Origin of the sequence: Methylobacterium sp. FF17, assembly GCF_025813715.1 — a bacterium.
Lineage (GTDB): Bacteria > Pseudomonadota > Alphaproteobacteria > Rhizobiales > Beijerinckiaceae > Methylobacterium > Methylobacterium flocculans.
On sequence record NZ_CP107532.1, the window covers coordinates 1,871,180 to 1,927,283 of the forward strand.

Here is a 56,104-nt window from a genome sequence, read left to right on the forward strand (position 1 = left end):
AGACCGGGTAGGGAGCACCCACCCGGCGCGCGAGCCCCGCCAGGAGAACGGCGCCGAATAAGACGCCGACGACCCATTGGAAAATCATCATGCTGAGGAAAACACATCCTCGCCGCCCGGGGATCGGTCGCCCGGACGCAAAAACCGTCGTGCCAGATCAGGCCGGCGCGCGCGTCACCGAGAGCGCCGGCCCATGCCTCAGGGTCTGGAAGACCACGCAGTAGCGTTCGGTCAGCGTCAGGAGCTGGTCGAGCCGGTCCTGCGCGGCGTCGGTGTCGAGGGTGAAATTCAGGCGTATCACCCGGAAACCCACCGGCGCCTCGCGGTCGACCCCGAGGGTCCCGCGAAAGTCGAGGTCGCCCTCGGCGCTCACCGTCCCCGACCGGAGCTCCACGCCGATGGCGGTGGCGACCGCCTTCAGGGTCACGCCCGCACAGGCGACCAGGGCTTCGAGCAGCATGTCGCCCGAGCACAGCTCTGCGCCGGAACCGCCGGTGGCCGGGTGCAGCCCCGCCACCGCCAGCGCCCGGCCGGTCTCGACCTTACAGGCGATCGCGGTGTCGTCGAGGCTGCCCCGGGCGCGCAGGGTCACCAGGGCCGAATCCGGGGCGTTGCGGTAGCGGTCCTTGATCGGGGCCTGGAGGGAACGGAGGGTCTCGGCGTCCATCGGAATATCCTTCCCGAGAATGTTTTTCGTTCTTGTACCCTCGGATCTAGGGCGAGGCGTCCCGCGCGGCGAACCGGGGCCGGATCGAGGCCGGTTCCGGCATCGAACCTCGCGCGGGCGGGTGCGATGCCCTATCTCAGGGGGCCGGCGGGTGTTCGCACCGAGCCGTCCGGTCCTGTCAGGAGAGTCCATGCGTCGTTCAAGCGTGCTTGCCCGTGCGGTGAAGGCAACGGTCGGCATTCGAAGGGCCGCCGGCCCGGGTGTCGCCGCCGGCCTCCTGCTCGCGACCGCAGCGGGCGCCGCCGCCCCGATCAGTCTCGCCAATCACCGAGCGGTCTACGACCTCTCCCTGGCCGAGAGCAGCGGCACGCGGGCGGTGGAGAGCGCGCGCGGGCGCATCGTCATCGACTTCACCGGGGATGCCTGCAAGGGCTACACGATGCAGACCCGGCAGGTGACGGTGCTGGAGAGCGGCGAGACCGGGAGCCGGACCTCGGACCTGCGCAACACCACCTTCGAGAGCGGGGACGGCCGCAGCTACCGCTTCAAGACCAACACGGTGCTCAACGGCGCGCCGGGGCAGGTCGTGGACGGCACCGCCGAATCGGCCGCCGACCTCCTGAAGGTGAAGCTGAAGGAGCCCAAGCGCGACCAGTTCCAGGATGCGAGCCCGGTGCTGTTCCCCACGGTCCACATGCGCCACCTGATCCAGGCGGCCCGCGAGGGGCAGAGCACGGTGGCGGTGAAGGTGTTCGACGGCTCGGATGACGGACGTAAGGTCTACGACACCCTGGCGGTCATCGGGCGCCAGGCCACGGCCTCGGCGGACAAGGCATCCGAGCGCGACAAGCCACTGAAGGACGGATCCATGGCGACGATGCCGCGTTGGCCCGTCACCCTGAGCTACTACGTCCCCGGACAGGGCGAGCGCACCCCGATCTACGTGCTCAGCTTCGACCTCTACGAGAACGGCGTCAGCGGCGCGCTGCGGCTCAACTACGGCGAGTTCGCCGTGGTCGGGGATCTCACGCGCCTCGACACGATGCCGGCCGCCGGTGACTGCAACCCTTAAGGGTCGTACGTCGCCGAAGGTGCCTGTCCCCCGGTGGCGTGTGGCGCCGGGTCCGCTTCCGGGTTCACGTCTCCGAGAGGAGAGTAAGTCCTCGGCCGGTTGGGCTGTGTACGAACGCCGCGCCGCGCCTGGATGGATCGAATTGCGCCGATCCCTGCAAGGAAATGTCCGAGGAAAAGGATCTTAGGTCTGTCCGCAACTGCAGGACGGATATGGGCGGGTTACAGGCCACGACGCAGACCAAGCTGATCCTGCCTGCCCTGTGCTGGAATCGGTACCGGCCGGATTTCTATGCCGTCACCATGGACCTGTGCGCCATCGGCCTTCGCTTCGGCTCCGCGGTGGTGCCCGATCTCGGGGAGACGCTGACCTGCAGCATCCGGCACGCGGGCACCCTGGAGGCCCTCGTGATCGAGCGTGGCCGGTCGCAGTTCGTCGCCCGGGTACTCCGGGCCGAACAGTCGCTGCCCGCCACCGTCCGCCGCTTCCTCGACCTCGCGGGCGAGCAGAACACGGAGGCCCCGCGCCATCGGGTCGATCCGCGCTTCGTGCCGGATCGGCCGGACATCCTCGTCACCACCGCGTCCGGGGTCCAGGTGCCGGGTCGTCTCCTCAACGTCTCGGTCTCGGGAGCCGCCCTGCAGGTCGACATCCCCCTCGAACCGGGCATGCGGATCACCCTCGGACGCACGCCGGCCACGGTCGCCCGCTGCTTCGAGGACGGCATCGGCGCCGTGTTCCTGGCGCCCCTGGCGCGGGAGAGCTGCGGCCCGCACGTCACCCTGTGAGGCCGCGTCGCGGAACGCCGGGCTTCGGTCGTACAGGCCCGGCGATCAGGCCTTCAGCCGGTCGGCGACCGCGCCGCCGGCCCGCATGCCCTCGTCGTAGGCGCCCCCGGCGGTGCCCCATTGCAGGCGTGACAGGGCCTCGCCGGCGAACCAGACCCGGTCCGCCACCGGCGCCTGCAGGCAGGCCCGGGCGCCGGCATGGCCGGGGGGGACCACCGCCCAGGAGCCTCGCGCCCAGGGATCGTGCCGCCATTCGCTGACGGCGGGGATCGTCAGGTCGTGCAGGGCGCGGGCGCCGAAATGCGCCGTGAGCGTCGCGCGAACCAGGCGGCGGACTCCGTCTGGTCCGGCCCGGCGTGCGTCGAGGGCCGCCGCCATGGGTGCGTCGAGTTCGAAGAAGTGGAACGCGCTGCCGTCGATGCGGGTGAGGAGGCCCGGGCTCGCGTCACGTCCGCCGACGAGGCTCGCGAGCCGGTCCGCCCCCCGGAACGGGCAGGACGGCCAGTGCAGCACCGCGTGCTCGTAGATGCCGGTGCCGAAGCCCGCGATGGCCGCTGCGACCTCCGGAGGCAGGGCGGGCGTGAAGAGGGGCACGGCCCGCATCACCATGGTGGGAACGGTGACGATGACGGCCCGGGCATCGAGATGCATCCCGCCGGCCGATACGCGCACCCCCGGGCCGGACCAGTCGATGCCGGTCACCGGCGTGCCGAGGGCGATCGGCAGGCCCTGCGCGAGGCGGGCGAGGTAGGCGCCATAGCCGCCGGCGATGAAGTAATTGTCGCCGTACTCCATGCTGGGAAAGTCCTGGAGCGAGACCTGCGCCAGGGACTGGCCGGAGACGAGGCCGTGGACCCGCTCCACCCGCCGGCCCCAGGGGCCGAGGCCCGGCGGCAGGGCGGAGGCGGCCGGCCGGTCCGGTCCCTCCCAGGCCGCCTGCGTGCTCATCGCCCGGTCGGCCACCGCGAAGGCTCGCCCCAGGGCCGCCGCCTCCGCCGGGCGGCCCCGCCGGCGCCCGGCCCAGAGATGGCTTTCCTGCGCGGCCACCCGCAGGGGCTCGCCCCGCGCGGTCCCGAGCCCGACCAACGGGTTGATCGGCCCCGCATGCAGCCAGTGCCCGCCGAGGTCGACCGGATGCCCGCGCAAGGGAACGGTGACCAGCCGACCACCGACCCGCTCGCGCGCCTCCAGCACCGCCACGCGAACCCCGCGCGCCACGAGGCTCCGGGCCGCCGCGATGCCGGCGGCCCCCGCTCCGACGACGATCACTTCGGGCTCTTGGGGCAGGGGGCTCAGGCGTGGCGCGATGCTGGGGCGCCAGCCTTCATGCGCGGGGCGGGACGTCCTCATGGATGACGGGCTCGTTCCTGTCTCGGGGCGGCCATGGGCCTAGCAGAGGACCGGGCGGGGGAACACCGCGCGACGGATCGCAAATCCGGTCTCACGGGAGAAAACTCCCGCCCGCAGGGTCTTCGGGCTTCAGGGTCGCGCGGGTGAATCGCGGCTCCGATGGCCGACGCAGCGAACGAAGACACCCGGACCTGCCCTTGCGCCCACGCGCGCCGATCCCCAAAACCTGCCGGGACACGGTGCGCGCGGGGGCGACGCAGGCCGGTGTGTCACGATCCCCGACGACCCGACCGAATCGAGACCACAGGATATCCGGCATGCTCATCCAGGCCGCCTTCGCCGCCGTCCGGCAGGTATTTTCGCCGCCCTTGCGCGCGATCCTGTGGAAGTCGCTGGCGCTCACCCTGGGCATCCTCGTCGTGATCTGGTTCGGCCTGACGCGGGCAATCAACTGGTTCCTGTCCCAGCACCACCTCTCAGTGGATTACCCCTTCCTCGACACCCTGGCGGTGTTCTTCGCGGGGGCCGGCCTGTTCGTCGGCCTCGCCTACGTCATGCCGGCGGTGTCGATCCTGGTGGCGGGCTACTTCCTCGACGACGCGGCCGAGATCGTCGAGCGCACCGATTTCCCGAACGATCCGCCCGGCCTGGCGCTGCCGCTCGGCACCGCGATGCTCTACGCCCTGCGCTTTGCCGGCCTCGCCCTCTTGGTGAACCTCGTGGCGCTGATCCTGTTCTTCGTGCCCGGCGTGAACCTCGTGGCCTTCTTCGGCGCCAACGCCTACCTGCTGTCGCGCGAGTACTTCGAGCTCGCCGCCGGACGCTTCCGGCCGATGGCGGAAGCCGGCGCCATGCGCCGCCACTACGGCGGCACCACCCTCGTCGCCGGAATCCTGCTCGCCGGCCTCATGGTCGTGCCGGTGCTCAACCTCGTGACGCCGCTCTTCGGCATCGCCCTGATGGTGCATGTGCACAAGGGCCTGAGCCGCCGGACCCCGGTGGCCGGGCCGGGCGCACAGGCCCGCCTGCGCTAAGGCCGCGCCAGCGTACGGGCCGCCGAACAGCGTGGCTCGAATTTCACGCCGCGACCTCCCGTCCGCGATGGAAGTGTTCTAGATACGCTGCGACAGGCTTCAAGGACCGGCACCGATCCGGCCCCGCTCGGGGTTCGGCACGGCGCGGGGGCCGCTTTTCGAGACGCACGCGCGATGACCGGCTTCGAGACCCTTCCCCTGACCCGCCCCGCCTCGCAGCTCGTCACCGTCTTCGGCGGGTCGGGCTTCCTCGGCCGGCACGTGGTGCGGGCGCTGGCCAAGCGCGGCTACCGCATCCGGGTCGCCGTGCGCCGGCCCGACCTCGCCCTGTTCCTGCAGCCGCTGGGCAAGGTCGGCCAGATCGTCGGGGTGCAGGCGAATCTGCGTTATCCGGAATCGATCGCGCGCGCGGTCCACGGGGCGGATATCGTGGTCAACCTCGTCGGCATCCTGCAGGAGACCGGCAAGCAGAGCTTCTCGCAATTGCAGGCGGACGGAGCCGGCGAGATCGCGCGGGCAGCCGCCGCCATCGGCGCGCCCCTGGTCCACGTCTCGGCCATTGGGGCGGATGCGAACTCCCCGTCCCAGTACGCCCGCACCAAGGCGCTGGGCGAGGCCCGGGTCGCCGAGGCCGGCGGCTCCTTCGTGATCTTGAGGCCGTCGCTGGTCTTCGGGCCGGGCGACAGCTTCTTCAACCGCTTCGCTTCGCTGGCCCGCGCGCTGCCCGTGCTGCCGCTGGCCGGCGCCGAATCCCGCTTCCAGCCCGTCTACGTCGCCGACGTGGCCGAGGCGGTGGCCCGCGCGGTGGAGGGCCACGTGCCGGCGGGCGGGGTCTACGAACTCGGCGGCCCGGAGGTCGAGACCCTCGACGCCCTGGTGCGCTACATGCTCAAGGTCACGATGCGCAAGCGCGTGGTCCTCGGCCTGCCGCAGCCGGCGGCCCTGCTCCAGGCCCGCGCCCTGGAGATCGTCGACACCCTGACCCTCGGCCTGCTGCCGGACGCCCTCAAGCTCACCCGCGACCAGGTCATCCTGCTCCAGAGCGACAACGTGGTCTCCGAGGCCGCGAAAGCGGAAGGCCGCACCCTGGAAGGCATCGGCCTGCAGCCCACCGCCATGGAGGCCGTGGTGCCGAGCTACCTCTGGCGCTTCCGCAAGGCCGGCCAGTTCGCCAAGGTGCAGGAATACGAGAGCGCGATCCCCGAGACCCTGACGCCGAAGCCCTTCGTGCCGCGCAGCGGCAGCGGCCCGGCCCTGGGGCCGGATTCGAACGCCCCGAGCCGGATGGGGGTTCGGTGGGGCACGCGGGGGTGAGGCGAGCGCCGCAACCCGACATTCGCCGAGGGGCGCTCGCGCTGCGCCCGCGAGCAGGTGTTCGAGCTGTCGAGAAACCCGCTGCTGCTCAAAACATCCCGTTCGGATTGGCGGACGCCTCGGGCAGGACCTGCATCACGTCCCAATGTTCGACGATCTTGCCGCTGCCATCGAGCCGGAAGATATCCATGGCCGCATAATCGTGGTCGCCCGGCCAGTGCTGGAGACAGTGCAGGACAACCAGATCGCCCTCGGCAACCGCTCGCTTCACCTCGACCCGCTTGCCGGGCCACTCGCGTGCCATGCGCTCGAAATAGGCGATGAAGCCGTCCTTGCCGGTCGCCACATGCGGATTGTGCTGGATGTAGGCGTCGCCGACGTAGCGCTCGATGGCCTTGCGCGGTTCGCAGCCGTTGAACATCAACGCGTAGAAAGCGATCACGTTTGCCTTGTTCCGGGCAAGGTCCGCCATGCTGTCTCGCCTCCCTGAATGGCCGGCATCCGGCGAAGGAGCCCGCGTCTTCGATCGATCGGAATGTCGAGGGTCTGCTTGCGGCGGACACGTCGCCCCTCATGATGGCAGTTCACCGGACCGCCCTCCATCCCGCGCGGTCAATCCGGCCTCGCCCACGGATCCGGAAGCGGAGGCTCGCGGATGACGGGCCGGGTTTCGGCACCGGCAACGGCGCGAGGCTGGTCTCATCGATCCTGCAGAAGTCGTATGCCGCGAGAATCCGCGCGACGTGACGCCTGCGAGGGGTAGCGGGTGCCGGGGTCCGCGCCCTAAAAGACGCTCCATGACCGCCACCCCCCTCGTGCGCTTCGCGCCATCCCCTACCGGCTACTTGCATATCGGCAATGCCCGGCCCGCCCTGCTGAACGCCCTGTTCGCGCGTGCGCATCAGGGCCGCTTCCTGCTGCGCCTCGACGACACCGATGCCGAGCGTTCGACGCAGGCCTTCGCGGAGGCCGTGGCCGAAGATCTCGCTTGGCTCGAGATCGTGCCCGATCTCTTCGCGCGGCAATCCGACCGGGCCGCGATTTACGATGCGGCCGCCGAACGGCTCAAGGCGATGGGCCGGCTCTATCCCTGCTACGAGACGCAGGACGAACTGGAGCGCCGGCGCCGGCGCCAACTCGGGCGCGGCCAGCCGCCGATCTACGACCGCGCGGCGCTGGCCCTCACGCCGGCCGAGCGCACCGCTCTGGAGGCGGAGGGGCGCAAACCGCATTGGCGCTTCAAGCTCGACGCCCGCACCGTGGCCTGGCACGACCTCGTGCGGGGCGAGGCCACCGTGGATTGCGCCTCGCTGTCCGATCCGGTGCTCATCCGTGCCGATGGGAGCTATCTCTACACGCTGCCCTCCGTGGTGGACGACGCCGAGATGGGCATCACCCACGTGATCCGGGGCGAGGACCACGTCACCAACACGGGCGTGCAGGTGCAGATCTTCGAGGCGCTGGGGAGCGCGATCCCGGTCTTCGGCCATCACAACCTTCTGACAACGGCGGACGGGGAGGGGCTCTCGAAGCGTCTGGGCCACCTCTCGCTCCGGGGCCTGCGCGAGGCCGGCTACGAGCCGGCCGCCGTGCGCTCGCTCGCCGTGCTGACCGGGACGGCGGAATCCGTGCGCGCGGTGGCGAGCCTCGACGAACTCGCCGGATTGGTCGACCTCGCCCAGATCTCGCGGGCGCCCGCGAAATTCGATCCCCAGGAACTCGACGGCCTCAACGCACGCCTCGTCCACGCCATGCCCTATGCCGAGGTGGCTGACAGGCTCGCCGCCCTCGGTGTTCCCCCGGACGGGGCGCAAGCCTTCTGGGAAGCGGTGCGGCCCAACCTCGCCAAGGTCTCGGAGGCCGGCGACTGGTGGCGCGTGGTCGCCGGACCCGTGACGCCGGTCATCGGCGACCCGGCCTTCATCGGGGCCGCCGCCGCGCTCCTGCCGGCGGAGCCCTGGGACGGTGAGACCTGGAAGACCTGGACGGGGGCGGTCAAGGCCACCACGGGCGCCAAGGGCAAGGCCCTGTTCATGCCCCTGCGCCTCGCCGTCACCGGCCTGGAGCACGGGCCGGATCTCGGCGGCCTGCTGCCCCTGATCGGTCGCGCGGCCGTGGCCCGCCGGCTCGCGGGCGCGGGCTGACCCCAGCCCTTGCGGTGTGCGCACACCCGCCCCGCCGGCCCGGGTGGCTGTCGCGGGCGGGGTCGGGGCCTATATGCGGTCGAGATTTCCCGCACCCCGAGTCCCTGATCCGATGAGCACCGACCCCGCCTCGGCGGCCCCGGGCGGCCCCGAGCCGTCCGCGCGCCCCGGCCTCGTCGCCACCTATCGCCGCCTCTGGCCCTACCTCTGGCCCCATGGCCGGCCCGATCTGCAGCGGCGCGTCTTCCTCGCCTTCGGCCTCCTCATCGTCGCGAAGTTCGTGACGATGGTGACGCCCTTCACCTTCAAGTGGGCCACCGACGCCCTGGTGGCGCTGACCGACGCCAAGCCGGGTGCGGCCATCCCCACGGGGCTCTTCGCGGCCCCCATGCTGCTCATCGGCCTCTACGGCCTGTCCCGCATCCTGATGGCGGGGCTCACGCAGGTGCGCGACGGACTGTTCGCCAAGGTGGCGATGCATGCCGTGCGCCGCCTTGCGCTCCAGACCTTCGAGCACATGCACCGGCTGAGCCTGCGCTTCCACCTGGAGCGCAAGACCGGCGGACTGACCCGCGTGCTCGAGCGCGGGCGCGGCGGCATCGAGGAACTGTCGCGCCTGATGGTGCTGACGCTCGTACCGACCATCGTGGAGTTCCTCCTCGTCCTCGGCGTGCTCGCCTATGAGTTCGACTGGATCTACTCCGTCGTCGTGTTCGTGATGGTGGCCGCCTACCTCGCCTTCACCTGGAAGGCGACGCAGTGGCGCATCGAGATCCGCCGCCGGATGAACAATTCCGATACCGACGCCAACACCAAGGCGGTGGACTCGCTGCTCAACTTCGAGACGGTGAAGTATTTCGGCGCCGAGCTGCGTGAAGCCGAGCGCTACGACGTTTCCATGGCCAAGTACGAAAAGGCCTCGACGCAGACCTACGTCTCGCTGGCCATCCTCAACGCCGGTCAGGCGGTGATCTTCACCATCGGCATGACGGTCGTGATGTGGCTGGCGGCGCGCGACATCATGGCCGGGCGCACCACCATCGGCGGCTTCGTGCTGGTGAACACCATGCTGGTGCAGCTCTCGATGCCCCTGAACTTCATGGGCATGATCTACCGCGAGATCAAACAGGCGCTCATCGACATCGACGACATGTTCCAGATCCTCCACCGCAACCCGGAGATCGCCGACCGGGCGGGCGCCGCGCCCCTCCGGATCTCCGACGGCGTGGTACGGTTCGAGGACGTGCGCTTCGCCTACGATCCCGCCCGACCGATCCTCAAGGGCGTCAGCTTCGAGGTGCCGGCCGGGCGGACGGTGGCCATCGTCGGCCCCTCGGGGGCGGGCAAGTCTACCCTGTCGCGCCTGCTGTTCCGGTTCTACGAGCCGCAGGGCGGGCGCATCCTCATCGACGGTCAGGACATTGCCCAGGTCCGTCAGGCCAGCCTGCGGGCAGCCATCGGCATGGTCCCGCAGGACACCGTGCTGTTCAACGACACCATCGGCTACAACATCCGCTACGGCCGCTGGGACGCCACCGAGGCGGAGGTGCGCGCCGCCGCGTCGCTCGCCCAGATCGACCGCTTCATCTCCGCCCTGCCGGAGGGCTACGACACCCCCGTCGGCGAGCGTGGCTTGAAGCTCTCGGGCGGCGAGAAGCAGCGCGTCGCCATCGCCCGCACCATCCTGAAGGGGCCGCCGATCCTCGTCCTCGACGAGGCGACCTCGGCCCTCGACTCGTTCACCGAGCGCGAGATCCAGGATGCGCTGGACACGGTGAGCCAGGGCCGCACCACCCTGGTGATCGCCCACCGGCTCTCCACCGTCGTCAACGCCGACGAGATCATCGTCCTCGACAAGGGCGTCATCGTCGAGCGCGGCGACCATGCGGCGCTGCTGGAGCGGGACGGCGTCTACGCCGCCATGTGGAGCCGCCAGCGCGAGGCCGATGCCGCCCTGGAGGTCCTCCAGCGCAGCGAGGCGGCCGTGCCGCTCCCCGGAAGCCGGCTGGTCACCGCGCCGGAGCCGGTCCCGGCGGAGTAGGCCGCGCCGGCCTCAGCCCCGCGTGCCGTCCTGCGACGCCGGGCCCTCCGGGGGCACCACGAAGATCTGCCCCGGATAGATGAGGTCCGGGTTGCGGATCTGCGGTTGGTTGGCGTCGAAGATCACCGTGTAGCGGGTGCCCTTGCCGTAGATGCGCCGGCTGATCTGCCAGAGGCTGTCGCCCCGGATGATCCGCGCGGTGCCGATCTCGGGCACGAACACGGTCGGGCTCGCCTCCGTGGAAGCCGGCAGCCTCTCCGAAGCGGCGTCCGGGGGAGTGCCGGGGAGTGCCATCGCGGCGCCGGTCGCGGCGAGGCCCGCGCGGGCCGTCCCGGCCTCGGGCGGCGCGGCTGCCGGCCGCAGGGAGGCGGGATTCTCGGGCGTTCCCACCCGCGCGCGCGCGGCCGAGCGCGTCGGCGCGGTGGTCGTGGCCTCGCCCGACGCGTCCGACTGCCCCTTCGCGGGCGGTTTGATCACGGTGGCGGGGACCGCGAAGGCGACTTCGGAGCGGGCCTTCACCTTGCCGGAGACCGAATCGACCTGATCGACCCGGATGCGGTAATCGCCCGGCAGAACCCCCCGGCCGATGGTGAAGGCCACCCGCCCGTCGGTGCCGGCGCTGCCGGGCGCCACCAGGGTGTCGTTGAGGTAGAGCCGCACGGTGGCACCGGGCTGGGCCCGGCTCGTGACGTAGAGCTTGCCGCCTTCTTCGGCCTCGACGCTGACGATCTTGACGGGTGCCGCCTTCTCCGCCGCCGCGGCAACGGCCGGCTTCGTCCCGCCGCGCGGCCCGGGCGATCCGGCCTGCCCGGCCTGAGACGGACGCGGACCGGTTCGAGCGGCGTCGGCGGGCATGTTCGTTGCGAGCCGATCGCCGTCCGGCCTGACAGGACCGGTTCCGGCCGTGACGGGATCCGGCTGCGAGAGCACGATGGTGGGTCTGTCGGGAGAGGTCAGGGCGATGAGGGGCTTGGTATCGCGGCCGGGGGCGACCATCACCGCCACGCTGTCGCGGGAAAGCCGGACCTGGCCGTCGGCGCCCGCGACGCGCAGGGTGATCTCAGAGCTTCCGGCGGGGAGAGCCGGGGGTACGATGGCGAACTGGCCGGAGGGATCGACCAGCGCACGCGCAATCGGCACGGAGTCGCGCAGGAGTTCCACGGTGGTATTGGGCGCGGCTCGTCCCGCGATCACGGCCTCGCCGTTGGGCTCGATCCGGATGATGTCGAAGCTCGGCGCCTCGCTGTCCGTCGGCACGGTCGGACCGTGATCCGGTCCTGGCCGTGCCTCCAGGGCCGCCCGGGGCTTTCCCGCCGGTCCCGCCCCCTCCCCGGGACGGTTGCCGGGTGCTGCCGGGACGTTCGGAGCCGCCGGGGGCGGGGCTGCACCATCCGGGACGCCGAGCCCGGCCGGGGCTTCGATCCCGGTTGGAGCCTCGAGCCCTGTGGGGGATCCGAGACCGCGCTTGAAGAGCGTGCCCACAGCGTACAGGGTGACCACCAGGGCAAAGCCCGCCAGAAGCCCCGCGCAGGCGAGGACGATGCTCCGTCGCAACTCCGCCCTCATGACACGCCACTCCTTCGTCCACCGGTGCGGCGGTCGAAAACCCGCCGTGCGGGGTTCGGGCCCGTCGACAAACCGGCGATGGATGACGACATATTAACGAACATGATCGGAACACCAAATCACCTCCGCCCCTCCAGGGCCGGATCTCCCGTGAAATCAGCAGTTTGGCTCGTGGACCGGGGCACGCCCGCCCGGGTCGCGGCGCATCAGGGAGGCCAGGCATGGCTCCGGTAAGGACGGTCTGCGTCTATTGCGGCTCCGGATTCGGCGGCGACCCGGCCTTCACGGCCGCGGCCGAGACCCTGGGTCGGGCGCTGGCGGAAGCCGGCCTGGGCCTCGTCTATGGCGGCGGCAATGTCGGGCTGATGGGCACCGTGGCCCGCGCGGTCCTCGCCCATGGCGGCCACGTCACCGGCATCATCCCGGATTTCCTGAAATCCCGCGAGCGCATGCTCGACGAGATCCAGGAGACCATCGTCGTCGAGGACATGCACACCCGCAAGCGGCTGATGTTCGAGCGCTCCGACGCCTTCGTGGCGCTGCCGGGCGGCATCGGCACCTTGGAGGAACTGGTGGAGCAACTGACCTGGGCGCAACTCGGCCAGCACCGGAAGCCGATCCTGCTGCTCTCGGTGGCGGATTTCTGGACGCCGCTGCTGACGCTCTTCGACCACATGCGCGACCAGGGCTTCATCCGCGAGGGGCTCGACCTGAGCTACCTCGTGGCGAGCGAAGCCGAGGATGTGGTGGGGCTCCTGCGCGACGCGGCCGGCGCCACCGAGCCCGCCCCCGCCGCCGAGGCGCTGGTGGCGGAACGGTTCTGAGGGCATCTCGCTGCGCGGCGTCGTCCCGACGCGGCGCAGCGGTCGGCAAGGAGCAGCAGCATGAAGGTCGTCGCGGATCTGTGCATCGTCCCGATGGGGGTCGGCCCCTCGGTCTCGCCCTACGTGCGGGAGATCAAGGCGATCATTGATGCCAGCCCGTTGAACGCCGAGATGCATGCCAACGGCACCAACATCGAGGGCGAACTCGGCGACATCTGCGCGCTCGTCGAGGCCTGCGAGGCGCGGCTGAGCGAACTCGGCGTTCAGCGCGTGTTCTTCACCATGGCCTTCTCGTCGCGCCGCGACAAGGAACAGGCGATGGCGGACAAGCTGCGGGCGGTTCTCTGACCTGAAAGCGGTTCCCTGGCCGGCCCGGTCAGGACGCCACGCTCCAGGTCGTGCCGTCCTTGCCGTCCTTCACGGTGACGCCGAGGCCGAGAAGCTCGTCGCGGACCCGGTCGGAGGCGGCCCAGTCCTTGGCGGCGCGGGCTGCCCGTCGGGCCTCGATCAGAGCCTCGACGCGGGCGACGTCGATACCGGCGGCCGAGATCGTGACCTGGTCGCGGGCCGACTTGGTCTGTGTGAGGAGCCCCAGCAGGTTCGCCCCGGCCTTGAGCGCGGCCGGATCGTCGAGGCGGTGCAGTTCGGACAGGGCGGCGGCGGTGTTGAGGTCGTCGAGCAGCGGTTCGAGCACGCCCTCGGGCGGCGTGGGCGCGGGGGCCGCGTCGCCGACGAGGCCGTACCAGCGCTCGGTCATCCGGGCGGCCTCCTCCAGGCCCCGCAGGGTCCAGTCGATGGGCTGGCGGTAATGGGTCTTGAGCATGGCGAGGCGCGCGACCTCGCCCGGCCAATCCTTGAGCACGTCCCGGATGGTGATGAAGTTGCCGAGCGACTTCGACATCTTCTCCCCCTCCACCTGCAGGAAGCCGTTGTGCAGCCAGATATCGGCCATCACATCGGTTCCGAAGCAGCAGCGGGACTGCGCCACCTCGTTCTCGTGGTGGGGGAAGATGAGGTCGATGCCGCCGGCATGGATATCGAAGCGCTCGCCGAGGTGCTTCCACGACATCGCCGAGCACTCGATGTGCCAGCCGGGCCGCCCGGGCTCGGTGATCCCGCAGGGGGAGGGCCAGGCGGGCTCGCCGGGCTTCGAGGGTTTCCAGAGCACGAAGTCGAGGGGTGAGCGCTTGTAGGGCGCGACCTCGACCCGGGCCCCGGCCTCCATCTCGTCCAGCGGGCGCTTCGAGAGGGCGCCGTAATCCGGCATGGAGGGCACGTCGAACAGCACGTGCCCCTCCGCCACGTAGGCGTGGCCGGCCCGCACCAGCCCGGCGATGATGGTGTGCATCTCGTCGATATGGTCGGTGGCGCGGGGCTCGATGAAGCGGGGGCGCTCGCCCGCTGCGTTCACGTCCTCCGGCATCAGCACGCCGAGATCGCGGATGTCGGCGTGGAAGGTCTTCAGCGTCCCGTCGGTGAGTTCGCGGATCGTGATTCCGCGTTCGGCCGCGCGCGCGTTGATCTTGTCGTCCACGTCCGTGACGTTGCGGGCGTAGGTGACGTGGGCCGCGCCGTAGAGGTGGCGCAGCAGACGGAACAGCAGGTCGAAGACGATGATCGGCCGGGCGTTGCCGATATGGGCCGCGTCGTAGACCGTCGGGCCGCAGGCATACATTCGCACGTGGGTCGGATCGATGGGCGTGAAGACGGCCTTCTCGCGGGTCAGCGTGTTGTAGAGCCGCAACATCGAGGCCATGAAACCGTCCCTTAACGTCCCTGGCGCCCGGTCGCGCCACGTACCCTGATGAACCACAGCGCCCTGGTGTTCCGGGGCTTTTGCCGCGCCGGGCCCGATGCGCGCCACGCCTTCGCCGCCTTCGGCCGCCCCACCTGTTGCGCGGAGGCGACGGCCCCGGACCGCGTCCTGGGCTACCCCAAAACCATGAGCAATTCGAGTACGGCGCCCCGGCGGCTTTCCTCGAAAACGATCGCGGGAGGAAAGGCTTTGTTAACCGGACCCTCCGAGATTTTCGCCCCAGACGCACCCGACATCAGCAAGGTTCTGCCCATGCGCCGCGCGGCCGCCGAAATCGGCGCTCTCCTCGCCCTCGCCCTGTCCGCTCACACCGCCCTGGCGGCGGCGGACGGCGAGAGCCCCGGGAAGGCGCCCGCCTCCATGGAGAAGACGTTCCTGATCCCGTCGAGCGAGGGCTACGGCGTGGGTGATTGCCTCACCAACGGCGACAGCAGCTGCGGCCAGGTGGTGGCCAATGCCTGGTGCGAGGCCCAGGGCTTCGCCTCGGCCGGCTCCTTCGGCGTCGCCGCCCAGGACGAGTATACCGGCGCGATTCCAGCCCCGCCCGTGGTCAAGCCGTCCGAGCGCCCGATCCGCATCACCTGCCAGGATTGATTGGTCCGGGCCCCCGGCGCGCGAGGGCCCGTCCGCGACGTGTCGCTCCCGAGCTACCGGTCCATGAACGCGTCGCAGCGTGGCGGCGGCTCCGTGCCCCAGGGCATCAGGGGCACGGCCGAAGTGGAGTTCTTCGGCGAGCCCTGGATGACCTTGTCCGAATAGACCATGTAGATCAGCGTGTTGCGCTTCGCATCGCAGCCGCGCACGATCTGCATGGACTTGAAGATCAGCGAGCGGCGCTCGCTGAACACCACCGCGCCCTGCTTGAACTTCTCCTTGAACTGCACGGGGCCGACCTGCCGGCAGGCCAGCGAGATATCGGAGACATCCTCGGCGAGACCCAGGGTGCCCTTGATGCCGCCCTTCTCCGGTTGCGTGTACCAGCAGGCCACACCCGCCACCGACGGGTCGTCGATGCCGTAGACCACGAGCTTGTCGTTGGGGGTCAGGGGGCGCCACACCGTCGACTTGTCGAAGATGCGGTCCGCATCGTCCGCCCGCGCGGACGGTGCCGCCAGGCCCAGACCCACCGCCAGCGCACATCCTGTGAGACACCGAAGCCACATCATCGTATCATTCCCCTCCAGTTTGGTCCGAGCGGATGTGGGAAGGGTGTCGCCGCCGCGCGAGGGCAGTTAGGTAACTTACGTTTAGCCCGTTCGCCTGCGCTTCGTGACAGTCCGCGTGGCGTCGTCCAACCTCCCATTGCAATCAGGCCATGCCGCTGATCCCTGCCCAGATCCGCACGCTCGTCCGAGTGCTTGCCGGCGTCTTCGCCGCCGTCATCCTGGTGGACGCCGCCGAGGCGCAGACCTCGGCTTGCCTGCGCTATCGCTCCGAACTCGCGGGGCTCAGCGACGGGGCCAGCACCGCGCGGGCGCTGCAGAACGAGATCGGGCGTCTCAACGCCTATTATCGCACCTTGAACTGCGAGGGCGGGAAGTTCCTGTTCTTCGATTCGCGCCCTCCACAATGCGGCGCGGTCGAGCAGCGCATCCGCGCGCTCAATGCCGGCTACGGCGCCGAGAACGGCGAGGTCACGGCCGCGCGCCGCCGCCAACTGACGGAGGCCATCGCCTCCGCCTGCACGGACGCGGCGAGCCGCACCCTCATCAGGGCCGCCGAGGGGGCGCCCGGGGATCAGCGGGCGCGGGGCGGAGCGCAGGTGATCTGCGTGCGCAACTGCGACGGTGCCTACTTCCCGATGACCAACCTGCCCGACGGCCGCGAGGGGGCGGACGAACTCTGCCAAGCCCTCTGCCCCGGCGCCGAGGCCGCCGCCTACTCGATGCCCCATGGCGACGACGCTTTGAAGCATGCCGCCACCCTGAAGGGCAGCCGCGCCTATGCCGCGCTTCCCAACGCGTTCAAGTTCCGCACGCGCTTCACCCCGAATTGCTCCTGCAAGCGCGAGGGACAGAGTTGGGCCCAGTCCCTCGTCAAGGCCGAGAGCATGCTGGTCCGGCACAAGGGCGACATCTTCGTCACGCCGATGCAGGCCGAGGCCCTGTCGCGCCCGCCCAAGGTGCGCCTCACCCTGGTGGGCCGGGCGGACAAGACCGCGGCCGGACTCGCCGCCGATGCGGCCTCGCGCAGCGGCGTGGTCGCGTCCGATGTCCCGGCGGCTCCGGAGCCCGTCACGGTCACCGGGGAGGAGCGGCAGGCCGTGCGGATCATCGCGCCGAACCTGTTCTCGACGGCGCCCCGCCAGGGCACACCCTGAAGGCGGGGCGACGGGACGTGATGGGGTTGAACGGAACCATCGAGCCCGCACTCTGTTCCGAAGGCCTCATCAACGACCGTGAGTGACCTTCGATGCGGAGCATCCGCCTTCTCCTCCTGACCGGCACCATCCTGCCGGGGCTGATCCTGTCCGGACCCGCATCCGCCCGTCAGGATGCCGGGATGACCGACACGATGATGCTGGCGCAGGCTGGGCCGGGCGAAGGTCTCCGGGGCGGTGAGGGCCCACGCGGCGGCGGCGAAGGACCCCGGGGCGGCGCGCTGGGCGGCCGCGAACGCCCCGAGCCGCGCCAGGAGCCCAGGCAAGAGCGCCCCGAACCCCGGCAAGAGCGCCCGGAGCCGCGGCAGGAGAGGCCGGCCCCGCGTCCCGAGCGTCCGGAGCCCCGGCAGGAGCGGCCCGAGCCGCGCTCGGAGCGGCCCGAACGGGCGCCCGCCGAGCGGCCCGACCGTGCCCCAGTCGAGCGGCAGGCCCCGCGCCCGGAGCGCCCCGAGCCACGTCAGGAACGTCCCGATCGGCAGGACCGTGAGCGGCAAGAACGTCCCGACAGACAAGAACGTCCCGACAGACAAGAACGTCCCGACCGTGAGGAGCGGTCCCGAGAGCCGGCACCCACGCGCCGCGCACCCGGGTCGGACACGCCGGCCGAGCGTCCGGCCACGGCGCCGGCCGCCCGCGAAAGGGCGCCGGAGCGCCCGAATGCGCCCGACCGTCCGACGGCGCCCGAGCCCGCCCGGCCCGCTCCGGCTCAGCCGCGTCAGGCGCCGCAGCCGGCGGTGCCGGATGACCGCAACCCCGCGAATCCGGCGACACCGGCGGAGCCCCGTGCCCCCACGTCCCCGGCTCAGCCCGACACGACGCCGGCACAGCCGGGCGCCGTGGCGCCCAACGCCCGCCCCGGCGTCCCGGGTCGCCCGTTCACACCGCCCAATGCCCAGAACCCCGACCCCCAGCGCCCCGATGGGCGTCCCGGCGCGGGTGTGAATCCCCCCAGCGACGTCCGTCCCGACCGGGACGGCTCCGGTTCGGGGGCCCGCGACCCGCGCCGCGACGGACCCGACCGCGATGGCCCGGACCGCGACGGGCTGCGCCGTGACGGTGTCGAGCGTGACGGGCGCCGCGACGAGCCCGGCCGTTCCGACCTTCGGCGCGGCGACGACCGCGACGGCATCGACCGCCGCAGCGGGGACGACCGCCGCGAGGACCGCGAGCGTCGCGACGCCTTCGAACGGCGCGAACCGCGCACCGGCTTCAACGCACCGGGCCGGCCCGGCTACGTTCCGGGCGGGTTTCGCGATGACGACGATGTTCGCGACTACGAGCAGGTCCGCCGCGATCGGCGCGAGTTCTCGGAGGGCGGCCGAACCTATTTCCGTGAGCCCGGGCGCATCATCGTGCGCGACCGCGACAATTACTTCATTCGCCACGACGAGAACGAGCGCTTCCGCGATCTCGACCGGCGTGCCTATCGCAGCGAGCGGCGCGGCGGCGATACCATCACCTATCTCGATCGTCCGGGCGGCGAGCAGATCGTCACCATCGTGGACGATGACGGCCGCCTCGTGCGCCGCTCCCGTCGATTCCGCGATGGCCGGGAGGTGGTGATCATCGACAACAGCTTCGGGGGAGCCGGACGCCGGCCGGTCTACGAGGACGTGGTCGACTTGCCGCCGCCGGACATCCGCATCCCACGCGAGCGCTACGTGGTCGATTACGACGGCGCCGACGAGGGTGCCGTCTACGAGGCCCTCTCGGCCCCGCCGGTGGTGGCGGTGGACCGGCGCTACACCCTGGATCAGGTCCGCTACAGCCCGCAGCTGCGCGCCCGCATGCGCAGCGTCGACATCGATACGATCAACTTCGACACGGGCTCGTTCACGGTGACGCCGGACCAGGCCGCCCGCCTCGCCACCATCGCGGCGGCGATGAACCGGGCGATCAAGGCCAACCCGCAGGAGGTGTTCCTGATCGAGGGCTACACCGACGCGGTGGGCGCCGACATCGACAACCTCTCGCTCTCGGACCGCCGGGCGCAGTCGGTGGCCACCGTGCTGACGCAGAACTTCCAGGTGCCGCCCGAGAACCTGACCACGCAGGGCTACGGCGAGCAGAACCTGAAGGTGAATACGCAGAACGCCTCGCGGGAGAACCGCCGGGTCACGGTCCGTCGGATCACGCCCCTGATCCAGCAGCAGGGCGAGGTGGCCGCTCCGCCGCGCTGAGCCGCGGCGGCCCTTCCGGATTGGGAACCGGGAGGGCCGCCACCTGCCGCGCTGGATAGGGCGGGGATTTGTCTATCAAGTGTTCGAGAATACCAATATTGCCGGGGGAATTATCAGATATTTAATCGGTAAAGCCTGACAAAGGGCGGCCCCCCAGGGTCTGTTCCTCCTGAGCGCACGGGTTCGACAGCATCTCACGCGCATCGATGAAGCCATGCACCTGTCGTTGAAGTCCACTATGACGGCAATCCTGTGTACCCTGATGCTCAGTCTGGGCGCGCAGGGGTGGTTTGCACTATACAGTATCAGTAGAATCAATGCTGGGACTGTCGATATCGCAAGCAATTGGCTTCCCAGCGTGCGTGTTCTGGGCGAAATCAAGTATCGGATCAGCCGGCTGCGGCTCCTGGATGCCCGATACGCCATGGGCACGGAATCGCTCGAGGATCTCGCGAAGCCCGAGGCCGAGCGGGTGAAGGCCGTCGCCGAGTCCCTGCGGGACTACGATCCCCTCGTGAGCAGCCCCGAGGAGCGCGTGCTGGCGACGCAGATCACCGAACTCTACGCCCAGTACGACGGGTTGCGCCGACAATTTCCCGCTTTCCTGCGCGCCGGGGACGCGCGGAGCGCGCAGAAGCTGTTCGACAGCACCCGGCCGCTCTTCGAACAACTCGTCAAGGCACTCGAGCAGGATGCCGAGTTGAACACCCGGGGCAGCCAGATCGCACGGGTGACCGCCGAGAAGGTCTACGACTCGGCGTACCTGACCACGATACTGGTCTGCGGCGGCGCCGTCCTCCTCGGGCTGGGCGGCATCTTGTTCGTCGCCCTCGGCGTCAGCCGCCCGATCGGCCGCATCACCGAGGCCATGCGCACCATCGCCCAGGGCCGCCTGACCACCGAAATTCCCTACGCCTCCAGCCGGAACGAGATCGGTGACATGGCGGCTTCCCTGGCGATCTTCCGCGACGGGCTCGTCGACGCGGAGCGCCTGAGGGGCGAGCAGGCCGAGCGCGATCAGGACGGCGCAGTGCGCCAGAGGGCGAACATGCACGCGCTGGCGGACGGGTTCGAGCGGGCGGTGAGCGCCATCGTCGGCACGGTCACGGCCGCCGCCACGGAGCTTCAGGCGACGGCCGGCGTGATGTCCGGAACCGCGGGGGAGACCGCGCAGCAATCGACCGGCGTCGCTGCGGCGGCGGAGGAGGCCGCGTCCAACGTCCACACCGTGGCGGCGGCGGCTGAGGAACTGGGCTCCTCCGTGCAGGAGATCGGGCGCCAGGTCGACGGCTCCGCCAACCTCGCGCGGGTGGCCGTCGGCGAGGCGGAGCAGACTGCCGCGCTGATGGACGAACTGAGCGGGGCCGCGGCCCGCATCGGCGACGTGGTGTCGATGATCTCGACCATCGCGGGCCAGACCAACCTGCTCGCACTCAACGCCACCATCGAGGCGGCCCGCGCCGGCGAGGCGGGGCGCGGCTTCGCCGTGGTGGCCGCCGAGGTCAAGGAACTTGCGACCCAGACCGCACGGGCCACCGACGAGATCGGCGGCCAGATCGGGCGGATCCAGGCCTCCACGGCGCAGGCCGTCACGGCGATCGGCGGAATCCGGAGCCGCATCCAGGAGATCAGCGGCGTCGCGACCACCATCGCGGCGGCCGTCGAGGAGCAGGGCGCGGCCACCCAGGAGATCGTGCGCAACGTGGCCCAGGCCGCCATGGGCACCGGGCAGGTGACGGAGAACATCAGCACCGTGGCCCGGGCGGCGGAGGAGACGGGGGCAGCCGCGTCCCAGGTGCTCGCCTCGGCCTCGGAGCTCTCGCGCCAGTCCGAGCAACTCAGCGGCGAGGTCGGCCGCTTCCTGGCCACCGTCCGGGCAGCCTGAACGCGCGCGGGGTCCAGCCCCGCGCGCGAGACCGGTTTCCCGGCCTTCCGGACCGGCCTATATCCTGCGCGCAAGGAGCCGGCTCGACCAGAGCCGGCCCGCGACGGGAGCCGGCATGGACGAGCCGCAGGCGCAACTGGACGAGGCGGGCATGCGGTTGATCGAGGCCGGGACGCCGGCCTTCCGCCGCACCGCCATCGCGCTGGGGGCCGCGGGGTTCTCCACCTTCGCGGTGCTGTACGGGGTGCAGCCGCTGCTGCCCATCTTCGCCGACGATTTCGGCGTGTCGCCGGCCGAGAGCAGCCTTGCCCTGTCGCTGCCCTGCGCCATGCTGGCGGTGGCCCTCCTGGTGGTCAGCCCGCTCTCCGAGGTCTGGGGGCGCAAGCCGATCATGGTGGCTTCGCTGTTCGCCTCCGCGCTCCTCACCATCGTCGCCGTCCTGGTGCCGAGCTGGCATGGCTTCCTGGCTTTGCGCGCCCTCACCGGGCTCGCCGCCTCCGGCCTGCCGGCGGTGGCGATGGCCTATCTCGGCGAGGAGATGCACGGGCGCGCCATCGGCCTCTCCATGGGGCTCCTCATCGGCGGCAATGCGCTCGGCGGCATGGTCGGCCGCCTGCTCGCCGGCGTCATCGCCGACCATGCCTCCTGGCGCTGGGGGGTCGGCACCATCGGTATCCTGGCGCTCCTGGCGGCGATCGCCTTCGTCTACCTGCTGCCGGATTCGCGCCGCTTCCAGGCCAACCGGATGCGGTGGCGCGAGGTGCCGGGCACCTTCACTCAGCACTTCCGCGATCCGGGCCTGCCCTGGCTGTTCTCGGAGGCATTCCTGCTGATGGGCGGGTTCGTGTGCATCTACAACTACATCGGCTTTCGCCTGCTCGATCCGCCTTTCTCGCTCAGCCAGAGCGCCATCGGGGCGATCTTCGTCGTCTACCTGTTCGGCACGGTCTCCTCGGCGCTGACGGGCGAGATCGCGAGCCGGCTCGGGCGGCGCAAGGTGCTGTGGCTCGCGATCCTCCTGGGGCTCGGCGGCGTGATGCTGACCCTGTCGAGCCATCTCGCCCTCATCATCCTCGGCATCGTCCTCGTCACGGTGGGCTTCTTCGGCGCGCATTCCGTGGCGAGCAGCTGGGTCGGGCGCCGGGCCCTGCGCGACCGGGCCCAGGCCTCCTCGATCTACCTCTGCCTGTACTATCTCGGCTCCTCGGTGCTCGGCACCGCGGGCGGCTGGTTCTTCGCCCATTCGGGCTGGACCGGCGTGGTGGTGTTCTTCGCGACCCTCTACGGCCTCGCCCTGGCCATCGCCCTGCGCCTGTCGCGCCTGCCCCCCCTCGTCCCGGCGGATGGGTGAGCGTCGCGGCTCGCGCGTCCCTGATCCGAAACCGTATGACGGACGCGCGCGCGTGCCTTAAGAGAGAGCCCCTGCCCAGTGAGCCCTCCGAGGGCGCCCGCCAGACGAAAGCAGCCCGAAACACCCATGACCGATCTCATCGAGACGATTCGCCGGACGCTGGTGCCGATTCACAAGGAGGGATATCCCTTCATCGTCATCGGCATCGTGCTGACGGTGGTCGGCGGTTACTTCGCGCAGTTCCTCGGTTGGATCTTCCTGATCCTCACCCTCTGGGTCTGCTACTTCTTCCGGGATCCGGAGCGGATCACGCCCGTTGGCGACGGCCTCGTGGTCTCCCCCGCCGACGGCCGGGTGAACCTCATCTCCACCGTCCTGCCGCCGCCCGAACTCGACCTGCCGCAGGAACTGATGCTGCGCGTCTCGGTGTTCATGAACGTGTTCGACTGCCACGTGAACCGCGTACCGGTGACGGGGCGGATCGGCCAGATTCACTACACGCCGGGCCTGTTCCTCAACGCCGAGCTCGACAAGGCCAGTGACGACAACGAGCGCAACGGCCTCGTCATGGAGACCACCCACAGGGGTCAGCCCGTGCGGATCGGCGTGGTGCAGATCGCCGGCCTCGTGGCCCGCCGCATCGTGGGCTGGGTGCACGCCAACGACACCCTGAACGTCGGCGAGCGCTTCGGCCTCATCCGCTTCGGCTCGCGGGTCGACGTCTACCTTCCCGTGGGCACCCGCGTGCTGGTCGGCCTCGGCCAGAAGGCGGTGGCCGGCGAGACCGTGCTCGCCGACCTCGGCGGCGGCCCCGAGCGCGTCTTCCGTCGCATCTGAGGGGACACGCCATGGACGACCTGTTCCCGCCCTTCGCCCCCGACGCCAACGAACCCCGGCCGCGTCGTTTCAAGCCGGTGCCGTTCCGGATGATCGCGCCCAACATGATCACCCTGATGGCGCTCTGCCTCGGGCTGACCGCGATCCGCCTCGCCTTCGAGGGTAAGTTCGAGCCCGCCGTGATCGCCATCGTGGCCGCTGCCTTCCTCGACGGCATCGACGGGCGCGTCGCCCGGATGCTGAAGGGCACCTCACGCTTCGGGGCCGAACTCGACTCTCTGGCGGACTTCGTCAACTTCGGCTGCGCCCCGGCCCTGATCCTCTACGGCTTCGCCCTGAAGGAACTGCGTTCGGTCGGCTGGATCGTGGCGCTGATCTTCGCCATCGCCATGGCGCTGCGGCTCGCCCGCTTCAATGCGATGCTCGACGATCCTAGCCGTCCGGCCTGGAAGAAGGACTTCTTCGTCGGCATGCCGGCCCCCGCCGGGGCATTGACGGCGATGCTGCCGCTCTACCTTCACTTCCTCGGTCTGCCGATGGAGCGCTGGGCGGCCCCCGTGGTGCTCGGCTACATGCTCTGCATCGCCCTCCTGGTGGTCTCCACCGTGCCCACCTTCTCGGGCAAGACCATGGGCAAGCGCGTACCCCGCGACTGGGTGCTGCCGATCTTCCTCGTGGTGGTGGCGGCCTTCGGCCTCTTCATCAGCTTCCCCTTCGAGGCGATGGTGGCGATGGCGCTGGGCTATCTGATCACCCTGCCGATCGGCGCGGCGCAGTATCGCCGTCGGGCCAAGGCGGAGGCGAAGGGGGCTGCCCCCGTCGCCATCCTCGAAGAGCCCGCCGGGCCCGCCGAGGCAGTCCCCAATCGAGGCGTGGACATCTGAGACGGCGGCTGTCGCGACGGCGGCGCCTCCCCTAAGCTCGGCCCGAGCCGCTCGCGTTGCGCGCAGGGCCGGACCGAGCGGGGGCGACCATGCTGGAAGAATTCAAGAAGTTCGCGCTGCGGGGCAACGTCGTCGATCTCGCGGTCGGCGTCATCATCGGCGCCGCCTTCGGAGCGATCGTCACCTCGGCGGTGCAGGACGTGTTCATGCCCATGATCGGCGCGATCACCGGCGGACTGGACTTCTCGAACTACTACATCGCCCTGTCGTCGAGCGTTCAGAAGGGCGCGGCCTACGCGGACGCCAAGAAGCAGGGCGCGGTGATCGGCTACGGCCAATTCATCACCGTGGCGCTCAACTTCATGATCGTGGCCTTCGTGCTCTTCCTCGTGATCCGGGCGATGAACCGCCTGGTGAGCAAGGAGGAAGCCAAGCCCGAGGCCGTGGCCGAGGTGCCGGCGGACGTGAAGCTGCTGGCCGAGATCCGCGACATCCTCGCGACGAAGCCGGCTGTCTGAGGTCGCGGCTTCCGACGAGGTCGTGCTACCGGGCCTCGCCGAGCCCGCCCTTCGGGTCAGCCCCGAGGTCCCCGAGCAGGCCATCGAGGGCTTGCTCGACGGCGCCCGTGCCCTCCTCATGGGTCTTCAGGCGGACTTCGAGGCGTTTGATCTGCGGCTCGAACGCTTCCGGCACGACGGGATCGCCGAGGTATTGCGGCACCGAATCCGCAGTGGTGAAGACCGAGCGCAGTTGCTGGCCGAGATGGTCCCGCACCGGCTCCGGCAGCGCGGGATCGGGAGGGAGGTCGTCCGCCATCATCGGAATATCCTTCGGGTCGGTTGAGCGCGGAGGGATCGAGCGCGTTTCGGTTGGTCAGGGGCTGGTCTCACGCAGTACGAATTATAGGACGTCCAGGGCTTATAGCCTTGCTGGCAGGCAACAATCGAACTTCGAGTCCGTTGCAGGGTCCGGCCACTGCCCACTAAAAATATTCGGGCGGTTTCGTCTCGCCGAGACTGAATGTCCGGCTGAGACTGAACGTCGTTGCAGCCCCTCGGCGTGGGGACGAAAAAGGCCCCTGACGAGGGGTTCGCCAGAGGCCTTCGCAGGACCGCGACCCAGGTCGCGGCAACGCTGGTCTTTAGTCGATGACTTCGACGATGCGGTGGCTGCGGTCCACCAGCACCGGGCGGTCGTTGACGATGGTGTAGCGGGCGCCGCGAGCGTTGTACTCGGCGGGAACCTCGTAATAGGTCACGCCGGAGCTCGGCAGAACGGAGCCGACGCGGACATCGCCGTTGTAATCGTAGGACGAGCGACGCTCGCGGGTCACGTACTGGCGGAAGCGGGGACGGTCGTCGATGCCGAGGATGCCACCGACCGTGCCGGTGGCCGCGCCGACAGCGCCGCCGACGATCGCACCGACCGGGCCGGCCGCGTCCGCACCGTCCTGTGCACCGCGCTCGGCGCCGCGCACCAGACCCTGCGCCTGGGCTGCCATGGGCAGGCTGAGGGCGAGGACGGAGGCGGCGAGAAGAGTCTTGATCTTCATGGTCGAAAGCTCCTGAATGAGTGTCCCGCGACGCTGTGAAGCGCTGCTGGGTTCAGGGCAGTAACGTCCAAGTCCCGGAAGGGATGCGTCGAAATTCCTGTGGAATGTAAGGATCCCTCACGTTCCGCGCGGCGCCCCTGCCGCAAGGCCGGGGCCCGCGTCGGGGTGTTCAGGCGTCCTTGGGCATGGCCGACTGGATCAGCCGGTCCGAGCTCAGGTCCTCCTCGTCGTAGCCGAGGAGTTCGGCGAGCCGGCCCCGGGCGCGGCTCACGCGGCTCTTCACGGTGCCGACCTTGCAGCCCATGATTGCGGCGGCCTCCTCGTAGGAGACGCCCTCGGCACCCACGAGTACCAGGGCCTCGCGCTGATCCGGCGGCAGCTTGCCGAGCGCGGTCTGAAGGTCCTCCACGTCGAGGCGGTCGCCCTGGTGCGGGGCGGTGGCCAGCCGCGCGGCGTACGAGCCGTCCTGGTCCTCGACCTCCCGCACGCGCTTGCGGTGGTCCGAGTAGAAGATGTTGCGCAGGATCGTGAACAGCCAGGCGTTCAGGTTCGTCCCCGGCTGGAAGCGGGCGCGGTGCTGCCAGCCCTTGAGCAGGGTGTCCTGCACGAGGTCGTCCGAACGGGCCGGGTTGCTCGTCAGCGACAGCGCGAAGGCGCGCAGGGACGGGACGGCGGCCAGCAGGCCGTTGCGGAATTCGGGCTCGATCGCCTCGCCGCGTGCCTTGAGGGCGGCCTCCAGCCGTTCGATGAGCTCGGCGAACCGGTTCGGCTGCTCGTCCGCCCCGAGCCGGTCATAGACCGTACGCAGGTGCTCGCCGAGATGCGTGCGGATGTTCGAGGACAGGTTCGGCCTGGCATCGGAGGAGTCCGACAGGGCGTCGGGGGCGGTGTCGGTCACGTCGCGTGTCATGGCTCGTCGTCATCTGGGGCGGTCAGGTTCGGTGTCGGCCCGAGGCGTCCGGGAAGCGCTCGCGCGCTCAACGGATGTCGGGCGTTGTAGCGCATCCGGGCCGGACACGCATCCCGCCGGACAACCGTGGCGGTTGCGTGCGGCGCCGCATCAACAGCCGCAGGGAGCGGCGACGTGCTCGGCGCGCGGAATACCCTTGCGCGTGGCCGGCTTGAGGATGCGCACGGCGCCGTCCCGCAGGACGAGCACGTGCCCGCGCTCCACGTCGGTCCAGCATTCGTCGCGAGTGAGCGCCTTGGTGGCGATCACCGTGACGACGTCCTGCGCCCCCGTCTCCTGCGCGAAGTCGACCCGCCAGTCTTCGTCGACGAGGGTCGCGGTGCCGAAGGGAGCGCAACGGGTGAGATAGCACAAGCGCTTGCCGCAATGGGCGTAGAGGGTGCGGCTGTCGGAGAGCAGCATGTTGAACACGCCGAGCCCGTGCAGTTCGGCGCAGAGATCCGCCACCGCCCGGTCGATACGGGCCGGACTCGGCAGGTCGGGCCAGCGCTGCTGCAACTGGTCGAGCATCCAGCAGAAGGCATGCTCGCTGTCGGTGGAGCCCACCGGCTTGAACCAGGTGAGCGGCCACTTCTTCACGCCCTTGAGCTGGCCGTTATGCGCGAAGGTCCAGCGCCGGCCCCACAATTCGCGGCTGAAGGGATGGGTGTTCTCGAGGTTGACCCGACCGCGATTGGCCTTGCGGACGTGGGCGATGACGATGCGGCTCTTGATGGGCGTTCGGCGCAGCAGCCGCGCGAGTTCCGAGCGCGCGCTCGGCTCCGGCTCGTGGAAGGCGCGCGCACCCCGCCCCTCGTAGAAGCTGATGCCCCAGCCGTCGGCGTGGGGCCCGGTCTCGCCGCCGCGCCGGGCCAGCGCCGCGAAGGAGAAGCGGATGTCGGTGGGCACGTTCGCGCTCATGCCGAGCAGTTCGCACATGGGGACTTCGAGGCACTTCGCTGCGTGTGTGGGGGAGGGGTGGCGACGGGCGAACGCGTCGCGTACCCGCAAGATCGGGTTCTTTCATAGGAGAGGCAAGGTCTAAGGGCCATCTCCGTCCCGATCGGCCGGTCCGATGTCCCCCTGAGGTGGTCGCCAAGCGGGCGCGCCGGTCCGCGCCGTGTGCCCGCACGCTTTCGCCTGCCTGCCCGATCCACTAAGGCGCGAGGCAGGCCGGCGGGATGGTGCAGCCGGAACGGGAGTGCCGATGGACCGGGATCCGATCGTCTTCACCTGGCGCACCGCGCCGGGCGAGCACGCCGCAGCGATCGCGCTGGCGCTCGGCCTCGGAGGCCCCCTCGCGTTCCTCGCGCTGCTCTGCCTGCGCGACCTCGTCGGCGTCCAGGTCCACGACAGCGCGCCGGTCGGCCAGTTCCTGCGGATCGCCGCGACGCTGCCGTGGCGGCCGGCCGCCGAGGGGCCGTTCGTGGCCTTCGCGGGCTGGGCCCTGCCCCCCGCCGAACTCGTGCGGGTGGCGTTCCTCGGACTCGCCGCGGCGGCCTTGGCCTCGGCCGGCCTCGGCTGGGCGGTGGCCCGCCTCTGCTTTCGCGCCCAGACCCGCACGGTGGCGGCCCTGCAGGGCCGGGTCACAGAGGCGATCCTGCGCGCTCCGGCGGGCGCCCGCGACGAGGCCCGTGCCCTCGCGCAGGTCCTGGGCGACCTGCTGGCGCGCCTCGACACCCTGTTCGGTCTGGCGATCCTGATGCCTGCCCTGACGATCGGCAGCGCCGTCCTGGCCCTCGTCCTGGCCGGCATGGCCGCCCCGCGCCTCCTGCCGACCGTGGCGGCCGGCCTCCTGGCGGCGGGGCTCACCCGCGCGTTGATCCAGCGGCGGATGCAGGCGCGCACCGCCCTGCGCCAGCGGGCGAGCGGCGCGGCCGGGCGGGCGTTGGCCGACCTCATCCGGCGGATGCCGGCGGTGCGCGCGCACGGGGCGGCGGCCTTCGAGCGCGGCCGCCTCGCCGCCAAGGGGGCGAGTACCCGAGACGCGCTCCAGGCCTCGGAATCCGCCCTGGCCTATGCCCGCGCGCCCTCCCTGGCGCTGGCCATCCTGCTCCCCGCCATCGTGGTGGCGGTCGCCCTCTGGCGCGGTCACGACGGCACCACGACGCCGGTGGAGCCCGGGGCGCTGCTGGCCGCCGGCGGGGCCTTCGCCCTGGCGGTGGTCGCGGTCAGCGTCATGCTGCGACTCGTCAGCCTCTACCGCGCGCTGGCCGTGCCGTTCCGAGATCTTAGCCTCGGCGTGCCGGCCCTGGAGGGACGCGCCGCCGCCCGGCCGGCCACGCCCGCGGTCTTTCCGCGAGCCGGCACCCTGGTGGCGCTGGGAGTCGGCGCCTATGATCCCGCCACGGGCGAGCGCCTGGCGGGGGTCGATGCCGCCCTGCCGATGCCGGGCCACGTCGCCATCCTCGGCGAGCGCGGCAGCGGCAGCCGGGTCCTGGCCGCCATCCTGGCGGGGCAGCTCGAACCCTCCGCCGGCGCCGTCACCTACGGGGGGCTGGATCTCCGCGCCTTCGAGCCGGAGGAGCGCGCCCGTCGCATCGCCCTGGCCGGCGCCGAGGCCATCCTCATCGAGGGCAGCTTGCGCCAGAACATCCTGTACGGCGCCGCCGGCACGACGAAGCCGGACGACCTCGTGGCGACCCTGAGGCTCACCGGCCTCGACGCCTTCGCCTATGCGCGAGGGCTGGAGGGCACCGTGGATCCGGTGGCCGAGCCGGAGATCGCCCGGGCCGTCGTGGCCGCCCGCCACGCGGTGCGCGAGGCGCTCGCCGCCGACAAGGCGGGCCGACTCGTGGAGCCGTTCGATCCGGCGCGCTACAACCACCAGGCCACGGTCGGCGAGAACATCCTGTTCGGCGAGGCGGTGGGGCCGGCCTTCGCGCCGGACCACATCGCCACCCACCCCTACCTGCGCGCCGTGCTGGAGGCGGAGGGCTTGAGCCGTCCCCTGACCGAGATCGGCCTGCAGGTGGCCCGCAGCCTCGTGGAGATCTTCGCGGACCTGCCGGACGACCATCCGCTCTTCGAGACCTTCTCGCTGTTCCCGTCGGCCGAGCGCGGCTTCTTCGAGGATCTCGTCGGTCGCCAGCCCGAGGCGAAGGGCTGGCGGCGCGGTCCGGCCGGGCAGCGCGACCGCAAGCGCTTGATCGGCCTGGCGCTCCGCTACAGCGAGACCCGCCATCGCTTCGGCCTCATCGACGCGGCCTTCGAGGAGCGGCTCGTGGCGGCGCGCCGCTCCTTCGCGCGGCTGATGCCCCCGCACCTGCGGGCGAGCGTCGAATTCTACGACCCGGCCCGGCTCACGGCGGCGGCGAGCCTGGAGGAGAACATCCTGTTCGGCCGCATCAACGGCGAGGAGGCGGGCGCCGAGGCGCGGGTGCGGGCCCTGGTGCGTCGGGTGCTCGCCGACGAGGGCCTGGAGCCCGCCGTCTATCGCCTGGGCCTGGAGAGCCGGGTCGAGCCGGGCCTTGCGGGGGGCGGCGCGAGTCTGGGCGAGAACGCCATCGGCTCGCGGGAGCGCATCGCGATCGACCTCGCTCGTTGCCTCGTGCGCCACCCGGACATCGTCGTCGTCGCCATCGCCCTGGAGGATCCCAAGCCCGACGAGATCCGTACCCGCCTCGCCGCGCTGCGGGCCGCGCGCGCGGGCCGGGGCCTCATCGTCTGCCTGCCCGACGTACGGATCCTGGATGCGGCCGAGCCCTTCGATGCGGTGCTGCGCATCGAGCGCAACACTGTCCTGGCCGCCTGACGGCGCGCGCCAAGGGGCCGCGGGCGAGGGGTTTCAGGAGTGGGGACGGCGGATCGGCCACGGCTCAGATGCGCGGCCCCTATTGCCGCCCCATTGGGATGCGATAGGCAGGCGGGCGTGCATCGTGCACGCATCCGCGGTCGCGCGGTCGGGTCGCTCCTCCAGGGCCGCGCATGGTCTCCCTCACACGAAGGATGTTCCGCCTCGCGGCGTTCGCCTTCCTCGCCCTCGGGATTCCGGGCGCGGCGACGCCGGCTTGGGCCGAGCCCGGCAAGGCCTTCGCGCCGATCCCGGCCGCCACCCTGGCGCTGATGCAGGCAAAGGGCACCAGCGCCTCGGCCCCGGTGCTGTTCCGGGCTTACAAGAAAGAATCCGAGATCGAGGTCTGGAAGCGGGCCGCCACCGGCCGCTTCGTCCACGTGAAGACCTTCCCGATCTGCCGCTGGTCGGGCCAGCTCGGTCCCAAGCGCAAGACCGGTGACCGCCAGACGCCGGAGGGGTTCTACACCGTGCCCCAGCGGCAGATGAACCCGAATTCGAGCTACTATCTCTCCTTCGACGTCGGCTATCCCAATGCCTATGACCGGGCCCACGGCTCCACCGGCTCGGCCGTGATGGTGCACGGGGTCTGCTCGTCCATGGGCTGCTTTGCCATGACCGACCGGGTGGTGGGCGAGATCTACGCCATCGCCCGCGAGGCGTTCGCGGGTGGGCAGGCGGCGTTCCAGTTCCAGTCCTACCCCTTCCGGATGACGGCCGCGAACATGGCGCGCTACCGCACCGATCCCAACATCGCCTTCTGGCGCCAGCTCAAGGAGGGCGCGGACCGGTTCGAGGCTCTGGGTGAGGAGCCCGTCGTCGGCGTGGTGGCCGGGCGCTACACCTTCGCCCCCTCCCGGGATCCCGCCAAGGAGGCCCTGGTCACGGCTCACCGCGATGCCGAGGAGGCGCGCATCGCGACCCTCGTCGCGGAGGGAAGTGCCGCCGTGCGCACCACCTATTCGGACGGGGCGCAGCATCCGTTCTGGGCGGCGCTCGCTGCCAAGGGGACGTCGCTCGGCGATGTCAGCCGACCCGAAGCCCTGGCCTATGCGGGCCAGGAGGTGGTCGTGATCGCCGCCCGGCCGCGCCCCGTCCAAGTCGCCGAAGCGGTCTGGTCGCGCTGGGTCGCGCCGGACTCGGTCCTGTCGCGCACCCGGATGCCCGGCTTCGTGCCGGTCTATGAGCGGGCGGCCTCGCCCTTCGCGCCCGTGGTCGCGACCTACGCGGAGACCTGGCCGCGACTCGTGGGCCTGACCCTGTCGAAGGCGCTTCTGGCGCCGGACCTCGCCCTGGGCCGGAGTACGGTCGAGGTCGTGGCGCAGCGGTGAGGGGCGCCCTGTTGCGCCATCGCCACGAGGGCCGCGACGACCGCGCGATGTCCCGAATGTCCGGCCCGACCATGTGCGGGCTCGCACATCGGGTGCCTCGGCGGCTTACTACCTCAAGACTTGTTCCACTTCGATCCCGGCAACCTGCCGATCGCCGACCCGTGAGGCTTGAATCATGTCGGCGCGACGAAGGGCCCCCGACCGTCACGGGATCGGGGCACATGGTAATCGAGCGATGACCCTCTCCCCTCGTCCCCTCTCGGATGACGGCCTGACCCTGACGTTCTGGGGCGTACGCGGCTCGACCCCCGTCAGCGGGCCGGACTACACCGAGTTCGGCGGCAACACGCCCTGCCTGGAAATCCGGTGCGGCGAGCGTCTGTTCCTGCTCGATGCGGGCTCGGGCCTGAATGCCTGCGGGCGGCACCACCGCGAGGCGATGCCCAAGGAGATCGACCTCCTCTTCAGCCACCTGCACCTCGATCACACGGCCGGTCTGCCCTTCTTCAAGCCGGCGGTGTTCGACCCTTCGCGGACCATCAACACCTATTGCGGCAACCTCGACGGGCAGAGCGCCGAGGCGGCCCTCGACCGGATCTTCTCGCCGCCGCTGTTCCCGATCACCCTCGACGTGATCCCGTGCCGGCTCGCCCATCACGGTTTCAAGGCCGGCGAGCGCCTGACCTTCGCCGACGGCACGGCCGTCGACACCATCCTGCTCAACCATCCCCAGGGCTCGGTGGGCTACCGCTTCGAGCATGCGGGCCGCCGGCTCTGCGTGATCAGCGATATCGAACACAGCGATCCCTGGCCCGATGCAGCCCTGACCGAGTTCGTCCGCGACGCCGACCTCCTGGTCTATGACGGCATGCTGACCGAGGGCGAGTACCCGGTCTGCCGGGGCTGGGGCCACTCGACCTGGCAGAAGGGCGTGGAATTGGCGCAGGCCGCCGGCGTGAAGGCGCTGGCCATCATCCACCTGCATCCCTGCCACACCGATGCGCTCCTCCGCAGCGTCGAGGACGACATGCAGGCCACGATGCCGACCGCCTTCATCGCCCGCGAGCGCCAGACCATCACGGTGGGCGAGGCGGCCTGCGCGCTGCCGACCCTGGCGCTGGCACGCACCGCCTGAAGCCGGCACCAGCCTGCCCTCCTCTCCACAGGGGGAGAAGGGCTCGTCCGCCGTGCAGGATCCGACGGCTCTGAGGCGGGCGTCTCGAAACCCCTACGCCGCCTCGCGCCCGACGCGGCTGTGGCGCCGGCTCCAGGCGAAGTAGATGACGAGGCCGATGGCGAGCCAGATCATCAGGCGGGCCCAGGTCTCCCCGTCCAGCGACACCATCATGGCGAAGCAGCTGACGATGCCGAGGATCGGCACCAGGGGCACCAGGGGGGTGCGGTAGTCGCGGCGCGCATCGGGCTGGGTCCGACGCAGGATGATGACGCCGACGCAGACCAGCATGAAGGCGAGCAGCGTGCCGATACTGGTCATGTGGCCGAGCTGCGAGATCGGCAGGAAGCCGCCGAGCGCGCTGGTGAACACCATGAAGAACAGGTTCGAGCGGTAGGGCGTCTTCCAGGTCGGGTGGATCTTGGAAAAGAAGCCCGGCAGCAGCCGGTCCTGGCTCATGGAGTAGAACACCCGGCTCTGGCCGAGCAGCAGCACCAGGATCACCGTGGAGAAGCCCGCGATGACGCCGAGCGTCACGAGGCTGCGCAGCCACGGGAACGGCGTTTGCGCGATGGCGGTGTTCACCGGCGCGGCGTCGCCCTTCATCTGGTCGTAATGCACGAGGCCGGTGAGCACCCCCGCGAACGCGATGTAGATCACCGTGCAGATGGCGAGCGAGCCCAGGATGCCGATCATCATGTTACGCTGGGGGTTCTTGGCCTCCTGCGCGGCGGTGGAGACCGCGTCGAAGCCGATATAGGCGAAGAACACCACCCCGGCCCCACGCATGATCCCGCTCCAGCCGTACTCACCGAAGGTGCCGGTGTTCTCGGGGATGAACGGCACGTAGTTCTGCGCCTTGATGTAGAACAGGCCGACGCCGACCACGACCGCCACCACGGCGAGCTTGATCAGCACCACCGCGGCGTTGACGCGGGCGGATTCGCGGATGCCGATCATCAGCAGGGCCGAGGCCGCCACGATGATGAGGACCGCCGGCAGGTTGACGAGGCCGTGCGACGTCACCCCTTCGATCGTGTAGGTCTCGAAGGGCGAGTTCACGAGGCTGGGCGGCAGGTTGATGCCCAGCGTGTCGTGCAGGAAGCGCGTGACGTAGCGCGACCAACTGACCGACACGGTGGCCGCACCCACCGCGTATTCGAGCACGAGATCCCAGCCGATGATCCAGGCCACGAACTCGCCCATGGTGGCGTAGGCGTAGGTGTAGGCCGAGCCCGCCACCGGAATCATGCCGGCGAGCTCGCTGTAGCACATGCCCGCGAAGGCGCAGGCGATGGCCGCGATGGCGAAGGAGATCACCACGGCCGGCCCCGCATGTTCGGCCGCCGCGATCCCGGTGAGCGAGAACAGGCCGGCGCCGATCACCGCGCCGATGCCGAGCGCGATGAGGCTCCAGGGGCCCAGGGTGCGGGCGAGCTTGTGCTCGCCGCCTTCCGCATCGCTGTTCAGCCGTTCCAGCGATTTCGTACGGGTGAGATCGCCCGCCAGGCCTGCCGCCATGAATCCGTCCTATCCTGGTCTGAAAGGCCGACGCCGCATCGGGCGCAGGCCACGCGTATGATCTTGGCGCTTGACCCAAGGGCTGGCAAACGGCGAATCGCCCCGCGCCCAGGGTTCACGCGTCCGGATTCACGCTCTCCGGCTCCGAACAGCATGTTTCAGGCCAGGATTCCCATCACGGCCGCGTGGCAGCGGCCTCCGATCCCGCGATCAGGGGCGCAAGGATCGCCCGTGCGCGCGCCGTGATCACCGGGCCGGCGGCTTCGGGCGTTCCTGCTGCGAAGGGCGGGGCGGGAGCGTACTCGGCGACCAGCTGGCTCGTACGGGCCGCGTCCACACCGCGCAGACGCGCCGACAAGGCCAGGGCGAAATCGAGGCCCGCCGAGATTCCAGCCGCCGTGACGCGGTTGCGGTCGAAGACCACCCGTTCGTTCACCGGGATCGCGCCGAGGCGCGGGAGCACGCTGTCGCGCACGCACCAGTGCGAGGTGGCCCGGTAGCCTTCGAGGAGGCCGGCGGCGCCGAGGATCAGCGAGCCCGTGCACACGCTCGTGATCCAGCCGGCCCATGCCCCGCGGTCGCGCAGGAAGGCCAGGGTGTCGGCGTCGCGCATCTGCGCCGGCGTGCCGTCGCCGCCCGGGACGAACAGCACGTCGAGGTCGCGCGGGCAGGTCTCGAAGCTGTCGCCGGCCAGGAGCGCCAGACCGGTATCGGACGTGATGGGACCGGCCGCGCGGGCCACGAGGTGCAGCCCGCCCGCGGCGATCCCGGCGAGAAGCGCCTGCGGGCCGACGAGGTCGAGGGCCGTCATGCCCGGGTAGAGCAGCATCGCGATGCGCAGCGGCGGCGCTGGTGGAGAAGCCGCCGGCAGGAGCGCCCGGGCATCGTCCCCTGCGTCGGCCGGCGGTGCCGCGAGCGCCAGGGTGACGCCGGCCAGGGCGGCGGCGAAGGCGCGGCGATCGAGCCCGGGTGCCTCGGGCGTTCCGGGTCGCGCTGCGACGGGAAGCGGCTCCGACTCCTCGGTTCGGCGCGCTCCCTTGCGCGGAACCCGTATCCGCCTCGGCGCAGGGTGCTCCGGGCTCACTGGCGCGGCCCGGCCTCGAAGGATCGGATCGCCTTGATGAGGGCGGCCGCGCGGTAGGGCTTGGTGAAGAAGAGGCTGCCCGCGATCAGCCGTGGCGGCGTCTGCGTGAAGCCCGTCGCGTAGATGACCGGCAGGCCGGGGCGCAGGGTCCGCGCGGCCTCCGCGAGTTGCCATCCGTCCATCTCGCCGGGCAGGCGGATGTCGGTGAAGAGGATGTCGATGGACGCCTCGGTCCTGAGGATGGTCATGGCGGCCTCGGCCGTGGCGGCGGGGAAGACCGAGAAACCCGCATCCTCGAGATCGGCGGTGATGACCTCCAGCAGGAGGGATTCATCCTCCACCATCAGGATCCTATGTTGGGGCGTGCCGCTCATCGTCATGGGGTTCCGTCAGGCGTACCCCAGGCGTGGGGCAGGGCTGGTTCGCGCAGGCTCCGCATCCGGGGGCGGGGACGATACCGCGCCCCCGTCGCGTGGCAAGTAGAGCCGGACGATGGTGCCGCCGCCCGGCCGGTTCATGATCTCCACATGCCCTTCGGATTGCTTGGCGAAGCCGAAGACCTGGCTGAGGCCGAGGCCCGTGCCCTCGCCCACAGGCTTGGTGGTGAAGAACGGCTCGAAGGCGCGGGCGAGCACCTCGGCGCTCATGCCCGTGCCGGTATCCTCCACCGCGATGGCGACGTGGTCGAGGGGACGCAGGCCCGGGATCCGGGTGGCCTCGGCCGCCGGCACGTTGTGGGTGCGCAGCAGCGCGCGTCCTCCCGCCGGCATGGCATCGCGGGCATTCACCGACAGGTTGAGGAGGGCGTTCTCCAACTGGTTGGCGTCGACGCGGACGGGCCAGAGGTCGTGCGCCAGGATCATCTCCGGCGTCTCGACGGTGCCGAGCGCACCCCGCAGGAGTTCCGAGAGGTCGCGGATCAACCGGTTCGGCTCCAGGGGAACCGCCTGCAGCGGCTGGCGCCGCGCGAAGGCCAGCATCTTCTGCACCAGGCCGGCCGCGCGCTCGGCCCCGTCCATGGCCCCGCGGAGGGAGCGATGGGCGCCGCTCTCGGCGGGCAGGACGCGCTCGATCCGGTCGAGGTTGCAGATGACCACGCCGAGCAGGTTGTTGAAGTCGTGCGCGACGCCCCCGGTGAGGGAGCCGATCGCCTCCATCTTCTGGCTCTGACGCAGCATGTCCTCGGCGCGGTCACGCTCCGCATAGGCGTCGCGCAGGGCGGCGAGGGCCGCGTCGCGCTCGCGCACGCGAGCCTCAAGCTCGGCATTGGCGGCGCGCAACTGGGCCGGCGAGGGGAGGGCGAGCGCCTTCGGCAGCAGCACCCAGAGCAGGATCGCCGTGACGATCGAAGCGGCGGCCGTCACGGCCTTGAGAGCGGCCTCGGCCGCGTAGTCGGGCACCCACAGGGTCCAGATCTCGAACAGGTGGGTGGTGCCGCAGGCCATGATGAAGAGCGCGAAGGCCCAGAACATCCATCCGAACGCGATATCGCGCCGGCGCGTGACGAAGACGCCGAGCGCCACCGGGATCGTGAAGTAGGCGAGCGCGATGATGGCGTCGGAGGCCACATGGGTCCAGATCAACTCCGGGCGCCACACCAGGCAGATTCCGTGCGGCGCCAGGCTGGTCCGATCGAGGAAGGCGGCGAGGATCTCGAACATGTCGGGTCTCGGGAGATCGGGGCTCGGCCCGAGGGGACGTGCCGGAGAAGGTGTCCGAAACCTTAACCTCAAGACTCCCCTGTCGTCGCGGGCAAAAGATGTCCAGCCGGCTGAACCAATATGGTTCATAGCCTACTGGTGCCGGTTAAAACAGCAATACCGGCAAGTAAAATTCGCAAAGACTACTGGGGATATCCCGGGCACGACTACCCACATCGGTGCCCGGGGGGACGTGTTACTCCAGAACGACCTTGTAGGTCTGGCCCGCCCGGACGGCGGCGCCGCGCTCGAGGCCGTTCAGGACCAGGAAGCGCTCCAGCGGCTTGTCCGGGACCACCATGCGCTGCGCGAGCGCCTCGGTCGTCTCGCCGGGGGCGGCGGTGACGAGGACGAGCCGGAGGGGACGCAGGGTGCGGGTCTCGGCCGGGTCGATCACCGTCAGGCTCTCGGTCCAGCGCCGGAACGCGCCGTCCGGATCGGTGCCGCCCTTGGCCGCCATGATCATCCGGAACGTGCTTTCCCCCACCCGGATCGTGGCGAGGCGGAAGGTCCAGTCCTTGCCGCGCGACAGGGCGGTCGCCGCCGGGTTGCCGGCGACCATACGGTTCTCCAGGGAGGCCGGATCGATCACGTCGTTCCAAGTGGCCTTGAGAACCTCGTCCAGGCCCTGACCCGCATGGCTCTCGACCTGGTCGAAGAGCAGGCGCCGGCTGCCCTCGCCGGTGGTGCCCAGCACGGCGTTGCGGGTGTTCTCGATGGCAAAGCCCTCGGGCACTTCGAAGGCGATGCCGAGGCCGGGGTGCAGGAAGCGGCGGCCGCGCACCAGGCCGTCGCCGGGATTGTCGCCGTAGGCGATGCCGTCGATGGCCGCGAGGTAGCGGGTGCGCTCGTCGGCGCCGAGGCCCGGCGCGCCGATCAGCCGGGCGGCCCGGGTCACGAGGGTGATCCGCTCGCTGGTGCCCGGATGGGTCGCCAGCATGTCGGGCTCGCCGGGCACCCCCGTCCCGGTCTTCAGCGCCATGGTCCGGCTCAAGGCGGTGAGGAAGCGCCCCGCCCCGAATGGGTCGTAGCCCGCGCGGGCCAGCGTGCGGACGCCGATGCCGTCGGCCTCGAGTTCCTGGTCGCGCGAGAAGCGGGCCAGGGCGAACTTCGACTGGTTCTGAAGCTGCGCGCCCGTGACGGGATCGTTCAGCACGTCGGCCACGACCTTGCTCACGAGCTGCGACCGCAGCGCCAGTTCGGTGCGCGCGGTGGCGTGGCGCAGGGTGACGTGGGCGATCTCGTGCGCCAGCACGGCCGCGATCTCGGAGGTGTCGCTGGCGAGCGCCAGCAGGCCCCGCGTGACGTAGAGCCGGCCGCTCGGGAGCGCGAAGGCGTTGACGACGGGGGAATCGAGCAGCGTGACCGCGTAGGTCTCCTCGGGCCGTTCCGTGGCCCGCACGAGGCGGTCGGTCACTTCGGTCACTAGCCGGAGGCTCGCCGGGGCCCGGTACTCCCCGCCGAAGGAGGCAACCAGCTTGGCGTGGTCGGCATCGGAGGTGCTGCGCTCGCGCCCCGTGGTGCGCGGCGCCTCGCGCGGCACCGCGATCGCGGCCGGCTGCACGGTGGCGCCCGTCTGGTCGCCGATGCAGCCGGAGAGGAGCAGGGTGGGCAGCAACAGGGCGAAGCGCGCCCGTGGGCCGATCCGCTCACGTCCGCAGGAGGCCGAGGGTGCCCGGGTGAGAAGGGTCGAGGCCATGCCGTTCAGCGCCGCGGCGCCCGCTCCCCATCCAGAACTTCGATCATGTCGGCGCTCGCAACGTCGAGGGTCGGGCCGCGCCAGGCCTCGAGCCGTCCCCGGACGCGGACCTCCCGGCCCCGCAGACTCGCCGTACTCAAACCACGTTCCTGCAATTGGCGCCAAGTGCGTTTCGACACGGTAACCGTGAGCCCGTCCTCACCCTTGCGCGTGAAGTCGAGATAGGTCCGCCGTGCCCGCTCGCCGACCCGGAGCACCGTGCCCTGCGTCACCACGAAGCGCCCCATCCGGGACCGCAGGGCGGCCCCGTCGCGAACCTCGGGGGCCGCCGCGCTCCAGACGCCCCGTCCCGCCCGCCGGGCCCCCGCCTCGACGGCGAGGAGGCCGGGCCGGCACAGGGTGTCGCGCTCGCCCGCATCGACCGGGACGAGCCCCGCGTCGACGAGACCGGCCGCGAGGTCGGGGATGTCCGCTGAGCCGGGATCGTCGGGTCCCGCGGCGGACCGCTCCGCGGACGCCGCCGGCTCCAGGCTGGCATCCACGTGGGTCCGCCCCCAACGGTCGGTCTCGCCGCGTGCCACGAGCGTCAGGGTGCGCCCGCGATGCCGCAGGAGCCAGGCCTCCGCCGCCGCATGGGCGGGCTCCGGCCAATGAATGCCATCGAGCACCGCGCGGGCGCCGGAGGCGAGGACGAGTTCCCCGCGCGGCCCGAGGCCGACGAGGACATCCCTGCGCGCGGGCGCTTCCCGGCACTCCGGCGCGGTCCCGGCCGCCCGGGCGTGACCCAGGCCCGCGAGGGCGCCGAGGAGAATTGCGCCCGGTCCGACCGGCGATCGTCGATGCCCCATCCCCACGCAGTCCCCCCCCGGCCGGTTTGCGAATCCCCGCCGATTGTGCGGCCCGGATGTGGGTCGAGGCAAGGAAGGCCCGGCGGCCGGACGAACGGTTGATGCCGCATTGCGGCAGGATCGCCACAGCGACGCCCGCCCGGGTTCGGCAACGGCTGTCTCCGCGGTTGGCGCGCGGACGCGATGATGCTAGGACACCCGAGGTGAGTCTCCGTAGCTCAGCTGGACAGAGCACAGGTTTCCTAGATCACAATTGGGCGTCGCGAGGGGAAACCGCGCGGCGGATCCGCTCAAATTCGGGGAACGCTTACCGTTCGCGCGTTGCGGACGCAGCCGATCCCGAGCCAAGCCCGATCGCCGATGCTCCGGGGGCCGGGACGGTGTAGAGACTAGACGGGCGGCACCTAAGGGCCTCGGCGACGGGGCCTAGGGTGAAGGGATAGTCCAGACCACGAACGCGTCCCTCGCGGGGCGCGGCGGCGGAAGCCGAAGTGGGATGAAACCTGGGGTCGCAGGTTCGAGACCTGCCGGGGACGCCACCAGCCATCAGGTCATGTCCGGACCTGAAATCTCCAAGACTGACATCCCGCCGAGCGTCGATGCTCACGCCGGGTTTCGTCGGTCCGTCCTCAAGCGGAGCGAACGGGCCGGCATCCTGGTGTCGCGGAGCCCAGTCAGTTCAGGATTTCCCACGGCCGGTGTGCATGGCCCCTGACGCGGCCTCCAACCCCCATCGCACCAGATCCTCCGCCTCCGCGGCCGAGCCGGCTTCGGCGTAGCAGCGCAGTTCCGGGGCATTGCCGGAGGGCCGGAAATGAACGGTCCGGGTTCCGTCGAGGCCGACCCGAACGCCATCCTGCGTGTCGACCGACACGGGCGTGCCGACGGGACGGAAGAAGGTCTGTCGGAACCCGTCCTCGCCGAGTTGCAGGAGGAACGGGCCGCTCGACTCGGACGGCGTGTCGGGCAGGCGATCGCTCGCCGTCTCTCCCGCGTTGAGGGAGGCGACGAGATCGGCCAGGGTCAGGCCGGCCCCCTGGGTCGCGGCCAGCGTCGCCAGGATCGGCAGCATCGCGTCGCGGGTGGGGAGGGCGGGGAGGCGCTTGCCGTCGATCGTCACGTCCGAACCGAGGAGGAACCCGCCATTGGCCTCGAAGCCGACGGTGATCCCCGCCCCGTCACCTTGGGCCTGCGCCATGCCGGCGATGACGAAGGGCGATCCGACCCGGGTGCGCAGGACGCGCCGGAAGCCGCCCGCATGCTCGATCGCCGATCCAGCCGTGACGGGTACCACGACCGCGTCGGCGCCGAGGAACCGTGCCGTGATGAGCCCGAGCACGTCGCCGCGCACGATCCGGCCCGATCCATCCGCCACCAGCGGCCGGTCGGCGTCGCCATCGGTGGTGACGAGCGCGTCGTACGCCCCCGACGCCATGACCTCGCGGATGAAGGCGATATCCTCCGGACGATGCGCCTCGGTGTCGATCGGCACGAAGGTCTCGGAACGTCCGATCGGCACGACCCGGGCTCCGAGCGACGCCAGCAGGTCGGCGAGCAGATCGCGGGCGACGGAACTCTGCTGGTAAACCGCGACCCGCAGCCCGGTCAGGGCCTCGGCCCCGAAGACCTCGCTGTAGCGCCGCCGATACCGGTCGAGGGCGCCCGTTTCCGGCGTGGCGGGAACTGCTGCCATCGCACCGACCGCACCGACGTCCCCCAGGGCGGCCAGGATCGCGACCTCGTCGGCCTTCGTGATCTCACCGTCGGGCCGGTAGAACTTCAGGCCGTTCCGGTCCTGCGGGATGTGGCTGCCCGTCACCATGACGGCGCAGGCCCCCAGCCGAAACCCCTCGAGGGCGAGGGCAGGCGTCGGGAGAGCCCCGCAATCGATCGCCCCGAAGCCAACCTCGGCCGCCGCGTCCGCCACCGTCGCGGCGATCCCCGCGCTGCTGTCGCGCAGGTCCCGCCCGATCAGGACGCGGCGATTGCCGCCGTCGGTCGTGGCGATGGCGCGGAAGAACGCCCGCGCGTAGGCGTAGCTCGGCCAACCCGTGAGATCTGTCACAAGGCCGCGCAGGCCGCTCGTACCGAACTTCAGACTGCTCACGGTTCCTCCAACATCTCGGACGGTCCTTGCACCGTCCCCGATCGCGTTGCGATCGGGCCGAGCTTCGGCCCTTTGGTCGTCGTGTGCCTGCGTAGAGCGGGCATCCGCTTCCGGGAAGCGCCCGATCCCTCCGCCGACAAGATTCGGGTTCACGCTGAGAATGCTGTAATCCGCTCGCCGATCACAGAGGCCCAGGAGGATACCACACTTCTTCGACAGGCCGGCCTGAGGGCCTTGGTCTCTCGATGATTCGGATCCCTGTGGGGGCCTCTGAATGCCCGGTTCGTCGTGACGATCACCACCCGTCCGAGCGTCGGGGTAATCCATCGTTGCCGTTGCCATCTCGACCCTCGGAGATGCGAAAGGTCCAGCCATCTCCGCTGGTCCGTATAGGGGACACTGCTTCTGTCTGGGCATGAAGGGCTATTGGGACCGTGCGGAGGGCGACGCAAATGCGCAGCGGCCTCCCGCTTGGCTTGAACCGAAATGCCAGCCATGTAGCTGCCAGGATTGCTACCTAGGAGATGATCGGCCGTAGCTCAGAACCTAATACGTATGAGATTTGATATTTCAGAACGGAAATTATGATGTTCAGAGGCATGATAGGCGGGATATCAAGATATTTCGAAAAATTGATTTCGCGCGATATGAAATCAAGCAGTGTTTCGAAAATCCTCGATATCAAATTTTACCGGAATTACTACGGAGATCTGAGACATCTTTCCGCAGATAATGACGTCATTGCTCATTTTACGAAGCATGGAAGTCCTGAAGGCCGATTTCCAAACTCGGCGTCGCTGATCGAGGCGCTCAAGGCCGAATTTGGTCCGACGCCCGAAGACTTCTCTCCGTTCCGCTATCAGAGATTGAACTCGGATCTCCAGCACCTGCACGAGCCTTGGGCGCTGGAGGAGCATTACCTGCGCCATGGCCGGATCGAGGGCCGCCGATACGGCAAATTCGAGCTTCGCCTGTACGAGCGCGACTTCGCGCGATTTCGGCGGGACTTCACGGCGTCGCGCGAGGGCACGGGCGCTGCCGTGCCGGAGACATTCGCGAAGCTCCTGACGCAGGCCCGCATCCTGCCCGGAACCTGGCTTGACCGCTTCACGCTGTACGAGTTCGCGATCCTGAACGCGCGCTGGCTTCCGCATGCGCCGCGTACGCGGATCGACGGCCTTCGATTGTTTCTGGAACAGGGCGTCGATCGCCTTGCCCCGATCGCCATGGGCATGAGGTTCGAGCCCGCCTTCTATCGTCGACCCGGATCGGGCTACGTCGGCACGGATGCGGACCTTTACAGGGACTGGCTCAGCCATGGAATCGACAGTGGCCAGCCCGGCAACGAGCAGGAAGCCCTGCGTCTCCTGATCGGGGAGGATCACTTCCCGGACTGCTTCGACGCCGAACGGTATCGCGCTTCGCTGCCGGATGATTCCGCACGGTCGGGGATGCACCGGTTCGACCTCCTCAATCACTTCATCGCATTCGGCTTTCCCCGTGGGGTCGAGAGCCTGCGGGGACCGGGGATGACCCGGCTCCTCGGTCAGATCGGTGACTACCATCTCATCCGCAACAACCCGTCGCGTGCCCTCGCGGCATCCGATCACGCGCTCGCGCACGCTCCGTCCGACGCAACCCTGCTTCATCAGCGCGGCAACGCCCTGCGCGCGCTTGGGCGCATGGAGGATGCGACGCGCGCCTACATTGCCGCTGCCCACAGTCCGGGGGCCGGAATCTGGACGCATATCCACGCCGCCGAGGGGCTTGCGACGCACCTGGAAGACGCACAGGCGGCTCTCGATCAGATCCTGCGCTCCGCCCCCCTCTACCAGGGCGAGGCTGATTGGCGCGCCGCAGCGCATCGCGTCATCGTGCGGGTCTTCGAGATGGCCAGCGCGGAGGCGCGGGCCCTCTATGCGACGGGGCAGCGCCTCGCGGCGGATACCTGCCTGACGACGTGCCTCGACCGGCTGACTGAAGTTCTGGAGCGTGTCGACCCGCTTCCGGCCCGGCTTGCGCCGCCCTCCGGCGGGTTGATCGTCCTCGTGGCCAATCGAGACCTTCCGCAGTGCGATCACTACCGTGTCGTGCAGAAATGCGCGCAATTGACCCATGGTGGCTGGACCGTCGAGGTCTTCTCGCAGGACGAAGCGGGTCGCTGCCGGCCCAGCCTCGATCGGGCCGTCGCCGTGATTTTCTATCGGGTGGCCGCTTTCCCGCCCGTGCTTCATGCGATCCTGTATGCGAGGGCACTCGGGCTGCCGACCTTCTACGAGATCGACGACCTCCTCTTCGACAATGCCGCTTATCCTGATCCGTTCGAGAGTTTCGAGGGGCAGATCACGGAGCGGGATTACGTCGATCTGCAGTACGGCGTGCCGTTGTTCCGCTACGCGATGCGCCTGTGCGATTCGGGTATCGCCTCGACGCCCGCGCTGGCCGAGGCCATGCGGCCACATCTGCGAACCGGCCTCTGCCGCGTCCTGCGCAACGGGTTCGACAAGCGGAACGAGGCGTTCCTCGCGCGCACGCCAACGCCCTTCGCGGACGGCAGGATCACGGTGTTCTACGGCTCCGGCACGAAGGCGCACAATCGGGATTTCACCGAGCTCGCCGCGCCCGCCCTCCTCGCCGTGCTGGCCCGCCACCCGCACGTTCGCTTCCTGGTCGCCGGCTATCTCAACCTCGATGCGCGTTTCGACCCCTTCGATGACCGGGTCATCCAGCTCGGCTTCAGCCCCAACGTCACGGATTACTGGGAGGTTCTGTCGGGCGTCGACATCAACCTCGCCGTCCTGACGGGCGGCGCGATGGCGGACGCCAAGAGCGAGATCAAGTGGCTGGAGGCCGCCATGTGCGGCATTCCCTCGATCGTCTCGGGCACGCGCACCTATCGCGAGGTTCTCGTGGACGGGGAGACCGCCCTCCTGGCCGACACGCCTGCGGAATGGACGCGCGCCCTCGAATCTCTCGTCGTCGATGCCGATCGTCGACGCGCGATCGGCGCGCGGGCCCGCGCCAAGGCACGCGCGGATTACGGCCTCGACGCGGCGGTGACGGTCCTCGCCGGGATCCTGCCCACGACGGCGGAGCCCGCGCGCAGGACGGTTTCGAAGCGGCCAACGGGCGGGGGCCCGGCCCAGCCGATCCGCGACCGCAAGGCCCGCATCCTCTTCGTCAACGTCTATTTCCCACCCCAGCTCGTGGGAGGCGCCACGCGGGTCGTCCGGGACAACTTGGATCATTTCATCGATGAGGCCGGAGACCGCTTCGAGTTCGCCGTCGCTGCTGCGGATGCGGGCGCAGACCCGGCCTACGCGACGCGGATCGACAATTATCGTGGCGTGCCGGTCTACCGGATCGCAGCGCCGCGGGAAGTGAACATGGACTGGCGCCCGCTCAACCCGGAGATGGGGACGGCGTTCGAGGATCTGCTCGATCGGTTCAGGCCCGACCTCGTCCATCTCCACTGTGTCCAGCGGTTGACGGCAAGCGTGGCGGACGCGCTTCGTATCCGGGGCATCCCCTACGTCATCACCTTGCACGATGCCTGGTGGATCTCGGACTTCCAGTTCCTCGTCGATGCGGACGGGCAGGTTCACGCACCCTCGCCGGATCCCCTGAACGATGCCACGGACCCTGCGATCAATCCGATCGCGTCGCTGGCGCGCCGCCGGGTGCTCGGCCGGGTCCTTGACGGGGCCGAGGCCCTGCTGGCGGTCTCGGAGAGCTTCGCCGATCTCTACCGGGCCGCGGGGCACCCTCGAACGCGGGCCGTTCCCAACGGCGCTCCGATGCTGGTGCCGCTTCCGAAGCTGCCGAACCCGGCGGGTCGGGTACGCCTGGGCCAGATCGGTGGACGCACCACCCACAAGGGCGCGACCCTGATCGAGGCGGTGCTGCGGGACAACGCCTTCCGCAATCTCGCCCTGACCCTGGTCGACCATGCCATGCTGGCGAGCGAGGTTCGGGAGGAGGTCTGGGGCGACACGCCGGTCCGTCTCGTCGGACGAAAGCCGCAGGACGAGATCGTGAAGCTCTATGCGGAGCTCGACGTGCTCCTCGCCCCGTCCCTGTGGCCGGAGAGCTTCGGCCTCGTAACCCGCGAGGCGCAGGCGGCCGGCCTCTGGGTGGTTGCGAGCGACCGGGGGGCGATCGGCGCCGACATCCTCGATGGCATCGACGGGTTCCGGATCGACGTCGACAGCGCCGAGGGGCTCCGATCGGTCCTGGCCCTCATCGATGCGGACCCCGACCGTTTCCGTGCGAGCCCGCCGCACAGCCACCGCCCCGCGCGGAGCGCGAGCGACCAGGGCGACGACCTTCTTGCTCTCTACGGAACGCTGCTCGATGCTCGGTGAATGATTTCAGTCCCGACGTTTCGAGGAGCGGCACGGATGCCCCGCTACTTTTTCCACACACGGATCGGGGACGACGTCGTTCCGGATCCCGACGGCCTGGAACTTCGTGATCCGGATCAGGCCTGGCAGGCGGCCCGCACCACCATCCGGGCCATGATGGCTGAGCCCCATGATCAGGTCCGCCTGATCGGGGCATGCCTCGTCGTCGTGGATGCGGCCGGCGACGTGATCCTCGAGTTTCCCTTCGCCGAAGCGATGACGCCGGCCCCGGGGGAGGGGCCCGCGGACGGCCGATGGCAGTGATCGGCTCGACGGACACGGGCGCAGGACCACGCTGTTCCTGATGATCGTGCCGGGACCCCCAGCCGCTCAGGGCTTGCGGGTCTGCGGCGCCTCGTCAATGGCCGCCTGATGGTACCAGCTATCCATGAAGCCGGGCTGCGCGACCCGCTGCGCCTTGTTCCCGTCGCTCCGCTTGCCGGTCGGGCCGGAGCCGAGACCGCCGCTCGTGCCCGGTGCCCTGGCGCGTCCCGGAAAGGGAAGGATGGTTGCCGTGTGCGGATGATGTCCCATCGTCATGGATGATGAAGTCCCTGCGTGCACTGCGATCGCGCCGGTGCAAGCATTGAGTATAGGCGCGGGCGCCTGCTTTTGCATCGTTATTCGATGTAGAAAACGGCATGGTGCGAGAAATATAGGCGTGCCGATGATTTCCCCATGTTCGGTCAATGTCACTGACCGAACCGGGCAAGGGTCGATGACGGATTCTTCACCGTGTTCGCCGCGTTCGGAGCACCGAGGGCTCGAAAGGGGGCCCATGTGTGCTGGCGCAAGGTCGTCCTCCTGGTCCGAAGCTAGACCGCTCGCCCTGAGGCTGAAGGGCGGGGACGATGACTTCCAAGGTGATGCTGGTGCTGACGCTGATCGTCTTCCTGACGACAGGACGGGCGCCCGGCATGCGCGAGTTGCGCAACCCCGACGCCGAGGTGGCCTGGGGTCGGCTGACCCATGCCTTGAAGCGGAACCTGACCTGAACCCTGAACTTCGCCGCCAGGCCTCTTCGGGCAGGCGTGATCGGTTTGACGCGCCCGTGCGCGGCACCTACCGTCCTCACGCTGCCGTATGGTCGAAGAACCAAGGGTGGCCGGGGCTTGGGGGCCTCGATCTGGACAGGCCGGAGCCCGCGGCGAGACGTGGGCGCGGCGCGCAGGACGGGGCTGGGGGATGGCTGGGCAGAAGACGGACGCGCGGGACGCGTATGTGGGACAACGGATCGCCGAGCAGCGCAGGAAGGCGTCGTTGACTCAGAAACGGGTGGCCCAGAGCTTCGGGATGTCCGCCGCCCAGCTGCAGAAGTACGAGAAGGGTACGAACCGCATCAGCGCGATCCATCTCGACACGTTCAGCCGGATGACCGGTGTGCCGGTCGCCTACTTCTTCGACGGGATGGAGCGCATCGACAACGTGCCGGTGGCGGGGTTCTCCGAGCCGAGCCAGCAGTCCTACGCGCATGATGCGGCGGGCAATCCGGGAGCAGGCAATCCTCAAACGGGAAATCCCTGGGCAGGCCTGGCCGAGGCGGTGGCCCGGCACGTGGCCGAGCATTTCTCCGACCATGAGCGGCGGCAACTCGTGGAGGCCGTGCAGGCCCTCGACCGCAAGCTTGGGGGATGATTTACCGGCCATTTTGTTCGTTATGGCGAATTTATCCGTTTTTTCGGCTTGACCGTTCTGGGGAGCGCTGCCAGACACTTTCGCTACTGACGATCGGGTGAGGCGCCGCGATATCCTGGGCGCGCCCGCATGACGGGGGCCCCTATGCCACGTTCCAACTACTTGTTCACGAGCGAGTCGGTCTCCGAGGGCCACCCCGACAAGGTCTGCGACCGGATCTCCGACACCGTCGTGGACGCCTACCTTGCCGTGATGCCGGAGGCCCGCCTCGGCGTGGAGACGCTGGCAACCACCAACCGCATCGTCATCGCGGGTGAGGTGCGCGGCCCGGATTCCGTGACCTTCGATCACCTCAAGGAACTGACCCGCGAGGCGGTGAAGGACATCGGCTACGAGCAGTCGGGCTTCCACTGGAAGCACAACGACATCGCGATCCACCTGCACGCGCAGTCCGCCGACATCGCCCAGGGCGTGGATTCGTCCGGCAACAAGGACGAGGGCGCGGGCGACCAGGGCATCATGTTCGGCTATGCGTCCGACGAGACGCCCGAGCTGATGCCGGCACCGATCTACTACGCCCACAAGATCCTCAAGGACCTGGCCGACGCCCGCAAGGCCAAGCAGGGCGATGCCGCCAAGCTCGGCCCCGACGCCAAGAGCCAGGTCACCGTGCGCTACGAGAACGGCCGCCCGGTGGGCGTCACCCAGATCGTGCTCTCCACCCAGCACATCGACGAGAGCCTGGATTCGGCCGACGTCCGCGCCATCGTGGAGCCCTACATCCTGGCGGCCCTGCCGCAGAGCTGGGTCTCCGAGGAGACGGTCTGGCACGTGAACCCCACCGGCAAGTTCGTCATCGGCGGTCCCGATGGCGATGCCGGCCTCACCGGCCGCAAGATCATCGTTGACACCTACGGCGGCGCGGCGCCCCACGGCGGCGGCGCCTTCTCGGGCAAGGATCCGACGAAGGTCGATCGCTCGGCAGCCTACGCGGCCCGCTACCTCGCCAAGAACGTGGTGGCGGCCGGGCTCGCGACCCGGGCCACGATCCAGCTCGCCTACGCCATCGGCGTGGCCAAGCCCCTCTCGATCTACGTCGACCTGCATGGCACTGGTCAGGTGGACGAGGCCCGGCTCGAGGACGTGCTGATGAACGCCCTCGACCTGTCGCCGCGCGGCATCCGCACGAAGCTCGGCCTCAACAAGCCCATCTACGCCCGCACCTCTGCCTACGGCCATTTCGGCCGCGCGCCGGACGCCGACGGTGGCTTCTCCTGGGAGCGTACCGACCTCGCCGACAGCCTCAAGTCGGCCCTGGCCTGACCCCGTGGGTCCGGGGCGGGACGACCGCCCGCCCATTCCGGGCGGGCACCCGGCTATGGCAGGCGGGCACACGCCTGCCATAGGAGGGCACCTGCCTGTCCCGGACGGGCACGCTGCCGAGGGCTCGGACGGCGCCGAGCGCGCCTTCTATGGACGCCGCAAGGGCAAGCGCCTGCGCGCGGGGCAGGAGCAGCGTCTGACCGCGTTGCTGCCGATGCTGCGGCTGACGTTACCTTCGCCGGGTGAGTTCCTCGATCCGCAGGCGTTGTTCCCCGTCCCCACCGACGAGGTTTGGCTGGAGATCGGCTTCGGCGGCGGCGAACACCTCGCCGCCCAGGCTGCCACCAACCCGCGCACGGGCATCATCGGCGCCGAGCCCTTCGTGAACGGCGTCGTGAAGCTCCTTCGCGCGGTGGACGAGGGGGATTTACGCAACGTCCGGGTCTGGGACGAGGACGCGACGGCGCTGCTGGCCGCCCTGCCCACCGCCAGCCTGGCTCGCGTCTACCTCCTCTATCCCGACCCCTGGCCCAAGCGCCGCCAGCGCAAGCGTCGCTTCGTCTCCGATGCCGCGCTCACCGAGATTGCCCGCGTGCTCAAGCCCGGCGGCGTGTTCCGCTTCGCCAGCGACATCGACGATTACGCGGGTTGGACCCTCGTGCGCGCCGCGCGCTGCCCAGGCCTGGCCTGGACTGCGCAGGCGGCCCCGGACTGGATGCGGCCCTGGGCCGACTGGCCTGGTACGCGCTACGAGGCCAAGGCCCTGGCCGCTGGCCGGCCCCCGAGCTACCTTGAGTTTCGGCGTGTCCCGCCTGCCTGAGGGCTGCGTCGAAAAGAGCCGTGGCTTCGTCGCCAGGTGGGCTTGTTCCACACCGCCTCCGGTCGTCTGATGGCGCCCGGTGCGGTTCGGGCCAGCGACGGACGGTCCTGCTGAGCGAGGATGTGGAGTGCACGACGCATCGAACCCGCCTTCGATCGCCGGCACGGCCAACACTTCGGACGCGGATCTCCGGTCGATCGCGTTTGCTCAGGCGCCGGTCGGTATCCTCGTCGTCGATGGGGCGGGCCTGATCCGAGCCGCCAACCCCGCCCTCTGTGCGCTCCTCGGATACGCCGCCGACGCCCTGACCGGCCGCGCGCTCTCGGTCCTCGGGGCCGTGGCGCAGCGGGCTTGCATCCGGCGCTGGCTGCGCGCCGACGGCACCGGTCTCGACCTGCGCATCCGTCCGTCCCCCGCGCAGGGCGACGTCCAGGTCCTCGTCGTCGAGGCCGTCGATCCCGACGAGGTCGTCCGGGCCGACGAGAATCGCGCTGCCCTGACCGCCGCCGGTCTCGGCGAATGGCGCTACGACTTCGTCGACGGGCAGGTCGCGCTCTCGCGCCGGGCGGCGCACATCCTCGGCCACGCGCCCGGGACGGCCGTGACCTGGGCGACCCTGCAGGGGGCCCTGGAGGGAAATGAGACCAGCCGCATCCGGGTGCAGGTCCGCGCGTCCCTGCGCGGGCATAAGCCCTTCGCGGTGGAGTGCCGCCTGCGCCGGGACAGCGACGGGGCCGGGATCCACGTGGCGGTGCGGGGCCAGGCGATCACCGGACCGGAGGGCGGGCATCGCCCCATCGCCGTGGTTGGGGTGATCGAGGACGTCACCACCCGCGTGGAAGCGCGCAAAGCCCTGCGCGCCGGCGAGCAGCGCCTGCGCATCGCGGCCTCGCTCGCGGACCTCGGCATCTTCGAATGGCACATGCTCGACGATCAGGCGATCTGGGAAAACGAGCGGATGTTCGCGATCTTCGGGCGCCAGCCCTCGGATGGCGCCCTCGGCAAGCGCGAATTCCTCGACGTCGTGCTTCACTCGGAGGACCGCCCCGCCTTCCGCGCCGCGATCTCCCGATCCTTGCGCGAGGACAGCGTCCTGAAGGCGACGGGCCGCATCCGCCGCCTCAGCGACGGGGCCTGGCGCATCATCGATTTCGCCGGACGCTTCGAGCGCGACGGCGTCCACCGGTTGCCGCGCCGGTTGATCGGGGTCGTCGCGGACGTGACCGAGCCCCGCCTGGCCCAGGAGCGCCAGGCGCTGCTGATCCGCGAACTGCATCACCGGGTGAAGAACACGCTCGCCACCGTGCAGGCGATCGTCGGGTCCACCGCCCGGACCGCCTCCAGCATCGAGAGCTTCTACGAGGCCTTCGTGGGTCGGATCATGTCCCTGGCCCATACCCACTCGGTCCTGACCGAGGATACCTGGCAGACCGCCTCCCTGCGCACCCTGCTGGCCAACGAACTCAAGCCCTATGCCGAGGGATCCCTGGACGGCGCGGCCGACGAGGACGCCCGCATCCGGCTCGTGGGTCCGCCCGTGGACATGGCGTCCGAGATCGCGGTTCCCATCGGCATGGCGATCCACGAACTCACCACCAATGCGGCGAAGTACGGGGCCCTCTCCAGCCACGACGGCCGCGTCACGATCACCTGGGCCCTGGAACCCGGCGGGCCGGCCGGAACCCTGCGCTTCGCCTGGGTGGAGAGCGGAGGCCCACCTGTGAGCCCGCCCCGGCGCCAGGGTTTCGGCTCGCGCCTGCTACAGCGCGTGCTCACCGCCCAGGTCCGGGCCGAAGTGACGATGACCTACCCGCCGGAAGGGTTCTCCCTGACGATGCTGGCGCCGCTGCCGGCGCGGAACGACGCGCTCAACCCGCTCGCTTAGGCCCGCTCCGCCAAATCCGGCAGACCTCCGGAAGGCTGTCGCACACGGTCCTCCGGCGCCAGCCTTGGGGCGGCTGCGGGTGCTGCCGATCCGTCGAATCCGGGATCGGGGGCGATCCGCGACGGCCTGATCCGCCGCTTTCGAACGAAGGCCGCAAAAAGAAAATGGCAGCGCGCTTTTCGGCTGGAGCCCCAACGCATTGAGGCCGGAACGGTCGAACTTCCCTCAATTTGACCGCATCGAAGCAGGAAAAAATTAGGCTACGGCTTTCTAAAGCTCCGACAAAGAAAAACCGAAAGCAAAGATTCGTCGATCCCGCCGATCGGCGAGGCGGGGGCCTCAGCCTTGTCATACCGTTTCATGGAGGACGCAATATTGGAGCGTCTTCTTGAAAGCTTTGTCGCGAACGCTCCAAGTTCATCCGCACTCAAGATCGCTGGCCGATTCGATGATCCCCTGACGGATAACGAGATCAAGATTTTCGATGAAATCCTGCTGAGGCTATCGCGTGTCGAACAGTTGGAGGTTCGCGCAAAGCTTGCTAGCCGTCTGTCTGGGTTGTCGAGAGGTCCTTCGAGAACCGTAAAGGAATTATGTTATGACTTGGACAGTGAAGTCGCGGCCCCGCTCCTGACGAAATCCATGCTGGTGCTGGACGAGGACCTGATTTCGATCGCGCATACACGCAGCCAACAGCATCTGCTGGCGATTGCCGAACGGCCCCATCTCGACATCCCGGTAACGGATGTCGTCGTGTGGCGCGGGGCCTGGCCTGTCCTGCGGACGCTGTCAGCGAACCGGACGGCCCGGTTCTCTCCGACGGGGTTGGTTCGCCTTGCTGCGATATCGCAGGGTGACGGACACATCACGGTCGCCCTGACGAAGCGCGAGGACGTTCCGCCCATGACCCGAAAGGCCCTCCTGACCCAGTTCAGGCAGATGGTCGCGGTCGGGCGGTCACCCCTGTGCGGCGAGCATTCGGACATCCGTCTGAATCCTGAGGCCGCTCCTGCCATCGATCCTGGGCAACCGGCCTCCGGGGCAGGGGTGTCGAAGGCCGAGACGCTGTCCGATGCGAGCCTCCGGGATGCGCGCATCCACGTGCAGCACCTGGCACGCGTGCGGCCCCTGACGGTTGCGGATGTCACCTGCGCCCTGACGCACAGCCACCTCGCCGAAGCGCTGGTCCTCATCGGTCGTCTCGCACAGGTCGATCTCGACCTCCTGACGACAGTCCTGACGGGCGATGGCCCTCTCCGGCATCCCGCGCTCCTCATCCTGAAGGCGGCGGATCTGCCCTGGGAGGTGGCCGAACGCGTCCTGCAGGAGGTGCAGGCCGTGATGCGCGCGGCGGGCCGGGCCGCGCGGTCCGACCCATCCGCCCAGAGGCAGGCTTATGGCGCGCTGACCCGCAAAGCCGCCCAGCGTGACCTCAGGCTGGTCCGCTTCCGGTCGATGATGCGCGTGATCGACGGGGGGATGTGAGGCGGGTGGCGTGCCCGTCAGGGCAGGGCTTTCCGGACCGGCTCGATACGGGCGGGGGCCGTGTGGTCCGCGACCGCGATGTCGCGCAGTCCGGCCCATTGCTTCCAGTCGTCCCAGGCCGCATCGAGGGCGGAGGCGGCCTCGTCCCGCGAGCCGGCGGTGGCGCCACGGCGGAAGGGCGTCGCACCGATATCGAGCTGCAGGCCCCACATCCACTGCTCGGCCGGATCGGGACCGGCACAGATGCAGTCGATGCGGCCGACGATCAGGGATCCGCTCGTTGCGAAGTAGGTCTCGCGGGGATGGTCCTGCAGGCGGGTATAGACAAGCTTGGCCATGGCCTCCTCGGCACCTGCCCTTAAACGCCGCGCTCCCTCGGCCGGTTCAGCACCCGCATGCGGAGGGGACGCCCGGCGACCGCGCCGCCGAGGCCGTCCGTGATCCGCAGTGGAAAGCAGCGCGCGATGGATCCCAGGGCCCCGGCGACGAAAGCCCTCTGGGCCGCCTCGTCACCGACCAGCCGGGAATGGGTGATCCGGGGTTGTCCCTGCAGAGTGCCGTCGCGCTTGATGCTGAGGAGGACCGTCACCTCCGAGCCGACCGAATCCGCCGGGCCGCCGATGGCCTGCGCGCAGGTCCCGAGTTGCTGCCAGAGGGCCTGAAGGGTCGAGGCCGGCTCTGCCCTGGCGCCGCCAGAGGCGAGCAGCAGGACCATGGCCGGTCCGGCGACGCCCAGCCGACGCGCTCCGGGATGTCGTCTGTTGCGGCCTTGAGGGAAAGCCGAGACGCGTGGCGGCACCGGCATCGAACGCTCTCCGACAGGGGCATGGGAACAGGGGCTGCCGACCGCGTCGATCACTCGACCGCTTCCTGACCCGCATCGGCTCACTCCTGTGTCCGGGGTTTACAGGGATTGCGGGTTTGCGGCCAGCCAATGCCTGTGGCGAGGTTTCGGCGGCAGATCGCAGTCAGGCCCCGAGCAGCGTCGGGATGACCGAGCGCAGCCGGGAATATCCCCGCGTGGATCGTGGCCAGGCCGCTTCGTCCCACGCCCGCCGCACGCGCAGGCACCCGGGCGGCAGCGCCGCCGCCGAGGGCCCCACCGGAGCCCAGGGCGTCACCACCGGCAGGCCTTGCGCCCAATCGATCCCGGCTGGGCCGGCGGGGCATTGGAAATAGGCTTCCGCCCGCGCCAGGGCATCCGCCATTGCGGCCGCATCCGCCGCCCTGACGCGGTCGCAGGCGGCCTCGGCAGGGGCGATCAGGCCACCGATCCGGACCACGCGGGCGCCCGCCAGGGGCAGGCTCTCCGGGTTCAGGTCGTCGAGATGCAGGAGCAGCGCGATGTCACCCTCGGGCACGGCATCGGCGCGCGGCAACGCGACCTCCCGCGGCGGCTTCGGTTCATCGAGGGCGTCCGGATATTCATCGAGGCCCACGGGATCGAAGCGCCCGTCCGTGTACCGTCGGATGTTCTCGGCGCGGGCGACGTAGTGCTTGCCCCGCGTGTGCAGGCCCGCCACCCAGCGCCATGACAGCGTGTTGCTCGCCGGATCGCCATCGAGGAGGTGGCGCAGGAAGAAGTCGGCACCAAGCGCCCAGGGTAGGCGCAGGGTGAAGATCCAGATCGAGGCGAACCACATGCGCGCATGGTTGTGGAGCCAGCCTGTCTCGACGAGGTCCCGCGCCCAGTCGTCGAAACCGTCGATGCCGGTTCGCCCCTCGACCGCCGCCGCGTAGGTGCGGCGCAAGCCCGGCTCGGTGGCGAGGCGGTCCCCGTCCGAGGCCGCCAGGGCGAGGGCCTGCGTCCAGGCGGAGGGGTGGGTTTCGAGGTGGCCCTTGAAGTAGGTCCGCCAGAACACCTCGGACACGAACTTGGCCGCGCCCTCATCGCCGAGCGCAGCCTCGGCGGCCGCCGCCACCTCCGCCTCCGTCAGGAGCCGCCGACGCAAGTAAGGCGAGAGCGCCGATGTCGTCGCCGCACTCGCTGGCCCCCTGTCGGTGTTGCGGTCGGCCGCATAGGCCGCGCCGGCGCCCTCCAGGAAATCCGAGAGGCGGCTGAGCCCGGCGGCGCGGGTCATGGGGAAGCTGCGATCCATTCGCTTCACCTAGGACGGCGGTTGCGGATGGCCGGTGCGACGCATTTCCTTCCGGAAGGCGGATCCTTCCGGGAAGAGGATCCTTCCGGGAAGAGGATCCTTCGGGGCGGCGGGTTCATTGGGGCGGCGAGACCGGCCTCCGTTCACATCCCCGGCACCTGACTGAAATCGCCCCACCGCTCCCGCGCCGCCGGCCAGGCCCGCAACTGATCGAGGGGAAGGCGGACCTCCACGACGAGATCGTCGTCGAGGAGGCCGGGAACGATCTCCGTCGTGGCGGACGGGAAGGCCGCGATGACGGCGGCCTGAATCCGCCCGAGCCGCGCGATCTGATCCGCCGTCGGTTCGACGATGATGTGCTTGATGACCCGCAGCATGCCCGCTCCTTGCACGGCGACGCGTCGATCGTCAGCCGGACAGCTTGTCCTATCGGAGTGGGGCCAGCGTCATCAGAAGCGGGGTCCGCTGGAAACAGGACGCAGGCGCGTGCCGCTCCGGCGCGGCGCGACCGGGCCAAGCGCCAGCACCCTCGTCCTCATGTCTCTGATCGGGAGATAAGGAAG

50 protein-coding genes (1 of these 50 only partly in view) are annotated in these 56,104 nt (G+C 69.9%); 27 read left to right on the forward strand and 23 right to left on the reverse strand.

Going from position 1 to position 56,104, the window contains the following annotated elements; genetic code table 11:
• Both OF380_RS08620 and OF380_RS08625 read right to left on the reverse strand, forming a co-directional pair.
• On the reverse strand, positions 1 to 91 hold the 5' end (the start) of the coding sequence (locus OF380_RS08620) for a cation:proton antiporter (RefSeq protein WP_264050354.1). 1,454 nt of this gene lie to the left of the window's left edge; only the first 91 of its 1,545 coding nucleotides appear in the window; it begins with the start codon at positions 89 to 91; its stop codon lies beyond the left edge, outside the window.
• Between the two features lie 66 nt (positions 92 to 157).
• Positions 158 to 667 carry an OsmC family protein gene (locus OF380_RS08625; protein WP_264050355.1) on the reverse strand — a complete coding sequence of 170 codons (510 nt, stop codon included), beginning with the start codon at positions 665 to 667 and terminating at the stop codon, positions 158 to 160.
• A gap of 190 nt (positions 668 to 857) precedes the next feature.
• Between OF380_RS08625 and OF380_RS08630 the strand changes: the two genes are divergently transcribed.
• The gene (locus OF380_RS08630; RefSeq protein WP_264050356.1) at positions 858 to 1,739 is read left to right on the forward strand and encodes a cell envelope integrity EipB family protein; all 882 of its coding nucleotides are present in this window, start codon (positions 858 to 860) and stop codon (positions 1,737 to 1,739) included.
• 212 nt (positions 1,740 to 1,951) lie between these two features.
• On the forward strand, positions 1,952 to 2,527 hold the full coding sequence (locus OF380_RS08635) for a PilZ domain-containing protein (RefSeq protein WP_264050357.1): 576 nt from the start codon (positions 1,952 to 1,954) through the stop codon (positions 2,525 to 2,527).
• 45 nt (positions 2,528 to 2,572) lie between these two features.
• On the opposite strand, the gene OF380_RS08640 is transcribed toward OF380_RS08635, so the two are convergent.
• Positions 2,573 to 3,877: a flavin monoamine oxidase family protein gene (locus OF380_RS08640; RefSeq protein WP_264050358.1), complete on the reverse strand. Its 1,305-nt coding sequence runs from the start codon at positions 3,875 to 3,877 to the stop codon at positions 2,573 to 2,575.
• A 317-nt stretch (positions 3,878 to 4,194) separates the two neighbouring features.
• On the opposite strand from OF380_RS08640, the gene OF380_RS08645 reads away from it, so the two are divergent.
• The gene (locus tag OF380_RS08645) at positions 4,195 to 4,911 is read left to right on the forward strand and encodes a sulfate transporter family protein (protein WP_264050359.1); all 717 of its coding nucleotides are present in this window, start codon (positions 4,195 to 4,197) and stop codon (positions 4,909 to 4,911) included.
• Between the two features lie 174 nt (positions 4,912 to 5,085).
• On the forward strand, positions 5,086 to 6,225 hold the full coding sequence (locus OF380_RS08650; protein ID WP_264050361.1) for a complex I NDUFA9 subunit family protein: 1,140 nt from the start codon (positions 5,086 to 5,088) through the stop codon (positions 6,223 to 6,225).
• Between the two features lie 88 nt (positions 6,226 to 6,313).
• Here the strand turns inward: OF380_RS08650 and OF380_RS08655 are convergent, their stop codons facing one another.
• Complete coding sequence (locus OF380_RS08655; RefSeq protein ID WP_264050362.1) at positions 6,314 to 6,697, reverse strand: nuclear transport factor 2 family protein; 384 nt, start codon at positions 6,695 to 6,697, stop codon at positions 6,314 to 6,316.
• 325 nt (positions 6,698 to 7,022) lie between these two features.
• Between OF380_RS08655 and gltX the strand changes: the two genes are divergently transcribed.
• Positions 7,023 to 8,369, forward strand: coding sequence for a glutamate--tRNA ligase (gene gltX, locus OF380_RS08660; RefSeq protein ID WP_264050363.1), 1,347 nt, complete (start codon positions 7,023 to 7,025; stop codon positions 8,367 to 8,369).
• 112 nt (positions 8,370 to 8,481) lie between these two features.
• Positions 8,482 to 10,410, forward strand: coding sequence for an ABCB family ABC transporter ATP-binding protein/permease (locus OF380_RS08665; protein ID WP_264050364.1), 1,929 nt, complete (start codon positions 8,482 to 8,484; stop codon positions 10,408 to 10,410).
• Between the two features lie 12 nt (positions 10,411 to 10,422).
• On the opposite strand, the gene OF380_RS08670 is transcribed toward OF380_RS08665, so the two are convergent.
• Positions 10,423 to 11,976 (reverse strand): LysM peptidoglycan-binding domain-containing protein, encoded by a 1,554-nt coding sequence (locus tag OF380_RS08670; RefSeq protein WP_264050365.1) that lies wholly within the window; start codon positions 11,974 to 11,976, stop codon positions 10,423 to 10,425.
• Positions 11,977 to 12,197: 221 nt separating this feature from the next.
• Here OF380_RS08670 and OF380_RS08675 point away from each other — a divergent pair, with 221 nt between their 5' ends.
• Positions 12,198 to 12,800, forward strand: a complete 603-nt coding sequence (locus OF380_RS08675; RefSeq protein WP_264050366.1) for an LOG family protein — start codon at positions 12,198 to 12,200, stop codon at positions 12,798 to 12,800.
• Positions 12,801 to 12,860: 60 nt separating this feature from the next.
• Positions 12,861 to 13,148, forward strand: a complete 288-nt coding sequence (locus tag OF380_RS08680) for an MTH1187 family thiamine-binding protein (RefSeq protein WP_264050367.1) — start codon at positions 12,861 to 12,863, stop codon at positions 13,146 to 13,148.
• Between the two features lie 28 nt (positions 13,149 to 13,176).
• Here OF380_RS08680 and cysS read toward each other — a convergent pair whose 3' ends face one another.
• Positions 13,177 to 14,556, reverse strand: a complete 1,380-nt coding sequence (cysS, locus tag OF380_RS08685) for a cysteine--tRNA ligase (RefSeq protein WP_264050368.1) — start codon at positions 14,554 to 14,556, stop codon at positions 13,177 to 13,179.
• Between the two features lie 312 nt (positions 14,557 to 14,868).
• On the opposite strand from cysS, the gene OF380_RS08690 reads away from it, so the two are divergent.
• Positions 14,869 to 15,210, forward strand: coding sequence for a hypothetical protein (locus tag OF380_RS08690; protein ID WP_264050369.1), 342 nt, complete (start codon positions 14,869 to 14,871; stop codon positions 15,208 to 15,210).
• A gap of 53 nt (positions 15,211 to 15,263) precedes the next feature.
• On the opposite strand, the gene OF380_RS08695 is transcribed toward OF380_RS08690, so the two are convergent.
• The gene (locus tag OF380_RS08695; protein WP_404810560.1) at positions 15,264 to 15,782 is read right to left on the reverse strand and encodes a CreA family protein; all 519 of its coding nucleotides are present in this window, start codon (positions 15,780 to 15,782) and stop codon (positions 15,264 to 15,266) included.
• Positions 15,783 to 15,931: 149 nt separating this feature from the next.
• On the opposite strand from OF380_RS08695, the gene OF380_RS08700 reads away from it, so the two are divergent.
• The 7 genes from OF380_RS08700 (at position 15,932) to mscL (ending at position 24,651) form a co-directional block, all read left to right on the forward strand.
• Entirely contained in the window at positions 15,932 to 16,936 is a 1,005-nt protein-coding gene (locus tag OF380_RS08700) for a DUF2865 domain-containing protein (protein ID WP_264050370.1), read from the forward strand.
• A gap of 92 nt (positions 16,937 to 17,028) precedes the next feature.
• On the forward strand, positions 17,029 to 19,176 hold the full coding sequence (locus OF380_RS08705) for an OmpA family protein (RefSeq protein WP_264050371.1): 2,148 nt from the start codon (positions 17,029 to 17,031) through the stop codon (positions 19,174 to 19,176).
• Positions 19,177 to 19,390: 214 nt separating this feature from the next.
• Positions 19,391 to 21,061, forward strand: a complete 1,671-nt coding sequence (locus tag OF380_RS08710) for a methyl-accepting chemotaxis protein (protein ID WP_404810561.1) — start codon at positions 19,391 to 19,393, stop codon at positions 21,059 to 21,061.
• A 115-nt stretch (positions 21,062 to 21,176) separates the two neighbouring features.
• Complete coding sequence (locus OF380_RS08715; RefSeq protein WP_264050372.1) at positions 21,177 to 22,412, forward strand: MFS transporter; 1,236 nt, start codon at positions 21,177 to 21,179, stop codon at positions 22,410 to 22,412.
• A gap of 126 nt (positions 22,413 to 22,538) precedes the next feature.
• Positions 22,539 to 23,249, forward strand: a complete 711-nt coding sequence (locus OF380_RS08720) for a phosphatidylserine decarboxylase (RefSeq protein WP_264050373.1) — start codon at positions 22,539 to 22,541, stop codon at positions 23,247 to 23,249.
• 11 nt (positions 23,250 to 23,260) lie between these two features.
• Positions 23,261 to 24,133 carry a CDP-alcohol phosphatidyltransferase family protein gene (locus OF380_RS08725; protein WP_264050374.1) on the forward strand — a complete coding sequence of 291 codons (873 nt, stop codon included), beginning with the start codon at positions 23,261 to 23,263 and terminating at the stop codon, positions 24,131 to 24,133.
• Between the two features lie 89 nt (positions 24,134 to 24,222).
• Complete coding sequence (gene mscL / locus OF380_RS08730; RefSeq protein WP_264050375.1) at positions 24,223 to 24,651, forward strand: large conductance mechanosensitive channel protein MscL; 429 nt, start codon at positions 24,223 to 24,225, stop codon at positions 24,649 to 24,651.
• A 25-nt stretch (positions 24,652 to 24,676) separates the two neighbouring features.
• On the opposite strand, the gene OF380_RS08735 is transcribed toward mscL, so the two are convergent.
• The 4 genes from OF380_RS08735 to OF380_RS08750 all read right to left on the reverse strand — a co-directional run bounded on the left by OF380_RS08735 (position 24,677) and on the right by OF380_RS08750 (position 27,573).
• On the reverse strand, positions 24,677 to 24,952 hold the full coding sequence (locus tag OF380_RS08735) for a hypothetical protein (protein ID WP_264050376.1): 276 nt from the start codon (positions 24,950 to 24,952) through the stop codon (positions 24,677 to 24,679).
• A gap of 322 nt (positions 24,953 to 25,274) precedes the next feature.
• Complete coding sequence (locus OF380_RS08740; protein WP_264050377.1) at positions 25,275 to 25,685, reverse strand: DUF1236 domain-containing protein; 411 nt, start codon at positions 25,683 to 25,685, stop codon at positions 25,275 to 25,277.
• 169 nt (positions 25,686 to 25,854) lie between these two features.
• On the reverse strand, positions 25,855 to 26,595 hold the full coding sequence (locus tag OF380_RS08745) for a sigma-70 family RNA polymerase sigma factor (RefSeq protein WP_264050378.1): 741 nt from the start codon (positions 26,593 to 26,595) through the stop codon (positions 25,855 to 25,857).
• 150 nt (positions 26,596 to 26,745) lie between these two features.
• Positions 26,746 to 27,573, reverse strand: a complete 828-nt coding sequence (locus tag OF380_RS08750) for a class II glutamine amidotransferase (RefSeq protein ID WP_264050379.1) — start codon at positions 27,571 to 27,573, stop codon at positions 26,746 to 26,748.
• Between the two features lie 268 nt (positions 27,574 to 27,841).
• Here OF380_RS08750 and OF380_RS08755 point away from each other — a divergent pair, with 268 nt between their 5' ends.
• The 3 genes from OF380_RS08755 to OF380_RS08765 all read left to right on the forward strand — a co-directional run bounded on the left by OF380_RS08755 (position 27,842) and on the right by OF380_RS08765 (position 32,893).
• Entirely contained in the window at positions 27,842 to 30,388 is a 2,547-nt protein-coding gene (locus OF380_RS08755) for an ABC transporter ATP-binding protein (RefSeq protein ID WP_264050380.1), read from the forward strand.
• A gap of 173 nt (positions 30,389 to 30,561) precedes the next feature.
• The gene (locus OF380_RS08760) at positions 30,562 to 31,758 is read left to right on the forward strand and encodes a L,D-transpeptidase family protein (RefSeq protein WP_404810563.1); all 1,197 of its coding nucleotides are present in this window, start codon (positions 30,562 to 30,564) and stop codon (positions 31,756 to 31,758) included.
• A 235-nt stretch (positions 31,759 to 31,993) separates the two neighbouring features.
• Positions 31,994 to 32,893, forward strand: coding sequence for an MBL fold metallo-hydrolase (locus OF380_RS08765; protein ID WP_264050381.1), 900 nt, complete (start codon positions 31,994 to 31,996; stop codon positions 32,891 to 32,893).
• A 93-nt stretch (positions 32,894 to 32,986) separates the two neighbouring features.
• On the opposite strand, the gene OF380_RS08770 is transcribed toward OF380_RS08765, so the two are convergent.
• The 7 genes from OF380_RS08770 to OF380_RS08800 form a co-directional block, all read right to left on the reverse strand.
• Positions 32,987 to 34,453 (reverse strand): amino acid permease, encoded by a 1,467-nt coding sequence (locus OF380_RS08770; protein ID WP_264050382.1) that lies wholly within the window; start codon positions 34,451 to 34,453, stop codon positions 32,987 to 32,989.
• A 175-nt stretch (positions 34,454 to 34,628) separates the two neighbouring features.
• Positions 34,629 to 35,282, reverse strand: coding sequence for a DJ-1/PfpI family protein (locus OF380_RS08775; RefSeq protein ID WP_404810606.1), 654 nt, complete (start codon positions 35,280 to 35,282; stop codon positions 34,629 to 34,631).
• Between the two features lie 251 nt (positions 35,283 to 35,533).
• Positions 35,534 to 35,911, reverse strand: coding sequence for a response regulator (locus tag OF380_RS08780; RefSeq protein ID WP_264050384.1), 378 nt, complete (start codon positions 35,909 to 35,911; stop codon positions 35,534 to 35,536).
• Between the two features lie 15 nt (positions 35,912 to 35,926).
• Positions 35,927 to 37,198: an ATP-binding protein gene (locus OF380_RS08785; protein ID WP_264050385.1), complete on the reverse strand. Its 1,272-nt coding sequence runs from the start codon at positions 37,196 to 37,198 to the stop codon at positions 35,927 to 35,929.
• Between the two features lie 235 nt (positions 37,199 to 37,433).
• Positions 37,434 to 38,936: a M48 family metalloprotease gene (locus OF380_RS08790; RefSeq protein WP_264050386.1), complete on the reverse strand. Its 1,503-nt coding sequence runs from the start codon at positions 38,934 to 38,936 to the stop codon at positions 37,434 to 37,436.
• Between the two features lie 5 nt (positions 38,937 to 38,941).
• A complete protein-coding gene (locus tag OF380_RS08795; RefSeq protein ID WP_264050387.1) occupies positions 38,942 to 39,784 on the reverse strand; it encodes a DNA-binding protein in 843 nt (280 codons plus the stop codon).
• 679 nt (positions 39,785 to 40,463) lie between these two features.
• A complete protein-coding gene (locus OF380_RS08800; protein WP_264050388.1) occupies positions 40,464 to 41,891 on the reverse strand; it encodes a phosphohexomutase domain-containing protein in 1,428 nt (475 codons plus the stop codon).
• Positions 41,892 to 42,475: 584 nt separating this feature from the next.
• On the opposite strand from OF380_RS08800, the gene OF380_RS08805 reads away from it, so the two are divergent.
• Together OF380_RS08805 and OF380_RS08810 are read left to right on the forward strand one after the other, a co-directional pair.
• Positions 42,476 to 46,255 (forward strand): glycosyltransferase, encoded by a 3,780-nt coding sequence (locus tag OF380_RS08805; protein WP_264050389.1) that lies wholly within the window; start codon positions 42,476 to 42,478, stop codon positions 46,253 to 46,255.
• A 36-nt stretch (positions 46,256 to 46,291) separates the two neighbouring features.
• Positions 46,292 to 46,558 (forward strand): DUF6894 family protein, encoded by a 267-nt coding sequence (locus OF380_RS08810; protein ID WP_264050390.1) that lies wholly within the window; start codon positions 46,292 to 46,294, stop codon positions 46,556 to 46,558.
• Between the two features lie 66 nt (positions 46,559 to 46,624).
• Here OF380_RS08810 and OF380_RS08815 read toward each other — a convergent pair whose 3' ends face one another.
• Positions 46,625 to 46,834 carry a DUF2735 domain-containing protein gene (locus OF380_RS08815; protein WP_264050391.1) on the reverse strand — a complete coding sequence of 70 codons (210 nt, stop codon included), beginning with the start codon at positions 46,832 to 46,834 and terminating at the stop codon, positions 46,625 to 46,627.
• Positions 46,835 to 47,145: 311 nt separating this feature from the next.
• Between OF380_RS08815 and OF380_RS08820 the strand changes: the two genes are divergently transcribed.
• The 6 genes from OF380_RS08820 (at position 47,146) to OF380_RS08845 (ending at position 53,442) form a co-directional block, all read left to right on the forward strand.
• Positions 47,146 to 47,289: a hypothetical protein gene (locus OF380_RS08820; protein ID WP_264050392.1), complete on the forward strand. Its 144-nt coding sequence runs from the start codon at positions 47,146 to 47,148 to the stop codon at positions 47,287 to 47,289.
• Between the two features lie 190 nt (positions 47,290 to 47,479).
• A complete protein-coding gene (locus OF380_RS08825; protein WP_264050393.1) occupies positions 47,480 to 47,929 on the forward strand; it encodes a helix-turn-helix domain-containing protein in 450 nt (149 codons plus the stop codon).
• A gap of 144 nt (positions 47,930 to 48,073) precedes the next feature.
• On the forward strand, positions 48,074 to 49,252 hold the full coding sequence (gene metK / locus OF380_RS08830; protein WP_264050394.1) for a methionine adenosyltransferase: 1,179 nt from the start codon (positions 48,074 to 48,076) through the stop codon (positions 49,250 to 49,252).
• A 55-nt stretch (positions 49,253 to 49,307) separates the two neighbouring features.
• A complete protein-coding gene (gene trmB, locus OF380_RS08835) occupies positions 49,308 to 50,072 on the forward strand; it encodes a tRNA (guanine(46)-N(7))-methyltransferase TrmB (RefSeq protein WP_264050395.1) in 765 nt (254 codons plus the stop codon).
• 127 nt (positions 50,073 to 50,199) lie between these two features.
• Complete coding sequence (locus OF380_RS08840) at positions 50,200 to 51,957, forward strand: sensor histidine kinase (RefSeq protein WP_264050396.1); 1,758 nt, start codon at positions 50,200 to 50,202, stop codon at positions 51,955 to 51,957.
• A gap of 375 nt (positions 51,958 to 52,332) precedes the next feature.
• Complete coding sequence (locus OF380_RS08845) at positions 52,333 to 53,442, forward strand: DUF2336 domain-containing protein (protein ID WP_264050397.1); 1,110 nt, start codon at positions 52,333 to 52,335, stop codon at positions 53,440 to 53,442.
• Between the two features lie 17 nt (positions 53,443 to 53,459).
• Here the strand turns inward: OF380_RS08845 and OF380_RS08850 are convergent, their stop codons facing one another.
• The 4 genes from OF380_RS08850 to OF380_RS08865 form a co-directional block, all read right to left on the reverse strand.
• The gene (locus OF380_RS08850) at positions 53,460 to 53,780 is read right to left on the reverse strand and encodes a hypothetical protein (RefSeq protein WP_264050399.1); all 321 of its coding nucleotides are present in this window, start codon (positions 53,778 to 53,780) and stop codon (positions 53,460 to 53,462) included.
• A gap of 20 nt (positions 53,781 to 53,800) precedes the next feature.
• Positions 53,801 to 54,157, reverse strand: coding sequence for a hypothetical protein (locus tag OF380_RS08855; protein WP_264050400.1), 357 nt, complete (start codon positions 54,155 to 54,157; stop codon positions 53,801 to 53,803).
• 253 nt (positions 54,158 to 54,410) lie between these two features.
• Entirely contained in the window at positions 54,411 to 55,541 is a 1,131-nt protein-coding gene (locus OF380_RS08860) for an FAD-binding domain-containing protein (protein WP_264050401.1), read from the reverse strand.
• Positions 55,542 to 55,684: 143 nt separating this feature from the next.
• Positions 55,685 to 55,918 (reverse strand): hypothetical protein, encoded by a 234-nt coding sequence (locus tag OF380_RS08865; RefSeq protein ID WP_264050402.1) that lies wholly within the window; start codon positions 55,916 to 55,918, stop codon positions 55,685 to 55,687.
• Between the last annotated feature and the right edge of the window lie 186 nt (positions 55,919 to 56,104).

Bases quoted from the DNA above. Each gene is read 5' to 3' on its own strand.
- mscL (WP_264050375.1), top strand. From the start codon at position 24,223: ATGCTGGAAGAATTCAAGAAGTTCGCGCTGCGGGGCAACGTCGTCGAT.
- OF380_RS08850 (WP_264050399.1), bottom strand. From the start codon at position 53,780: ATGGCCAAGCTTGTCTATACCCGCCTGCAGGACCATCCCCGCGAGACC.
- OF380_RS08695 (WP_404810560.1), bottom strand. From the start codon at position 15,782: ATGATGTGGCTTCGGTGTCTCACAGGATGTGCGCTGGCGGTGGGTCTG.
- OF380_RS08735 (WP_264050376.1), bottom strand. From the start codon at position 24,952: ATGATGGCGGACGACCTCCCTCCCGATCCCGCGCTGCCGGAGCCGGTG.
- OF380_RS08790 (WP_264050386.1), bottom strand. From the start codon at position 38,936: ATGGCCTCGACCCTTCTCACCCGGGCACCCTCGGCCTCCTGCGGACGT.
- OF380_RS08700 (WP_264050370.1), top strand. From the start codon at position 15,932: ATGCCGCTGATCCCTGCCCAGATCCGCACGCTCGTCCGAGTGCTTGCC.
- OF380_RS08865 (WP_264050402.1), bottom strand. From the start codon at position 55,918: ATGCTGCGGGTCATCAAGCACATCATCGTCGAACCGACGGCGGATCAG.
- OF380_RS08740 (WP_264050377.1), bottom strand. From the start codon at position 25,685: ATGAAGATCAAGACTCTTCTCGCCGCCTCCGTCCTCGCCCTCAGCCTG.
- OF380_RS08755 (WP_264050380.1), top strand. From the start codon at position 27,842: ATGGACCGGGATCCGATCGTCTTCACCTGGCGCACCGCGCCGGGCGAG.
- OF380_RS08635 (WP_264050357.1), top strand. From the start codon at position 1,952: ATGGGCGGGTTACAGGCCACGACGCAGACCAAGCTGATCCTGCCTGCC.
- OF380_RS08680 (WP_264050367.1), top strand. From the start codon at position 12,861: ATGAAGGTCGTCGCGGATCTGTGCATCGTCCCGATGGGGGTCGGCCCC.
- OF380_RS08705 (WP_264050371.1), top strand. From the start codon at position 17,029: ATGCGGAGCATCCGCCTTCTCCTCCTGACCGGCACCATCCTGCCGGGG.
- OF380_RS08805 (WP_264050389.1), top strand. From the start codon at position 42,476: ATGATGTTCAGAGGCATGATAGGCGGGATATCAAGATATTTCGAAAAA.
- OF380_RS08770 (WP_264050382.1), bottom strand. From the start codon at position 34,453: ATGGCGGCAGGCCTGGCGGGCGATCTCACCCGTACGAAATCGCTGGAA.
- cysS (WP_264050368.1), bottom strand. From the start codon at position 14,556: ATGGCCTCGATGTTGCGGCTCTACAACACGCTGACCCGCGAGAAGGCC.
- OF380_RS08630 (WP_264050356.1), top strand. From the start codon at position 858: ATGCGTCGTTCAAGCGTGCTTGCCCGTGCGGTGAAGGCAACGGTCGGC.
- OF380_RS08670 (WP_264050365.1), bottom strand. From the start codon at position 11,976: ATGAGGGCGGAGTTGCGACGGAGCATCGTCCTCGCCTGCGCGGGGCTT.
- OF380_RS08710 (WP_404810561.1), top strand. From the start codon at position 19,391: ATGCACCTGTCGTTGAAGTCCACTATGACGGCAATCCTGTGTACCCTG.
- OF380_RS08825 (WP_264050393.1), top strand. From the start codon at position 47,480: ATGGCTGGGCAGAAGACGGACGCGCGGGACGCGTATGTGGGACAACGG.
- OF380_RS08815 (WP_264050391.1), bottom strand. From the start codon at position 46,834: ATGACGATGGGACATCATCCGCACACGGCAACCATCCTTCCCTTTCCG.
- OF380_RS08775 (WP_404810606.1), bottom strand. From the start codon at position 35,282: ATGCTGCTCTACCCGGGCATGACGGCCCTCGACCTCGTCGGCCCGCAG.
- metK (WP_264050394.1), top strand. From the start codon at position 48,074: ATGCCACGTTCCAACTACTTGTTCACGAGCGAGTCGGTCTCCGAGGGC.
- OF380_RS08760 (WP_404810563.1), top strand. From the start codon at position 30,562: ATGGTCTCCCTCACACGAAGGATGTTCCGCCTCGCGGCGTTCGCCTTC.
- OF380_RS08675 (WP_264050366.1), top strand. From the start codon at position 12,198: ATGGCTCCGGTAAGGACGGTCTGCGTCTATTGCGGCTCCGGATTCGGC.
- OF380_RS08665 (WP_264050364.1), top strand. From the start codon at position 8,482: ATGAGCACCGACCCCGCCTCGGCGGCCCCGGGCGGCCCCGAGCCGTCC.
- OF380_RS08640 (WP_264050358.1), bottom strand. From the start codon at position 3,877: ATGAGGACGTCCCGCCCCGCGCATGAAGGCTGGCGCCCCAGCATCGCG.
- OF380_RS08820 (WP_264050392.1), top strand. From the start codon at position 47,146: ATGACTTCCAAGGTGATGCTGGTGCTGACGCTGATCGTCTTCCTGACG.
- OF380_RS08750 (WP_264050379.1), bottom strand. From the start codon at position 27,573: ATGTGCGAACTGCTCGGCATGAGCGCGAACGTGCCCACCGACATCCGC.
- OF380_RS08855 (WP_264050400.1), bottom strand. From the start codon at position 54,157: ATGGTCCTGCTGCTCGCCTCTGGCGGCGCCAGGGCAGAGCCGGCCTCG.
- OF380_RS08795 (WP_264050387.1), bottom strand. From the start codon at position 39,784: ATGGGGCATCGACGATCGCCGGTCGGACCGGGCGCAATTCTCCTCGGC.
- OF380_RS08860 (WP_264050401.1), bottom strand. From the start codon at position 55,541: ATGGATCGCAGCTTCCCCATGACCCGCGCCGCCGGGCTCAGCCGCCTC.
- OF380_RS08720 (WP_264050373.1), top strand. From the start codon at position 22,539: ATGACCGATCTCATCGAGACGATTCGCCGGACGCTGGTGCCGATTCAC.
- OF380_RS08715 (WP_264050372.1), top strand. From the start codon at position 21,177: ATGGACGAGCCGCAGGCGCAACTGGACGAGGCGGGCATGCGGTTGATC.
- OF380_RS08625 (WP_264050355.1), bottom strand. From the start codon at position 667: ATGGACGCCGAGACCCTCCGTTCCCTCCAGGCCCCGATCAAGGACCGC.
- OF380_RS08655 (WP_264050362.1), bottom strand. From the start codon at position 6,697: ATGGCGGACCTTGCCCGGAACAAGGCAAACGTGATCGCTTTCTACGCG.
- OF380_RS08650 (WP_264050361.1), top strand. From the start codon at position 5,086: ATGACCGGCTTCGAGACCCTTCCCCTGACCCGCCCCGCCTCGCAGCTC.
- OF380_RS08785 (WP_264050385.1), bottom strand. From the start codon at position 37,198: ATGTTCGAGATCCTCGCCGCCTTCCTCGATCGGACCAGCCTGGCGCCG.
- OF380_RS08725 (WP_264050374.1), top strand. From the start codon at position 23,261: ATGGACGACCTGTTCCCGCCCTTCGCCCCCGACGCCAACGAACCCCGG.
- OF380_RS08810 (WP_264050390.1), top strand. From the start codon at position 46,292: ATGCCCCGCTACTTTTTCCACACACGGATCGGGGACGACGTCGTTCCG.
- OF380_RS08765 (WP_264050381.1), top strand. From the start codon at position 31,994: ATGACCCTCTCCCCTCGTCCCCTCTCGGATGACGGCCTGACCCTGACG.
- OF380_RS08690 (WP_264050369.1), top strand. From the start codon at position 14,869: ATGCGCCGCGCGGCCGCCGAAATCGGCGCTCTCCTCGCCCTCGCCCTG.
- gltX (WP_264050363.1), top strand. From the start codon at position 7,023: ATGACCGCCACCCCCCTCGTGCGCTTCGCGCCATCCCCTACCGGCTAC.
- OF380_RS08645 (WP_264050359.1), top strand. From the start codon at position 4,195: ATGCTCATCCAGGCCGCCTTCGCCGCCGTCCGGCAGGTATTTTCGCCG.
- OF380_RS08745 (WP_264050378.1), bottom strand. From the start codon at position 26,595: ATGACACGCGACGTGACCGACACCGCCCCCGACGCCCTGTCGGACTCC.
- OF380_RS08780 (WP_264050384.1), bottom strand. From the start codon at position 35,911: ATGAGCGGCACGCCCCAACATAGGATCCTGATGGTGGAGGATGAATCC.
- trmB (WP_264050395.1), top strand. From the start codon at position 49,308: ATGGCAGGCGGGCACACGCCTGCCATAGGAGGGCACCTGCCTGTCCCG.